The 57399-nt window shown below is 69.0% G+C and carries 49 protein-coding genes, 1 pseudogene and 1 riboswitch (2 of these 51 only partly in view); of the genes and pseudogenes, 26 read left to right on the top strand and 24 right to left on the bottom strand.

Annotated elements, in window-relative coordinates; genetic code table 11:
* Positions 1–1672, top strand: the 3' portion of a protein-coding gene (gene recG / locus EIZ44_RS05065; protein WP_043835411.1) for an ATP-dependent DNA helicase RecG. Its footprint begins 482 nt before the window's first position; only the last 1672 of its 2154 coding nucleotides appear in the window; its start codon lies beyond the left edge, outside the window; its stop codon occupies positions 1670–1672.
* A 60-nt stretch (positions 1673–1732) separates the two neighbouring features.
* On the opposite strand, the gene EIZ44_RS05070 is transcribed toward recG, so the two are convergent.
* Positions 1733–6700, bottom strand: coding sequence for an RHS repeat-associated core domain-containing protein (locus EIZ44_RS05070; RefSeq protein WP_167753966.1), 4968 nt, complete (start codon positions 6698–6700; stop codon positions 1733–1735).
* A 289-nt stretch (positions 6701–6989) separates the two neighbouring features.
* Here EIZ44_RS05070 and EIZ44_RS05075 point away from each other — a divergent pair, with 289 nt between their 5' ends.
* Positions 6990–7517: a GNAT family N-acetyltransferase gene (locus EIZ44_RS05075; RefSeq protein WP_134727846.1), complete on the top strand. Its 528-nt coding sequence runs from the start codon at positions 6990–6992 to the stop codon at positions 7515–7517.
* Positions 7518–8381: 864 nt separating this feature from the next.
* Here the strand turns inward: EIZ44_RS05075 and EIZ44_RS05080 are convergent.
* Positions 8382–9014 (bottom strand): TetR/AcrR family transcriptional regulator, encoded by a 633-nt coding sequence (locus tag EIZ44_RS05080; RefSeq protein ID WP_037811695.1) that lies wholly within the window; start codon positions 9012–9014, stop codon positions 8382–8384.
* A 31-nt stretch (positions 9015–9045) separates the two neighbouring features.
* On the opposite strand from EIZ44_RS05080, the gene EIZ44_RS05085 reads away from it, so the two are divergent.
* The 4 genes from EIZ44_RS05085 (at position 9046) to EIZ44_RS05100 (ending at position 15879) form a co-directional block, all read left to right on the top strand.
* A complete protein-coding gene (locus EIZ44_RS05085; protein ID WP_134665525.1) occupies positions 9046–10263 on the top strand; it encodes an erythromycin esterase family protein in 1218 nt (405 codons plus the stop codon).
* A gap of 246 nt (positions 10264–10509) precedes the next feature.
* Positions 10510–11442, top strand: a complete 933-nt coding sequence (locus EIZ44_RS05090) for a S8 family peptidase (protein WP_107051010.1) — start codon at positions 10510–10512, stop codon at positions 11440–11442.
* Positions 11443–11584: 142 nt separating this feature from the next.
* The gene (locus EIZ44_RS05095) at positions 11585–14962 is read left to right on the top strand and encodes a pyruvate carboxylase (protein WP_134727847.1); all 3378 of its coding nucleotides are present in this window, start codon (positions 11585–11587) and stop codon (positions 14960–14962) included.
* A gap of 119 nt (positions 14963–15081) precedes the next feature.
* Positions 15082–15879, top strand: coding sequence for an arginase family protein (locus tag EIZ44_RS05100; RefSeq protein ID WP_134727848.1), 798 nt, complete (start codon positions 15082–15084; stop codon positions 15877–15879).
* A gap of 146 nt (positions 15880–16025) precedes the next feature.
* On the opposite strand, the gene EIZ44_RS05105 is transcribed toward EIZ44_RS05100, so the two are convergent.
* Together EIZ44_RS05105 and EIZ44_RS05110 are read right to left on the bottom strand one after the other, a co-directional pair.
* Positions 16026–16412, bottom strand: coding sequence for a GntR family transcriptional regulator (locus EIZ44_RS05105; protein WP_134727849.1), 387 nt, complete (start codon positions 16410–16412; stop codon positions 16026–16028).
* Positions 16413–17138, bottom strand: coding sequence for a hypothetical protein (locus EIZ44_RS05110; protein ID WP_037811688.1), 726 nt, complete (start codon positions 17136–17138; stop codon positions 16413–16415).
* A 350-nt stretch (positions 17139–17488) separates the two neighbouring features.
* Between EIZ44_RS05110 and EIZ44_RS05115 the strand changes: the two genes are divergently transcribed.
* Positions 17489–18796, top strand: coding sequence for a PucR family transcriptional regulator (locus EIZ44_RS05115; protein ID WP_134727850.1), 1308 nt, complete (start codon positions 17489–17491; stop codon positions 18794–18796).
* Positions 18797–19036: 240 nt separating this feature from the next.
* On the opposite strand, the gene EIZ44_RS05120 is transcribed toward EIZ44_RS05115, so the two are convergent.
* Both EIZ44_RS05120 and EIZ44_RS05125 read right to left on the bottom strand, forming a co-directional pair.
* Entirely contained in the window at positions 19037–19666 is a 630-nt protein-coding gene (locus EIZ44_RS05120; protein ID WP_134727851.1) for a DUF6801 domain-containing protein, read from the bottom strand.
* A 339-nt stretch (positions 19667–20005) separates the two neighbouring features.
* Positions 20006–21454, bottom strand: a complete 1449-nt coding sequence (locus tag EIZ44_RS05125) for a DUF6801 domain-containing protein (protein WP_205673050.1) — start codon at positions 21452–21454, stop codon at positions 20006–20008.
* A gap of 243 nt (positions 21455–21697) precedes the next feature.
* On the opposite strand from EIZ44_RS05125, the gene EIZ44_RS05130 reads away from it, so the two are divergent.
* Complete coding sequence (locus EIZ44_RS05130; RefSeq protein ID WP_134727853.1) at positions 21698–22732, top strand: RCC1 domain-containing protein; 1035 nt, start codon at positions 21698–21700, stop codon at positions 22730–22732.
* Positions 22733–23067: 335 nt separating this feature from the next.
* Here the strand turns inward: EIZ44_RS05130 and EIZ44_RS05135 are convergent, their stop codons facing one another.
* The 15 genes from EIZ44_RS05135 to EIZ44_RS05205 all read right to left on the bottom strand — a co-directional run bounded on the left by EIZ44_RS05135 (position 23068) and on the right by EIZ44_RS05205 (position 38655).
* Positions 23068–23679 carry a DUF6801 domain-containing protein gene (locus EIZ44_RS05135; protein ID WP_037811680.1) on the bottom strand — a complete coding sequence of 204 codons (612 nt, stop codon included), beginning with the start codon at positions 23677–23679 and terminating at the stop codon, positions 23068–23070.
* A 332-nt stretch (positions 23680–24011) separates the two neighbouring features.
* Positions 24012–24647, bottom strand: coding sequence for a hypothetical protein (locus tag EIZ44_RS05140; RefSeq protein WP_037811678.1), 636 nt, complete (start codon positions 24645–24647; stop codon positions 24012–24014).
* Between the two features lie 34 nt (positions 24648–24681).
* Complete coding sequence (locus EIZ44_RS05145; RefSeq protein ID WP_240691223.1) at positions 24682–25152, bottom strand: hypothetical protein; 471 nt, start codon at positions 25150–25152, stop codon at positions 24682–24684.
* Positions 25153–25664: 512 nt separating this feature from the next.
* Positions 25665–26345, bottom strand: coding sequence for a hypothetical protein (locus tag EIZ44_RS05150; protein ID WP_240691224.1), 681 nt, complete (start codon positions 26343–26345; stop codon positions 25665–25667).
* Positions 26324–27529 carry an MCE family protein gene (locus EIZ44_RS05155; RefSeq protein WP_037811676.1) on the bottom strand — a complete coding sequence of 402 codons (1206 nt, stop codon included), beginning with the start codon at positions 27527–27529 and terminating at the stop codon, positions 26324–26326. Before EIZ44_RS05155 ends, EIZ44_RS05150 begins: the two co-directional genes overlap by 22 nt.
* A complete protein-coding gene (locus EIZ44_RS05160; protein ID WP_037811674.1) occupies positions 27529–28581 on the bottom strand; it encodes an MCE family protein in 1053 nt (350 codons plus the stop codon). Before EIZ44_RS05160 ends, EIZ44_RS05155 begins: the two co-directional genes overlap by 1 nt.
* Positions 28578–29576 carry an MCE family protein gene (locus EIZ44_RS05165; protein ID WP_134727854.1) on the bottom strand — a complete coding sequence of 333 codons (999 nt, stop codon included), beginning with the start codon at positions 29574–29576 and terminating at the stop codon, positions 28578–28580. The genes EIZ44_RS05160 and EIZ44_RS05165 overlap by 4 nt, the downstream gene beginning before the upstream one ends.
* The gene (locus EIZ44_RS05170) at positions 29573–30556 is read right to left on the bottom strand and encodes an MCE family protein (protein ID WP_134727855.1); all 984 of its coding nucleotides are present in this window, start codon (positions 30554–30556) and stop codon (positions 29573–29575) included. Before EIZ44_RS05170 ends, EIZ44_RS05165 begins: the two co-directional genes overlap by 4 nt.
* Positions 30553–31554, bottom strand: a complete 1002-nt coding sequence (locus EIZ44_RS05175) for an MCE family protein (protein WP_037811670.1) — start codon at positions 31552–31554, stop codon at positions 30553–30555. The genes EIZ44_RS05170 and EIZ44_RS05175 overlap by 4 nt, the downstream gene beginning before the upstream one ends.
* On the bottom strand, positions 31551–32792 hold the full coding sequence (locus EIZ44_RS05180) for an MCE family protein (RefSeq protein WP_134727856.1): 1242 nt from the start codon (positions 32790–32792) through the stop codon (positions 31551–31553). The genes EIZ44_RS05175 and EIZ44_RS05180 overlap by 4 nt, the downstream gene beginning before the upstream one ends.
* Positions 32789–33631, bottom strand: a complete 843-nt coding sequence (locus EIZ44_RS05185; RefSeq protein WP_037712855.1) for an MlaE family ABC transporter permease — start codon at positions 33629–33631, stop codon at positions 32789–32791. The genes EIZ44_RS05180 and EIZ44_RS05185 overlap by 4 nt, the downstream gene beginning before the upstream one ends.
* Positions 33631–34404 (bottom strand): MlaE family ABC transporter permease, encoded by a 774-nt coding sequence (locus EIZ44_RS05190; RefSeq protein WP_037811666.1) that lies wholly within the window; start codon positions 34402–34404, stop codon positions 33631–33633. Before EIZ44_RS05190 ends, EIZ44_RS05185 begins: the two co-directional genes overlap by 1 nt.
* A gap of 289 nt (positions 34405–34693) precedes the next feature.
* A complete protein-coding gene (locus tag EIZ44_RS05195) occupies positions 34694–35497 on the bottom strand; it encodes an alpha/beta fold hydrolase (protein ID WP_134727857.1) in 804 nt (267 codons plus the stop codon).
* Positions 35497–36492 carry an LLM class flavin-dependent oxidoreductase gene (locus EIZ44_RS05200; RefSeq protein WP_205673051.1) on the bottom strand — a complete coding sequence of 332 codons (996 nt, stop codon included), beginning with the start codon at positions 36490–36492 and terminating at the stop codon, positions 35497–35499. Before EIZ44_RS05200 ends, EIZ44_RS05195 begins: the two co-directional genes overlap by 1 nt.
* A gap of 39 nt (positions 36493–36531) precedes the next feature.
* Positions 36532–38655, bottom strand: a complete 2124-nt coding sequence (locus tag EIZ44_RS05205; protein WP_037811662.1) for a HelD family protein — start codon at positions 38653–38655, stop codon at positions 36532–36534.
* 125 nt (positions 38656–38780) lie between these two features.
* Here EIZ44_RS05205 and rsmD point away from each other — a divergent pair, with 125 nt between their 5' ends.
* From rsmD to mutM, 10 genes and pseudogenes are all read left to right on the top strand, one after another.
* Entirely contained in the window at positions 38781–39347 is a 567-nt protein-coding gene (rsmD, locus tag EIZ44_RS05210; protein ID WP_199817561.1) for a 16S rRNA (guanine(966)-N(2))-methyltransferase RsmD, read from the top strand.
* Positions 39348–39399: 52 nt separating this feature from the next.
* Positions 39400–39882 carry a pantetheine-phosphate adenylyltransferase gene (gene coaD / locus EIZ44_RS05215; RefSeq protein WP_037811658.1) on the top strand — a complete coding sequence of 161 codons (483 nt, stop codon included), beginning with the start codon at positions 39400–39402 and terminating at the stop codon, positions 39880–39882.
* A gap of 141 nt (positions 39883–40023) precedes the next feature.
* A complete protein-coding gene (locus EIZ44_RS05220; protein WP_037811656.1) occupies positions 40024–40743 on the top strand; it encodes a ribonuclease domain-containing protein in 720 nt (239 codons plus the stop codon).
* A gap of 154 nt (positions 40744–40897) precedes the next feature.
* Positions 40898–41623 (top strand): DivIVA domain-containing protein, encoded by a 726-nt coding sequence (locus EIZ44_RS05225; protein WP_037812104.1) that lies wholly within the window; start codon positions 40898–40900, stop codon positions 41621–41623.
* Positions 41624–41642: 19 nt separating this feature from the next.
* Positions 41643–41807 (top strand): annotated as a pseudogene (locus tag EIZ44_RS05230) (DivIVA domain-containing protein); the annotation flags it as partial.
* A 13-nt stretch (positions 41808–41820) separates the two neighbouring features.
* Positions 41821–41991 (top strand): hypothetical protein, encoded by a 171-nt coding sequence (locus EIZ44_RS05235; protein WP_439098582.1) that lies wholly within the window; start codon positions 41821–41823, stop codon positions 41989–41991.
* Between the two features lie 147 nt (positions 41992–42138).
* Complete coding sequence (locus EIZ44_RS05240; RefSeq protein ID WP_037811654.1) at positions 42139–42756, top strand: YceD family protein; 618 nt, start codon at positions 42139–42141, stop codon at positions 42754–42756.
* Positions 42757–42830: 74 nt separating this feature from the next.
* A complete protein-coding gene (gene rpmF / locus EIZ44_RS05245; protein WP_009074209.1) occupies positions 42831–43013 on the top strand; it encodes a 50S ribosomal protein L32 in 183 nt (60 codons plus the stop codon).
* A gap of 14 nt (positions 43014–43027) precedes the next feature.
* The gene (gene rnc, locus EIZ44_RS05250) at positions 43028–43768 is read left to right on the top strand and encodes a ribonuclease III (protein WP_182892148.1); all 741 of its coding nucleotides are present in this window, start codon (positions 43028–43030) and stop codon (positions 43766–43768) included.
* Between the two features lie 81 nt (positions 43769–43849).
* Complete coding sequence (mutM, locus tag EIZ44_RS05255; protein WP_037811650.1) at positions 43850–44710, top strand: bifunctional DNA-formamidopyrimidine glycosylase/DNA-(apurinic or apyrimidinic site) lyase; 861 nt, start codon at positions 43850–43852, stop codon at positions 44708–44710.
* Between the two features lie 165 nt (positions 44711–44875).
* Here mutM and EIZ44_RS05260 read toward each other — a convergent pair whose 3' ends face one another.
* A complete protein-coding gene (locus tag EIZ44_RS05260) occupies positions 44876–46357 on the bottom strand; it encodes a nitrilase-related carbon-nitrogen hydrolase (RefSeq protein WP_134727858.1) in 1482 nt (493 codons plus the stop codon).
* A 214-nt stretch (positions 46358–46571) separates the two neighbouring features.
* Complete coding sequence (locus tag EIZ44_RS05265; protein WP_134727859.1) at positions 46572–47153, bottom strand: TetR/AcrR family transcriptional regulator; 582 nt, start codon at positions 47151–47153, stop codon at positions 46572–46574.
* 160 nt (positions 47154–47313) lie between these two features.
* Between EIZ44_RS05265 and EIZ44_RS05270 the strand changes: the two genes are divergently transcribed.
* Both EIZ44_RS05270 and EIZ44_RS05275 read left to right on the top strand, forming a co-directional pair.
* Complete coding sequence (locus EIZ44_RS05270) at positions 47314–47637, top strand: PadR family transcriptional regulator (protein ID WP_134727860.1); 324 nt, start codon at positions 47314–47316, stop codon at positions 47635–47637.
* Between the two features lie 45 nt (positions 47638–47682).
* Positions 47683–48903 carry an HAAS signaling domain-containing protein gene (locus EIZ44_RS05275; protein ID WP_037811645.1) on the top strand — a complete coding sequence of 407 codons (1221 nt, stop codon included), beginning with the start codon at positions 47683–47685 and terminating at the stop codon, positions 48901–48903.
* Positions 48904–49044: 141 nt separating this feature from the next.
* Here EIZ44_RS05275 and EIZ44_RS05280 read toward each other — a convergent pair whose 3' ends face one another.
* Entirely contained in the window at positions 49045–49566 is a 522-nt protein-coding gene (locus EIZ44_RS05280; protein WP_009074217.1) for a YflT domain-containing protein, read from the bottom strand.
* Positions 49567–49804: 238 nt separating this feature from the next.
* Here EIZ44_RS05280 and EIZ44_RS05285 point away from each other — a divergent pair, with 238 nt between their 5' ends.
* The 6 genes from EIZ44_RS05285 to gcvT form a co-directional block, all read left to right on the top strand.
* Positions 49805–51169, top strand: coding sequence for a glutamine synthetase family protein (locus EIZ44_RS05285; protein WP_205673052.1), 1365 nt, complete (start codon positions 49805–49807; stop codon positions 51167–51169).
* Positions 51150–51863: a gamma-glutamyl-gamma-aminobutyrate hydrolase family protein gene (locus EIZ44_RS05290; protein ID WP_134727861.1), complete on the top strand. Its 714-nt coding sequence runs from the start codon at positions 51150–51152 to the stop codon at positions 51861–51863. The genes EIZ44_RS05285 and EIZ44_RS05290 overlap by 20 nt, the downstream gene beginning before the upstream one ends.
* The gene (locus EIZ44_RS05295) at positions 51860–53233 is read left to right on the top strand and encodes an aldehyde dehydrogenase family protein (RefSeq protein WP_134727862.1); all 1374 of its coding nucleotides are present in this window, start codon (positions 51860–51862) and stop codon (positions 53231–53233) included. Before EIZ44_RS05290 ends, EIZ44_RS05295 begins: the two co-directional genes overlap by 4 nt.
* Positions 53234–53239: 6 nt before the next feature.
* Positions 53240–54007 carry a 3-oxoacyl-ACP reductase gene (locus tag EIZ44_RS05300; RefSeq protein ID WP_037811639.1) on the top strand — a complete coding sequence of 256 codons (768 nt, stop codon included), beginning with the start codon at positions 53240–53242 and terminating at the stop codon, positions 54005–54007.
* Positions 54008–54239: 232 nt separating this feature from the next.
* A riboswitch (glycine riboswitch) is annotated at positions 54240–54339 on the top strand.
* Between the two features lie 43 nt (positions 54340–54382).
* Complete coding sequence (gcvP, locus tag EIZ44_RS05305; RefSeq protein ID WP_134727915.1) at positions 54383–57214, top strand: aminomethyl-transferring glycine dehydrogenase; 2832 nt, start codon at positions 54383–54385, stop codon at positions 57212–57214.
* Between the two features lie 35 nt (positions 57215–57249).
* Positions 57250–57399 carry the 5' portion of a glycine cleavage system aminomethyltransferase GcvT gene (gcvT, locus tag EIZ44_RS05310; protein WP_037811638.1) on the top strand. Its footprint extends 939 nt past the window's final position, so only the first 150 of its 1089 coding nucleotides appear in the window; its start codon is at positions 57250–57252; its stop codon lies off the right edge, out of view.

Here is a 57399-nt window from a genome sequence, read left to right on the forward strand (position 1 = left end):
GACCTGGTCGATCGCCAAATGCGTGCGGCAGGTGCTGGACGTGCTGGAGGTCGGCGAGGACCCGATGCCCGAGGAACTGCGCAAACGGCACGGGCTGCCCGGCCTCGAGCGCGCGCTGCGCGGCATCCACCGCCCGGAGGACTGGGCGCACCTGGAGTCGTCGCGGCACCGGCTCAAGTGGGACGAAGCGATGGCCGTGCAGCTGATTTTCGCGCAGCGCAGGCATTCCGCGGTGTCGCGTCCGGCGAAAGCGAGCCCGCACGTCGACGGCGGCCTGCTCGACGCGTTCGACAAACGGCTGCCGTTCGACCTCACCGCGGGCCAGCGCGCGATCGGCGACGAGATCGCGGCCGACCTGTCGACCGAGCATCCGATGAACCGGCTGCTGCAGGGCGAGGTCGGTTCCGGCAAGACGGTGGTCGCGCTGCGGGCGATGCTGCAGGTCGTCGATTCCGGACGGCAGGCGGCGATGCTCGCGCCCACCGAGGTACTGGCCGCGCAGCACGCGCGCTCGCTGCGCGAAATGCTCGGCGACATCGGGATGGCGGGCGAGCTCGGCGCGGCCGAGAATTCCACCCGGATCACGCTGCTCACCGGGTCGATGGGCGCGAAGGAACGCAAGAAAGCGTTGCTGGAGACGGTAAGCGGCGAGGCGGGCATCGTCGTCGGCACGCACGCGCTGATCCAGGACACCGTGCAGTTCGCCGATCTCGGGCTCGTGGTCGTGGACGAACAGCACCGGTTCGGCGTCGAGCAACGGGACGCGCTGCGCTCGCGCGGGGCCGATTCGACGAGTCCGCACGTGCTGGTCATGACGGCGACGCCGATCCCGCGCACGGTCGCCATGACGGTCTACGGCGACCTGGAAATCTCGGCCCTGCGCGAAATGCCGGTCGGCCGCTCGCCGATCAAGACGACGGTCGTGCCGGTCGCGGAGAAGCCCGCGTGGTTCGACCGGGTGTGGCAGCGGGTCAGCGAGGAAGTCGGCAAGGGACACCAGGCGTACGTCGTGTGCCCGCGGATCGGCGACGAACCGCCGTCGGACAAGAGCGACAAGCGTCCGCCGCTCGCGGTGCTGGACGTCGCGCCGGATCTCGCCAACGGCGCGTTGAAGGGCTTGAAGATCGCCGCCCTGCACGGCCGGATGCCGACGGACGAGAAGGACGCCGTCATGCAGGCGTTCGGCGCGGGGAAGGTCGAGGTGCTGGTCGCGACGACCGTGGTCGAGGTCGGCGTGAACGTCCCCAACGCGACGGCGATGGTCATCCTCGACGCCGACCGCTTCGGCGTGAGCCAGCTGCACCAGCTGCGCGGCCGGGTCGGGCGGGGGAGCGTGCCCGGATTGTGTTTGCTGGTCACGGAAACCCTGGACGGCACTTCCACGCGCGAGCGGCTGGCGGCGGTCGAGTCCACCACGGACGGGTTCGAACTGTCCCGATTGGACCTGGAACTGCGCCGGGAGGGCGACATCCTCGGTGCGGCGCAGTCGGGCAAGCGGTCCGGGCTGAAACTGCTGTCGTTGCTGCGGGACGAGGACGTGATCACCGAGGCGCGGGCGCAGGCTCAGGAGATCGTGACGGGCGATCCGGAGCTGGCTTCGCTGCCGGGGCTGGCGCAGATGGTGGCGGACGTCGTCGACCTGGAGCGGGCGGAGTACCTGGAGAAGAGCTGAGCGGGGCGTGACCCGGGGGTTTCCCGGGCCACGCCTTCTTGCTCGAGGTTTCTCGTGGGGTCAGGCGTCGTAGAGGTCGTCGTCGGAGTCGTAGCCGTGGTTCCGGCGGCTGCTGCTGCCTCCGTAGCTGCTGCCGCCGCCGTACCCGCCGCTGCCGCCGTAGCCACCGCTGTATCCGCCGTGGCTGCTGGATCCGCCGCCGTAACTGCTGGAACCGCCGCCGTAACTCCCGCTGTACCCGCCGCTGTAACTCCCGCCGCCTGACCCGCGGTGGCCGGAGGACCGGCTCGGCTGCGGACTCACCAGATCCCAGTCGTGGTCCGGATTGCCGACATAGCCCCGGTGGTTCTTGTCCCAGTAGACCCGGTTGGAGTCCCGCGGGTCCGGGGCGCCGAACCGGGGTTCCTGGGATCCGCTCGCGGCGGAGTTGCTCTTCGGTTCGAGGTGCTTGAAGATCCGCACGTCGGAGTTGTGCGCGAAGTTCTGTTCGGGCGTGTTCCGATGGCCGGTCTGGTTGAAATGGGTTCCGGCCGAAGGGTTGTGGCCCATCACGACATTGCTGTGGCCGCGGACGATGCCGGTGGGATTGCCGAGGTAGTCGTGCGTCTGGTAGCGCCGGTTCGGGTCCATGTACCACTTGGTGTCGTCGCCGCGCCTGCGGAACTTCGGCGGCGGCGAAACGGCGTTCCGCTCGAACAGCGGCCGCATCGTGGAATGCTTGTGCGACAGGTTCTTGTAGCCGTAGTGCTCGCGCCTGCGCGCGCCGGCCGCGAGGGTGGGCGGTCCCTCCTGGTAAACCCGGCCGCCGGGGGAGCGCACGCGGCGCTCCCCGTTCGGGCCGGGGCTGGGCGAGCGGGTGCGGCCCCGGCCGCGCTGGGAACCGCCGCCGGAGCCGCCGGACCCGCGCGGGGTGTTGCAGGATCCCCCGACGAGACCGAGCGGGTCGACCGAGACGTGCGGGTTGCTGACGTAGGCGTGCGGGTCGAGTCCGCCGCCGAGCCCGAGCGGGTCGGGGCTGAGGTACCGCGCGAGCACCGGGTCGTAGTACCGGTGGAAGTTGTAGTGCAGCCCGGTTTCCTCGTCGAAATACTGGCCCTGGAACCGGAGCGGGATGCCGGTGCCGCCGGACTCGGCGACGACGACGCCGAACAGGCTGCTGCGGGACTGCCACGCGATCTCGCCGCGGTCGTCGAGCAGTTCGGTCGGCGTGCCCGACGGTTCGGCCACGATGGCGAAGAACTGCTCGTCGACGCGTTTCTGGTCCGCGGAACCGGTGCGCCGGCGCTGCAGCAGCGGCACGAAGCTGCCCGGTTCGTAGTCCCACACCGTGGTTTCGGCGGCGCCGGGGCCGGAACTGGTCGCCTCGGCCAGCGTTTCGCCGTCCCACGCGAAATCGACGCGTTCGAGCAGCGTCGTCCCGTCGGCGGCGAAGTGTTCCTTGCGGATGCGGCGGCCCAGCGGATCGTAGGTGTAGCGCCAGGTCGTGGCGTCCGGGACCTCGACCGCGACGAGCCGGTTCAGCGGGCCCCAGGTGTAGGTCCAGGTCCGGCCGTCCTCGTGGCGGCGGGTGCGCATCCGGCCGGACTGGTCGTAGGTGTAGCGGACGCCGCCCGCCTCGGTGATCACCGAAGCCGGTCCCGCCCGCCTGCCGCGGCGGTCCTCGTCCTCGGGCGCGGGCCAGTCGGCGTCGACGAGCCGTCCGGTCGGGTCGTAGGCGTACTGCTCGTTCCAGCCCTGGGCGCGCACCGAGATCACCCGGCCGCGGACGTCCATCGCGAGCCAGCGCGACCCGGCCGTCCCGTCGTCGATCCGGTCGGGAAGGCCGTCGGGCCGGTAGTGGTACTGCCGGTCCTGGCCGAATTCGCCGGTCGCGGACCGGACCGCCTGCCGGGCGAGCCGTCCGGCCGGGGTCCAGGAGCGGACGATCGCCGCGTCCTGCCCGAACGCGCGGAGGGTTTCGCGGCCCGCCCGGTCGTACTCGAACCGGGTGGTCCGGCCGGCGGCGCGCACCGCGGCCGGGAGCCCGGCTTCGCGGTATTCCCAGACGCTTTCCGCCCCGGACGGCGTCTGCCGCCGGACCTGATTGCCCGCGGGGTCGAGTTCGGAGCGGACGGCGCGCCCGTTGACCGTTTCCCCGACGATCCGGCTCGCCGCGTCCCGGGTGTACTCGATGCGGGTCGTCCCGTCGTCGAGGGCGACGAGCTCGCCGAGGACGTCGTACTCGAAGCGGGTGTGCAGCGTCCCGGACGGTCCTTCGACGGTTTCCTCGACGATGTTGCCGCGCACGTCGCGGCGCAGGGTGACGACCTCGCCTTCCTGGTTGCGGATCTCGGTCAGCTCGCCGGCGGCGTTGTAGCCGTAGGACGAACTGGCCCCGCCGAAGTCGGTCTCGCGGGAGAGGTTGCCCGCCAGGTCGTATTCGTAGCGCCAGACCTGGCCCTGTTCGTTGGTCACCGCGGTGAGCCGCAGTTCGGTGTCGTAGGAGTATTCGAGCCGGGTGCCGTCCGGCCGGATCTCGGCCGAGACCAGGTCGAAATGGGTCACCTCCTGCTGGGCGATCGCCGAGGAGGCGTCGGAGTGCAGGCGGTTGTTGCCTTCTCCGTCGTAGAACCATTCCTCCGTCGAGCCGTCCGGCAGGCGGTGCCAGGCGAGCGCGCCGCTGACGGTGTAACCGAATTCCTCGGCTGCGCCGTTCGGATCGACGATCGCGGAGAGCCTGCCGAAGCAGTCGTAGGCGTAAGCGGTCGTCGCGCCGCGGGCGTCGGTGACGGTGATCGGGTTGCCCGCGTCGTCGGACACCACGGTCAGCGTCGAGCCGTTCGGATCGGTGACCGACGCGACGTGGCCCCACTCGTCGTAGGTATAGCTGGTGGTCGCGCCGCCCGGTTCGACGACGCGGGTCACGTTGCCGCGTTCGTCGTACTCCCAGCGGGTTTCGACGCCGGGCGCCTCGGCCATGCGGACGGCTTGGCCGAAGTCGTTGCGTTCGATGGTCAATTCCGTGCCGTCCGGCCGCTGGAGGGCGACCAGGTTGTTCATTTCGTCGTAGCGGTAGGTCCGCTGCCTGCCCATTTCGTCGGTTTCGCCGACCAGGCGGTCCAGCGCGTCCCATTCGTAGGCGCGCGCCGCGCCCGTCGGGTCCACCTCGCGCACGACCCGGCCGGTTTCGTTGAGGTGGTAGGCACTGCGGCGGCCGAGCGAGTCGACGACGTGGGTGATCCGGGCGGCCAGGTCGTAGTGCATGGTGACGGTGAGGCAGTCGCCGGAGCCTTCGGTGCGCACGACGCGGCCGTCGCGGTCGTAGTGGAAGCGGTACCACTCGCCGTTGCGGTCCGTCCACTCGACGATCCGCCCGAGGTTGTCGTAGGCATAGCGGAACGGGAGACCGGATTCGTTCGTGATCTCGGTGAGGTTGCCCGCGGTGTAGCCGTAGCGGACCAACGGCACCTCGTCCCCGTCCTTGGTGACGGTGGACAGCCCGGTCACGAGCCCGCCTTCGGTGGCGATCTGGATCAGGTGGCCACCGCTGTGCCGCATCGCGACCGGCGTGCCGTGCTGGTCGCGCTGGAAGTAGATGTGCTCCTTGCCGCGGCCGCTGATCGAGCGGATCGGCCGGACCGGGCCGTTGCCTCGTTCGAAGGTCAGGACCCGCTCGCTTTCGCGGTCCTCGAGGACGAATCCGCCGCCGGGCTCCTCGGCGAGATACCGCGCGGGCCCGTGCTCGGCGGCGACCCACTGGTCTCCGCGCGGCCGGGGGAACACCTGGACGATCCCGTCCGCACCGGCGAACCACACCTGGTCCTCGTGCACCTCGATCCGCTCGTCCAAAGTGGACACCCAGGCGGGGCCGAGCCAGCCGCCCGCGCGGAACGCCGAGAAGTGCGTGCGCTCGAAGACCATCGGCAGCGCGCTGAGGAAGGTCGCGTCGGTCTCGGCCATCACCATCTGGCCGCTCGCGACGTCGATCGGGTCGCCGGTGGTGCAGATGTTGTCGAGGCTGCGCGAGTTCTCGCCCTGTTTGTCGAGCGACCGCGAGGCGTCGCTGTTCCCCCTGGCCCCGCCTGAGGAGGAACTGCTGGACGCCGACGTGTGCCCGCCCGCCCCTCCGCCGCCGCCGTGCTCGCCGCCGCTTTCGTGGCTGCCGCTCGAGTGGCTGCCGCCGTGGTGCCCGCTGTCCCCTCCGGCGCTGGAAGTATGCGTGCCCTCGTCTCCGCCGGGGTGAGACCTGTTCCCGGTTTTGATGTCCTTGGGAGTGTGCGTCGGCGCTGCCTTGCCGCTCTTGAGGCCCTTCAACGCTTTGCCGGCGTCCTCGAACAGCACGCCGGCTTTTTTCAGCAGCGGCACCAACGCCTTGAGCGCCTTGACCAGCTTCGAAGTGACCTTCGCGATGCTCGACGCGGTCTTGGCGACGGCGGTGACGACCTGCGGAACCACCCAGGCCATCCCGATTCCCGCGGTGAACAGCACCTGCAAAGCCCACGAAATCAGGTGCCCGACGAGGTCGGCGATCGTGTCCCGCACCAGCGACCGGACGGCGGCGACGATCTCGCCCGCAGTCTTGACCCCGCTCGCCGCGCCCTCGCTGCCCTTCTGCGCGCTGGCGATCAGCGCCGAGGTGTCTTCCGCCTTCTTGCGGTAGGTGTCGGCCGCTTCGCCGTTCCAGTCCTGCAGGTCCTTCTTGACCAGTTCGGTCAGCTCCGCCGAGACGCTTTCGAGCTCCTTGGCGACATTCGTCCAGGTCTCCGCCTGGGACTTGATCTCGTCCGCTTTGCCGGTGAGCGCGTCGAGCGCCTCCTTGAGCGGCCCGACGTGCTCCATGAGCCACCCGACCCCCGCGGCGAAGATCGCGCCGAACGGATCCATCACCGCGGTGAGCACGTCGATCGCGGTGCCCACCGCCCCGATCGCGACGGCCGCCCAGTTCTTGCTCTCGATCGCGGTCTTGAGGCCGGTCGCGTCCTCCAGCAAAGGAATCCCGGACATCGCGGTCGTGGAGTCCTTCACCGGCGCGATCAACGGGTTGGTCATCGATAGTCCCATTTCCTGGTGCGCACGGGCATGACGAACGAGCGGAGCCTGACCCGCCAATCCGACGAGGCTATCGGCCGGAGTCCCGACGAGCCTCCCAGGCGGGGCGGCGATGCCTGAAGTCCCGGAACCCTTGCCCGAACACACTCACGCCCCGCTGGCCCAGCCGCCCTTGTCCGGTTCCCTGACTGTCCTTTGTGGTCACTCCGGTAAACCGCATGCGGGCCGACCTGCTTGTGTGCTGAACTGCTCCCAGCCCGATCGCCCTTCGTGCCGATCCTCTGGAGGAATGGTGCCCGACCTGGTCATCCGCCCCGCGACCCCGGAAGACGCGGCAGACATCGCAGCCGTCCACGTCGGCTCCTGGCAAGCGGCTTACGCGGGTTTGCTGCCGGACGAGTTCCTGTCCGGCCTGTCGGTCGAGACACGGGAACAGTTCTGGGCTTCGAGCCTCGCGGACGCTTCCCGCCCGCACACCGTCCTGACCGCAAGCACCGGCGAGAAGATCACCGGTTTCGCGGTCTTCGGCCCCAGCCGAGACGACGACGCCACCCCTGAGACGGGCGAACTGTCGTCGATCTACCTCCTCCCGTCCGAGTGGGGCCAGGGGATGGGCCGAGCCCTGCACGAGGAGTGCGTACGCGGCCTGTCGTCCCAGTTCGAGTCGGCGACACTGTGGGTGCTCTCGACTAATACCCAGGCCCGGAAGTTCTACGAACGGGCCGGGTGGGTTGCGGACGGAAAGACCAAGGTGGAATCGGTGTCCGACGGAGCGGTGACCTTGGAGGAGGTCCGGTACCGGCTGCCGTTGGGGTAGTCGTGCTTCTTTGAGCGAGCTCCGGTTGTTGCCGTTTAGTGGCGACTGCTTGCCTCTGCTCCCTGCCGTTCGCGCTTGTCGCCGTTTGGCGGCAACGCGCGTCGGGTTGCTCGGCAGCTAGCTCGGCCTGTTGCTGTTCGGGCTGTTGCCGTTGAGTGGCGATTGCCTGCTCAGCCTGGCTGCGATCTCTCATCGTGCGTTGCCGCTTTGACGGCGACTTCCTGCACATCTCGCCCGTCAGGGTCGCTCCGCATGCCGCTCGTTGGCGACCATCGCCCGGTGCCCGGTGCCCGGTGCCCGGTGCCCGGTGCCCGGTGCCCGGTGCCCGGTGCCCGGTGCCCGGTGCCCGGTGCCCGGTGCCCGGCGCCCGGTGCCCGGCGCCCGGTGCCCGGTGCCCGGTGCCCGGTGCCCGGTGCCCGGTGCCCGGTGCCCGGTGCCCGGTGCCCGGTGCCCGGTGCCCGGTTTCGCCTGGTTCGTCCCCGCTTTGCTGCGAACGTTGAGCCAGCCCGTCCCTGAGCCGCACTCTGCTTTCGCCCTTTTGCGGCGAAACCAGAGCCGACCCGCCAACCGCTCTTCTCCGCCCGTCGTCTGGTGCCCGACGCCTGGCTTGCCCCGCTTCGCCGGGACCGTCGAACGGCCGTACCCTGCTTTCGCCGTTCAGCGGCGAAAGCAGAACCGAATCACCGACCGTGCCTCTCTTCCCGCCGCCCGGCTTCGCCTGCGTCGTCCCAGCTTCGCCGAGAGCATCGAGCCAGCCCATAGCTCAGCCGCACTATGCTTTCGCCGTTCCGCGGCCAAACCACCCAATCCAGCGGCGCCCTCCACCCGTCGCCGTTTTCCGGCAACAAAGCCCACACCTCGGAATCAACCCCGGTCGCCATCGCCCGGCAACCGCCTGCACAACACCCCCGCTCGGGCAGCCGCGGCCCCAGCCTCCGCCGCGATCTCAGCCGTCTCCTCCGACACCGGTTCCCGCGACACGAACAACCGGTAGAACACCGGCCCGCACACCGTCCGCGTCACCTCGTCTGGGTCCGTGTCGGCTGGCACCTCCCCACGCGCCACCGCCCGCTCCACGATCACCGCGGCCCGGGCATGCCGATCCTGATAGAAGTCCCGCAACGCCTCGGCCGCCCGTTCCGAGTGGAAGGCCGCCAGCACCGCGGCGGTCGGCAGCTCGCGTTGCCCGGGGGTGGTCAATATGTGCACCACGTCCAACGCCATTCGCCGCAAATCGGCGACAAGCGAACCGGTGTCCGCCGGGCTCCACGGTTCGCCGGTGCCGAACCGCAGTGCGGCCGCGACCAGTCCTTCGCGCGACTCCCATCGCCGGTAAACCGTGGTCTTGTGCACGCCCGACCGTTCGGCGACAGCCTCGACCGTCAGATCCGGGAAACCGACCTCCGCCAGCAGATCGAGCGTTGCCCGCAAAACGGCGACGCGCGTGCGTTCCGTGCGCCCGCCCGGCCTGCTGGTCCCGGGTACCTCAGTGGCCAATCGCTACCCCTGTTGCATTAGTGTCCTCAGTATGACACCGCTGAGCACCCGTTCGCCGCTGGACGGCGACGTCGCCTCGATCACCAGCTTGATCGGCGACGCGCGCATCGTCGCGATCGGCGAGAACAACCACCACATCCGCGAGTTCGGCGAACTCCGCGACCGGTTGCTCCGCCGCCTCGTCGAGGACCACGGGTTCACGGTGCTCGGCTTCGAATCAGGCTTCGCCGAGGGCGACCTGGTGCAGCAGTGGCTCGACGGCGGCCCCGGCACGGTCGCTGAGGTCGGGCGAGAAGGATTCACCTTTTCCCTCGGCGAGTCGGCCGAGGTGCACGAGATGCTGACGTGGATGCGCAGCCACGGCGGCGTCCGTTTCTCCGGACTCGACCTGCCCAGTTCGAGCGGTTCGCCGCAGCCGGCGTTGAAGATTGTCCGCGGCTTCGTGGAGGAGGTCGATCCGGAGGTTCTTCCGCTGGTCGACGCCGCGATCGCCGCGTCCGAGCCGTACTCGGCGGTCAGCAGCGCGGTCGCGCCTGGCCGTTATGCGGCAATGACCGCTGCGGACCGGGACGCAGCCACGGCCGCGTTGACGACTCTCGTCGCGCACCTTTGTTCTCTTTCGCCAGTTTATCGGCAACGGAGCGAGCCAGGCCGGTATGCGATCGCCGAGCACCACGCGGTCGGCGCGCTTCGCGTAGACGCGTACCTGCGCGAGTTGAGCGCCATGATGTCGGGAACGGCACCGTCGCTCCAGGGGTCGTCTCGCGACACGTACATGGCCGCAACCGTGAAGCTGCTTCGCAAGCTGTACGGCGAAGGCGAGAAGATCGTGCTGATGGTCCACAACGGACACCTGCAGCGAGTGCCGTTCGCCGCTTTGCCGACCATGACGTTCCCTTCCGCGGGCACCCACCTCGCCGAGGAGTTCGGCGACGATTACTTCGCCCTCGGCCTCACCGCGGGCACCGGTACGACCACCGGCCTCGAACCGGACGAGAGCGAGCGGCTCGGCTTCCGGGTCTACGCGCAGGAGTTGGAGCCACCCGCCGAGGGCAGTGTCGAAGCGGCATTGGCCGGTGCGGATCCGTGCGTGGTCGATTTGCGGCAAGACCGGGCGCAGGGCCTGACCGGACCGTCGAGCGTGCGGCACGCGCACATGTTCACGAAGGTCGACGTCGTGCAAGCCTTCGACGCGCTGGTCTACTTGCCGACGATGTCGGTGAGCGCGCACGTCCCGGCGGAGAAGTAATTGTCGGTCTGCCAACGGTTGGCCGGCTAGCGGCTAAAGCTCTCAGCCGGTCAACCGTTGGCCACGGAGCGGCGAAACGCGTCGGTCGGACAGCAGTTTGCCTCTTAACGGCGAGATAGGTGCCGTGCATCGTCCCCCTTGCCTTTTACCTATCAGTGCGTCGGGGCGGGCGGCTGCTGGACGGGGACCAGCCCATCGTGTGACGTCGAGTTGCCGCCGAATGTCCACCGGGATACGACCGCAGGCATGCGGAACCGAGCGGCGCGTGGCCTTTTTTCGGCAACTCTGACATTCCTGCTGGTCGCCGGGGTGCAACCGGCCGCGCTGGCGGCGAGCGGGACGCAGGACAACCCGCCGAGCTGGGCGCTCGACCGGATCGACCAGCGAACCGGACTCGATCAGAAGTACCACTACGACTCGGACGGCTCCGGCGTCACCGTCTACGTGATCGACAGCGGCGTCGACGCCAAACACCCGGATCTGCAGGGCCGGGTCCTGCCCGGCAAGGATTTCCTCACCACTGGCACGGACACGTCGGACACCAACGGCCATGGCACCCGCGTCGCGGGAATCGTTGCGGGACACAGCTACGGCGTCGCGAAGGGCGCGCAGATCTTCCCGGTCCGAGTGCTCGACAAAGCAGGCGGCGGCGCGACCGACACGATCATCGCCGGGCTGAACTGGGTCGCCCAGAACGCACACCAACCAGCGGTCGCGGTGCTGGGCATCGGCGGCGTGCCGAACGAGCAGCTCGACAACGCGGTCAAGGGAGTCGCCGCGGTGATGCCGATCGTGCTTCCGGCGGGGGAGGGCAGCACCGACGCCAGTCAGACCTCGCCCGCGCGAGTGCCGGAAGCGCTCACCGTCGGCGCGACCGACGTCCAGGACCAGGTCGCGCCGTTCTCGAACTTCGGCACGTCGCTCGACCTGTACGCACCGGGCGTCGACATTCCCGCGCCGATCGCCGGAACGGCCGACGTCGGGACCTTGTCCGGCACAGCGATGGCCGCCGCGGTGGCCGCTGGCGCGGTGACCCTCTACCGGTCCGCACATCCCGACGCCGCGCCCAATGCGGTCGGCGAAGCAATTGTGCAGGACGCAACGCAGAACGTGGTCAAGAATGCGCCCTCCGGAACCGCGAATCGGCTGCTGTGCACACTGCCTGCGGGAACGCCCTGACGGTTGCGGCGCCGCGGCCCGACCAGCATCATGCATGCAGGTCGGCGTGCATGATGTCCATCACTTGGACTACGGCTCCCGCACCGCGGGACGAACCGGGTAACGTGCCTTCGATACCGATCCGAAAAGGGAAGGACCGGGCATGTTCCGCAAAGTGCTGGTGGCCAATCGCGGCGAAATCGCGATCCGGGCGTTCCGCGCAGGTTACGAACTGGGCGCGGGCACAGTCGCCGTGTTTCCGCACGAAGACCGCAACTCGCTGCACCGGCTGAAGGCCGACGAGGCCTACGAGATCGGCGAACCGGGCCATCCGGTCCGCGCCTATCTGTCGGTCGAGGAGATCGTCAAGGCCGCCAAGAAGGCGGGCGCGGACGCGGTCTATCCGGGCTATGGCTTCCTGTCGGAGAACCCCGACCTGGCCATGGCCTGCGAAGAAGCGGGGATCACCTTCGTCGGCCCGAGCGCCGAAATCCTCGAACTGACCGGCAACAAGGCGCGTGCGGTCAAGGCGGCGCGCGAGGCCGGGGTCCCGGTGCTCGGCTCGTCGGAGCCGTCCAGCAACGTCGACGAACTGGTCGCGGCGGCCGACGAACTCGGCTTCCCGGTGTTCGTCAAGGCGGTCGCCGGCGGCGGCGGCCGGGGCATGCGCCGCGTCGAGGACCCGGCTCAGCTGCGCGAGTCGATCGAGGCCGCCGCGCGCGAGGCCGAATCCGCGTTCGGCGACCCGACCGTGTTCCTGGAGAAGGCCGTGGTCGAGCCGCGGCACATCGAGGTCCAGATCCTCGCCGACGGCGAGGGCAACGTGATCCACCTCTTCGAGCGCGACTGTTCGGTGCAGCGCCGCCACCAGAAGGTCGTCGAGCTGGCCCCCGCGCCGAACCTCGACCCGGAACTGCGCGACCGCATCTGCGCCGACGCCGTGAAATTCGCCCGGCAGATCGGCTACCGCAACGCGGGCACCGTCGAATTCCTGCTGGACCGCGAAGGCAAGCACGTGTTCATCGAGATGAACCCGCGCATCCAGGTCGAGCACACGGTCACCGAAGAGGTCACTGACGTCGACCTCGTGCAGTCCCAGCTGCGGATCGCCTCCGGGGAGACCCTCGCCGACCTCGGCCTGTCGCAGGACAAGATCTACCTGCGCGGCGCCGCGCTCCAGTGCCGCATCACGACCGAGGACCCGGCCAACGGTTTCCGGCCGGACATCGGCATGATCAGCGCCTACCGCTCGCCGGGCGGCTCGGGCATCCGGCTCGACGGCGGAACCGCGTTCTCCGGCACCGAGATCAGCGCCCACTTCGACTCGCTGCTGGTGAAACTCACCTGCCGCGGCCGCGATTTCCGCACCGCGGTCGGCCGCGCCCGCCGCGCGGTCGCCGAGTTCCGGATCCGCGGCGTGGCGACGAACATCCCGTTCCTCCAGGCGGTGCTGGACGACCCGGACTTCCGCGAGGGCAACGTCACCACGTCGTTCATCGAGGAACGGCCGCACCTGCTGACCGCACGGCACTCCGCCGACCGCGGCACGCGCCTGCTGACCTACCTCGCCGACCAGACGGTGAACCGTCCGCACGGCGAGCGTCCGCGCACTCCCGAGGCCGCGACGAAGCTGCCGAAGCTGCCCGCGGATCTCGTCCCGCCGGACGGCTCCAAGCAGAAGCTGACCCAACTCGGCCCGGAGGGATTCGCGCGCTGGCTGCGGGAAACTCCGCAGCTCGGCGTCACCGACACCACCTTCCGCGACGCGCACCAGTCGCTGCTCGCGACGCGCGTCCGGACGAAGGATCTGCTCGCCGTCGCCCCGGTCGTCGCCGCGACGGTGCCGCAGCTGCTGTCCCTGGAGTGCTGGGGCGGCGCGACCTACGACGTCGCGCTGCGATTCCTCGCCGAGGACCCGTGGGAACGCCTGGAGCAGCTGCGCAAAGCCGTGCCGAACATCTGCCTGCAGATGCTTCTGCGCGGTCGCAACACCGTCGGCTACACGCCTTACCCGACCGAGGTCACCACGGCCTTCGTCGAGGAGGCCACCGCGACCGGCATCGACATCTTCCGCATCTTCGACGCCCTCAACGACGTCGAGCAGATGCGGCCGGCCATCGAAGCCGTCCGCGCCACCGGCACCGCGGTCGCCGAGGTCGCGCTCTGCTACACCTCCGATCTGTCGGATCCGAACGAAAAGCTCTACACGCTCGACTACTACCTCAAGCTCGCCGAGCAGATCGTCGGAGCCGGGGCGCACGTGCTGGCCATCAAGGACATGGCCGGCCTGCTCCGCGCGCCCGCCGCGGCTCGGCTGGTGACCGCGCTGCGCAAGGAATTCGACCTTCCGGTGCACATCCACACGCACGACACCGCCGGCGGTCAGCTTGCCACCTACCTGGCCGCCATCCAGGCGGGTGCCGACGCGGTGGACGGCGCCGTGTCGTCGATGGCGGGCACCACGTCGCAGCCGTCGCTCGGCTCGATCGTCGCGGCCACCGACCACTCCGATCGCAGCACCGGCCTCGACCTGCACGCGATCGGCGACCTGGAGCCGTACTGGGAGAGCGTCCGCAAGATCTACGCCCCGTTCGAGGCTGGTCTCGCGTCGCCCACCGGGCGCGTCTACGACCACGAGATCCCCGGCGGCCAGCTCTCCAACCTGCGCACGCAGGCGATCGCGCTGGGCCTCGGCGACCGGTTCGAGGACATCGAGGCCATGTACGCCGCGGCGGACAAGATCCTCGGCCACCTCGTGAAGGTCACGCCTTCGTCCAAGGTGGTCGGCGACCTCGCGCTGCACCTCGTCGGCGCCGGCGTTTCCCCGGCGGACTTCGAGGCGGAGCCGAACAAGTTCGACATCCCGGACTCGGTGATCGGCTTCCTGCGCGGCGAACTGGGCGACCCGCCCGGCGGCTGGCCGGAACCGTTCCGCACCAAGGCGCTCGAAGGCCGTTCGGCGGCCAAACCGGTCGCCGAACTGTCCGAAGAGGACCACAAGGAACTCGCCGACAACCGCCGCGGCGCGCTGAACCGGCTGCTGTTCCCCGGGCCCACCAAGGAATTCCTCGCGCACCGCGACGCCTACGGCGACACCAGCGTGCTCCCGAGCAAGGACTTCTTCTACGGTCTGCGCCCGGGTGAGGAGTACTCGGTGGACCTCGAGCCCGGCGTCCGGCTGCTCATTGAGCTGGAAGCCATCGGCGAGGCCGACGAACGCGGCATGCGGACCGTCATGTCCACGCTCAACGGCCAGCTCCGGCCGATCCAGATCCGGGACCGGTCGATCGCCTCGGACATCCCGGCCACCGAAAAGGCCGAGAAGGGCAACCCGAAGCAGATCGCCGCGCCGTTCGCGGGCGTGGTGACGCTGCAGGTGGCCGAAGGCGACCAGGTGGCGGCAGGGGCGACCGTGGCGACGATCGAGGCCATGAAGATGGAAGCGTCGATCACCGCTTCGGCGGCGGGCAAAGTCGGTCGGCTGGCAATCACCTCCGTTCAGCAGGTCGAGGGCGGAGACCTTCTCATCGTGCTCGAATAACCAGCTCCCGCGCCACTTTTTCCTGTGCGAGGGGTCTCTTCGCTCCAAAACGGAGCGAAGGGACCCCTCGCACCATTTACGGCTCGCTTTTTCCGGGGTGTTCGCGCTAGCGTCGATGCATGCTGATCAACGCGGTGCCGCAATGGCAGGGCGCGATCAGCCCCGGGGCGAAGGGGCTGATCGAGGGCTGCCGCGCACTTTCCGAACTGGCCGGGCACGTGCTCGGCAAGCCGGTGCACCACGTACGCCAGGACGCAGCGGCGTCCGACGTCGTCGCCGGGATAGCCAACCGGTCCGTGCTCACGGGCACGAACCGGCAGTTGCAGCTCGCTGCGCTCGAAGCGCCGGAAGGCCCGGTGCTCACGATCGGCGGCGACTGCGGCGTTGAGCTGGTCCCGGTCGGCGTCGCGCGTTTCCGTTACGGCGCAACGCTTGGCGTCGCGTGGTTCGATGCGCACGCGGACTTGAACACGGCGGATTCCTCGCCGTCGGGCGCGTATCACGGCATGGTGCTGCGGTCGTTGCTCGGCGAGGGCGACAAGGAGTTCGCCGCGAGTCCGGCGATCGAACGCGGCCGAGCGGTGCTGTTCGGCGCCCGCTCGCTCGACCCCGCGGAAGAGGAAGCCATTGCCGGCGGCCTCGCCGTGCGCTCCGACGATGTCGCCGGAGCGCTGAACACCGCCGGAGCCGACCGCGTTTATCTGCATGTGGATTTGGACATTCTTGATCCCGGCGAGTTCCCCGGAGTGAATTATCCGGAGCCCGGCGGGCTCACGATCGCAGAATTGGTTGAAGCAATCGACGGGCTTTCCGGAATGGAGGTCGTCGGTGCGGGCATCACGGAATGCGTCGGCACGGAAGTCGCCGCGCTGGAACCCGTGCTGGCCGCGGTGGGGAGGGTGCTGATGGAGGGCTGAACCTCCGCGCCGAGGCGGCGGGATCTGCGCCTCGTCCGGTGAGTGGACCACGGGAACGCACGGGCAAGAAGGAGGTGTGCCCGAGACCGTGCGGAAGACGGTTCACAGAACGGCGAAAACCGCGCCGGCCGGACGATCGCCCGGATTCACTGCGACGGTGCGTCCAGGCTCGCCAATGCCACGCGCACGGCGTCGACGGCTTCGTCCGGCGCGACCCCGAGTTCCCGGCTGTGCCGGGCGTATTCGACGGCCGCGTTGAGAAGCAGCGTGCCCGGATCCGGTCGTTCGGCTGGGCCGGTCACGACGGTTCCGCGTGCTCGTGCGGTGGTGACCCAGCCGGCGGCTTCGAGCTCGCGATACACGCGGGCGACGGTCCCGGAGGCGAGTCCGAGGTCCCTTGAAAGCTGACGGATCGGCGGCAGACGGGCGTCCCGGACGAGGGAGCCGGTCGTGATCGCGCGGATGATCTGGTCGTGCACCTGACGCCAGGGCGGAACCCCGCTTTCGGCGTCGACTGCTACTCGCAGCGGCATCTACCGCGCTGCCGTGGTTGTCGCGCGCTGCTTGGGCGGCGGGCCGACGATCGCGAGGAACGCGGCGACGGTGGCCACGAACGCGAGGAACGAGGCGAGGTCGCCGACTGTCCAGCCGAGCGTGGCAGCCGTTCCGGTGCCGAGCCCGAGAGCGACGCGGGCGCTGCGCACGCGCAGTGCCTGGTCGACTTCCGGGTCGCCGGCGGCCGGACGCCGAACCGCGAGGAGCACGATGATCCACGACACCGCCGCCGCGCCGACAGTCACCGCCAGCGGGCCCCATTGCCGCAAAACGGCGAGATGCACGACGGCGGCGACAGTGGCCAGCCCGGAGACGATGACCGTCCACAACGGAGCGAAATCGAGTACGGCGCGTGGAGCCAGCACGGCTTCCCTGCGGGGTTCCCGCGAGGGACGCTGAGCGAGGATTTCGGCGGCGAGCCCGCCGAGCAGCACCACGAACACGAGCGAGTTCGCCGTCCGTTCTCCGACGAGATTCGTCGCGCCCGGGATGAGGGGGAGACCGAGGAACAGCCACGGATACCAGAATCGACGACGGCGCAGATAGCGCACGGCTACCGGCACCTGGTCGGCAGTCGGGTTCCGCACGCCCCATTTCGCGAGCAGCCGAGCGCCTTGTTTCTCGCCTGGCCACAACACGACGAGGATGATCAGCCCGAACAGGCCGGTAATGCCCGCGACGGCGAGCGCCGAGTCGAGTTGCATCGTGGACCCCTCCCTCTTGTATCAAGTACATGCTACAAGAGGGCCATGGGCTTTGCCGTGTGACGCTCTGTGGTCGTTGTGGCGACCCGGCGGGCCGCCGCTGAAGGCAGGTGTCCAGGTTCGCCCGTTTGCAGGCATGGCGTAGCGCACCTGGTGGTGTGTTGTCGCGATGTGCCCCTCCGACCTCGTGAACTTGTCACGAACGTGACAAGAAATCGGTTTCTTCGGGGAGCGGTGACACGTTTGGCGTTGGTTTTTCGATGTGTCGGGTGTCACCCCTCAATGGATGCGGGGGCTTCCGGCGGCGCCGCGGCGCGGTCGGGGAACCGGGGCGGAGCGAAGGAGCTGCGATGTCGGTGGAGCGGGGACTCGATCACGCTGTGCCGTCGGCTGCGCTGCCGCGCAAACTCGCCGAGATCCTGCGGCCCGAGCTGGCGAGCCTGTCCGCCGAGATCGTCGACGAAATCCGCGCGACGATTCCCGCCTACGCGCGGCCGCTCGACGGTCCGTACGGGAGATCGATCCGCGCGGGCGTCGAGTATGCGATCACGTTGTTCGTCGCGCAGATCGCCGACCCGCGGGCGTCGAAGGAACAGTCGCACGAGGTGCACCATCGGCTCGGGCAGAACGAGATGCGGGAAGGGCGGAGCCTCGACACTCTGCAGTCGGCCTACCGGGTCGGCGCGCGCGTGTCGTGGCGCCGGATCATGCGCGTCGGACGGCGGGCTGGCCTTTCGTCGGCGGTGATGTCGCAGCTGGCTGACGCGATGTTGGCGTTCATGGACGAACTGGCGTCGGTCGCACTGGATGGCTATTTAGAGGCGAAAGCTCGCACCGCCGGCGCATTGGACACTTGGCGGCGACGGTTGCTCGGCGTCCTGCTGGAGGTCCCGGCCGCTCCGCCGAAGGCGATCGCGGAGCTGGCCCAGCTGACCGGGTGGGCCGTGCCGGAGCAGGCGTCGCCGATTGCCGTCCAATCGCCGCTGAACGGCAGGGCCCGCCGGCACGCGACGTTGGACTCGGACGTCCTGGCGGAACTGGACTCCGCCGAGCCGTGCATCGTCGTGCCCGGCGCGGTCAATGGCGCGCGGCTGGCGACACTTCAGGCTGCGCTGCCGAATTGCCGACTGTCCGTCGGGCCGTGTGTGCCGTTGGCGAGCCTCGCTGATTCCCTGCGCTGGGCACGCCGGACGCTGGTTCTCGCCGATCGGGGGCGAATCCCTGGTGAGCGGGTGCTCCGCGCGGAGGAACATCTCGCTTCCTTGCTGGTGCACTCGGACGGCGCGCTCACCGACCTCCTCCGCACCCGGCTTTTCGCCCCCCTCGCGGACATGACCGACAAGCAACAGGAGCGTCTGCTCGAAACGCTGCGCGCTTGGCTCGACAGTCAGGGGAACGTGGTCGAGATCGCCGAACGCCTGCAAGTCCACCCGCAGACGGTGCGGTACCGCATGCGCCAATTGCAGGCGACCTTCGGCGAGCTGCTGCGCGATCCAGCCGCGCGGTTCGAAATGGAACTGGTCTTGCGCGCGGCCGCGGACGACCGGCCACGTTCGGGGCTGTCTTGGCCGCAGCCTCTTGCCGGGGCGAATATGGTGCCCGCCAGCCGTCGGCCGACTTCGTTCGAAAATTCATCCGATCCAAGGTCGGGCAGGTGATTCAGGTTCGCCAGTATTTCCGGGGTCGCTTTGTCTCGAGCAGAGGCCCGGCGGGGAGGGAACGCAACCCGGCGAACACCAGGACGGACAGCGTCGGAATCGCTGGTAGCAGCCAACGTAGCCGCTCAATGGCGAATTTTGTGTGGTTTGCGGGTGAGACTGGAGCAGTGTGCGATGAGCGCGGGCTGACGTTGGCGGCCTAGGGGCGTTCGGCTTGGCTTGCGACGACCCTTCGCGGCTTCACAAGATCGTCATGCTGGGAGAGAAGTCGGGTATTTCGACTGTCGGGTGGCACTGCACCAGAAGGTCTTGCCAGCCAGAACTTTTGTAGTGGGTTTGCAGGTGAAAGGTGAAGTCGTCGATGCCGGGGACGTTTCCGGTAGTCGAGAAGGAGACGCTTCCTGGACTCCCGGGAGCGCTGTAGGAGACGGCCGACGAGGCAGCTGGCACGATCGGCAGCGCGATGGGGTCGTTTCCCTTGCCTGCCGAGGTAGCGGTTTCAGGGATCGTGAACCCGGTGACAGAAGGCGGCGACAGCGAGCCCGCGGAGGCCGACAGCGACAAGTCGAAGGAGTGTCCGTCCGCGGCACCTCGTAGTCCGTCGATTCCTGCGGCTTGGAGGATTGCTCTGACGAACCCGGTAAGGGTGAGGGTTCCGCCGAACTCCGTCAACGTGACGGTGTCTCCCCGTCCGGCAGACGCTGGTCCCGTGAAGTGTGCCGTGATCTCGGCGGGCTCGGGCCCGAGCGGGCCAAGCAGGCACGACAGTTGCACCGGCTGATCCGCTCCGAGTGTGTATGCCGTTCCGTCGGCGGCTGAGGCCGGTGGGGATCCAGCCAATACGGTGGCGGCTAACGTGGTTGTTGCCACGCATAATTTCCTCATTGATGACGGCACAGGTTTCCGCCCTTCATTGACGTTGCCTTCGTGGCGGTGCGCGCTTGGCTGGATTGTCATGGTCTGAGCGTGCCGCGCATTCCCGTGCTGGCGGCTCCCTCGCGGGCGAGCGGATGACCGATCGGCCGCGTGCCGCGATGCTGCTGGACGAGCGGCGACCGGTGCAGGTGCCGGGGCCGGGCCGCCGGGCTCATGGTCGTGGTCGGCGGCCACCGGGTGAAGCAGCGGAGCGAAACCGGTGCTGCCCGGTCGTCAGCGGGCTGGCGGAACCTGGACCGAACACCGTTCCGGCAGCCGGTGCGGTGTTCGGTCTCAGCCAGGAGGCGGTGTGCTGGGGATGGGCTTGCACTTGGTGTGATCCGGATAGTCCTTGGCCGGGCAAGAGCCGAAGTTGACGTTGACGACCTTGGCCTGGTTGACGTTCGTCGTGGTGGAGGCCATGCCGGTGAGCAGCGGGCTGAGCGGTTCGGCGGTGCCGCAGTGGACGAACGGCGGCAGGGCGAAACCCCGGTAGTCGGGGTCGGGCGAATTCGGGTCCGTGCTGAGGATGCCGCCCTTCAAGGCGCTGTACGCACCGGACAGGCTGAGCGAGATCGGCTTGGCGGTGACGCAGTCCGGGCCGAGGTCAAGCGGCACGCCGTTGATTCTGGCGTTGCTCATCCGGGCCATGACCTGGATGTGCGTGGTCAGGAAATCGCCGGAGAGGACGAGCTTGCCGGTGAACTCGATCAGCTTGGAGTTGCGGTAGTCGACGGGCAGGAACTCGACGGTGGCGGTCACCGGAACGAAGCCGAAGCCGAGGAAAGTCGCGTCGACCGGGCGGAAGCCGACGTTTCCGCTGATCGTGCTCGGGTCGTGCTGGAGATAGTCGGGCGGGATGAGCAGGACCGTCCAGGTTCCGTTGAGCACCCCGGTCCGAGCGCTGGCGACGGTCGCGCCCAGCCGGTAGACGGACGAAGTCGCCGCGACCTGGACGTAGTCGAGCGGGGTGATGAGCGGGAAAGGAGGGTCGTCCTGCGGAGTAGCCGCGTCGCGGCGGGCTGAAGGCGGCGGCGACGGCGCGGTGCTCGGCTCGGTTGGCTTCTTCGGGACAGTCGTGGGCGCTCCGGTGGCGAGGATCGACGCGAGGGTGGTGGTCTGGTCGGGAAGAAGGGTGCAGGCGACCGGTGCGGTCTCGGCGGCGCCGTCGGCAGCCGGTTTCACCGCGATGGTCGGGGCTCCGACGTCGAAGCTGACCTTGCCGGGGACGGTAACCGCCTGTTCCGGCAGGTCCGCGGTCGCGGTGAGTTTCACGTCGCCTGCTGGCGGCAACGGGGTCGCGGCGATCGTGAACGGAGCGGGAATCGCGGTGCTCTTGTCGCCTTGGCGCGCGGTGAGGTCGAGGGTCAGGCCGCCGCGGATGCCGTCTGGGGCATCTGGTGCCAGCTGGACGGCGACGGCGCGCGGAAGCGTGAAAGACGCGGTCAGGGAACGGAATTTCAGCGCGGACCCGACCGGCACCGTCGCGGGCACGGTCGCGGAGACGGTGAGGGTGATCTGCTGCGAGCCGGCGGGGGCGGCGAACGGGCAGTCGAGGACGATGTCCTTGCTGACACTCTGTTCGCTGGCTGACAACGGGGGCGGTGCGGCGGGGGTGGGTGTCTCGGTCGAGGCGGAGCTGACGCCGGTGAGGGCACCGGTGCCGATCGACAGTGCGCCGAGTACTGCAAGGGCGAGGGAAGCTGGGCGGCGGCGGGCGGAGCGCCCGCGTGGGTTCGGCATCGTGTACCTCCTCGCCCTGCGGTCCGGAAAATGGGTTCCGAGCGAAGTTACCGGTGAGTTTCGCCGGTGCGCAAGCATGGGTGGCGGACGGTCGTTTTCCGTTGCGGGAAAAGGGTTTTCTTATGGCCGGGAGCTAGTCTGGAGCCGGTTTTTCATCGGAAACTGACAAAGAATTCGCGCGTTCCCCGCGCAGGCCGCGGGACTGGGAACATCTCTGCGGGAAGCACGGAGGAAGGAGCTGCGATGGCGGCCGGACGCCGGAGATGGCGCAAGGCAGCGACGGCGGTCTTCGCGGTCGTCGTAGTGGGCGCAGGGACCTCGTCGAGCGGTCCGGCAGCCGCGACGTGGGCGCCGCAGCCGACGCGACCGAATGCGGCGGGAGCGCAGCGGGAGGCAGGCAGTGCGGCCGGCGCGGCGAACGTGCCGCAATTGACCGCCGCGGGCGGGCTTTACCAGTGGGGGACGCAAAAAGCGCCCTCGCCCATGCCACCGGCCCTGACCTCGGGTCTCTCCGCGGTTTCGGCCGGAGGAGAGTTCGCGATGGCGCTCAAGAACGGTGCCGTGCTCGCCTGGGGCGACAACAATTTCGGCGAAAGCGAAGTGCCGGCGGAACTGTCGTCGGGCACCAGCCAGATCGCTGCGGGCTGGACGCACGGCCTTGGACTCAAGAACGGCAAGGTGTATGCGTGGGGGAACGACTGGTACGGCCAGACGGAGCTTCCCGCGTCGGTCTCCAGCGGGGTCACGGCGATTTCCACCAGTGCGGTGCACAGTCTCGCGTTGCTGGCGGACGGCCGGGTGGTCAGCTGGGGGAACCGGTCGGACGTTCCGGACTTCGCGCAGTCCGGCGTCAGCGCGATCTCGGCGGGCGGGGATTACAGCCTCGTACTGAAGAACGGCTCCGTATTCGCCTGGGGCAGCAACACTTTCGGCCAGGCGACAGTTCCCGAGGCGGCGCGGTCCGGGGTGACTGCGATTTCGGCCGGGTATGAGCACGGCCTCGCGCTGAAAGACGGCGGAGTGATCGCCTGGGGGCACGACAACGACGGCCAGACCGAGGTCCCCGCGGCGGCCAAGAGCGGGGTTGTCGCCATTGATGCGGGGTGGAACCACAACCTGGTGGTCAAGGCGGACGGGTCGATGGTCCTCTGGGGCAACAACACTTACAGCCAGGCGACGGTGCCGAAACCGCCGGTGTGCGGGCCGGTCACCGGTGCGTCGGCGGGCTACGAGTACAACCTGGTGATCACGGATCTGTCGATCCGCTGCCGTCGGTGAAGCGCCAGGCGGCGAGGGTGCAGGGCCGCGTTTCCGGTGCGCTGGAACGGGGTCACGACTGTTCGTCTCGGGTCGAGCCGGTTGCCGGACGTTGAACGGAGCCGGTTTCCGGTGCGCTGGGAAGCTCGGGCGTTGAACCGGTTTCTCGTTCGCCGCACCAGCGGATCGTTGCCCGCATGCTGAGGAAGGCGCTTCTCCGTGTCACGACGGGAAGCGGTTCTCAGGTGCCAGACCGGGGCACACGGCCGGGCGGGAGCTGGTCTTCTGGTTGGCTGCGCCGGTCCTGGATACGACGGCGGAGGGGCGGCACTCGGCCGCCCCTCCTCCGGAATGGGTCAGGAAATGGTGCCCGAGGGGCTGAAGCTGGTGCCCGACGGGGCGCTGCACTGCATGGTCCACGGGGTCCAGCTGCCGTCTGACGCCTTGTGGAACTCGAGTTGCGCGGAGAGTCCCGTGTCGAGGCCGAACGTCACCGTGCCGGGGGTGCTCGGCGCGGTGTAGGTCGGGATCGACGACGTCGAGGTCTGGGCGATGTTCACCGTGATCGCGCCGCCCGCCGGGTAGATCTGCTCCGGGATCTGCAGGCCGGAGGCGTCCGACGGGGAGAGCGAGCCGTTGTCGACGGTGATCGGGACGTCGGCGGTGCCGCGGATTCCGTCGTATCCCGCGGCGGTGAGCAGCGCGTGGACCAGCGCGGTGATGGTCGCGGTGCCGGAAACGTTGGACGGCGTCGTGGTGCCGTTGACGGGGATCGTGTCCGGGCCGTCGAACTGCGCGGTGATCGCCACGTTCTGTGCCGGGATGGCCGGGAACGTGCAGCTGTAGTTCGCGGGGCCGGCCTGGTAGGTCGCGGTGGCGGCCGAGGCCGTGCCTGCGGTGAGGACCGCGATCGCGCCTACCGCGACGCCGGTCGCCACTCCCGTGGACAGTTTGCTGAGCCGGGGCATACCATTCTCCTTAGATCGGACTGCAGTTTTCGCGGCGATCCTGCGCAGTGGGGACGGAGGTTTCCGCGGATTCCGTTCCGGACCAGGTTTTCGGGAACGGGGATCGGCTCGGTGAGCGATACCGGCCGCGAGCCCAAGGTTACCCGTGAGTTCAGTCGGCAACAACCCTGGTCAGCGCCTTGTCCGCGAGTCGGCGACTGGACCGATTCTTTTGTCATCGGCCGCGTAAACAGTATCGGCGTTTCGTGTGAGCATGACAATTGCGTTCGGGTCGGATATACGAAAACGGAGTGCCGGAAACAGTTTCCGGCACTCCGTTTTCGGGTGGTTGATCAGTTCTTGGAGGTCAAGGTCAGCGAGATGGTGTTGTCCGGTCCGGACACCAGTGCGCCGAGCGCGAGGTCGGCGATGAAGCAGTTCTTGAAGTCCGGGATGGTGTAATTCCCGGTGAGTGTGATCGGCTTGGTGATGTCGACGTTCGCCGCGGTCAGGGTCAGGTCGATCGGCTTGACGGTCGTGCAGCTGCCGGGCACGGTCGGGACCGGGAAGACCGGCACGATCGGACCCGCCCAGATGTCGCTGATCTCCATGTTCGCGGTTTCGTGCGTGGTGAGGGTGCCGTTCGCGAGGGTGCCGGTCGCGGGTGCGGTCGGGGTGACGGTGACCTTCGCCTTGATCTTGAAGCCGCCCGCGAGCAGCGAAATGTGCGCGGTCGCTGGCGGCAATTGCAGATTGGCGTTGAGACCGACGGCTCCGGTTTGATCGTCGACCAGGAGATTTCCGGCGAGACTTCCGGGGCCGAGGTCGAGGGTGCTTCCGGTCTTCTTCACGACCGTGCTGCCCGTAACCGAGTAGGAGATCGGAATGGGTATTTCGGTCGCTGATGCTGGAACGGCGGAGGCGAGGCTGACCGCGGTCGCGGCGGCCGCTGCGAGCACGCCGATTCTGGCGATCCGGGAAATGGGCATGACGGTACTCCTTCGGCGGTGAGGAAACAGAATTTCATCGGGGAGCTAGATCGGTGACGAACCAGTTTCCGTCAATGCGTTCAGCGGTGACGGCCAGTTGCGCGGCGGCTGCCTCGGGAGTGGCGGAATTCCCCCTCGTGGCGGACTGGTCGAGGAAAACGAGCAACTGTGCGTGATCGTTCGTGAGGTGCTGGACGGAGGCAGCGGAGACGCGGGAGGTGAGAGTCAGGCGTTGGCTCGGGGCCATTGTGCGGACTTGGGCGAAGAGTTTTTCGTAGGAATCGCGGGCGTGGCCGCGGAGCAGGGTGGCGGCGGCGTTCTCGGTGACGTCGGTTTTGTCGTAGGTGTAGGAGAAGATCTTGTTGAGGGTGAGGCTGATGGCGGAAGTAGCCGCGGCGGTCGCGGGCTGATCGGTCAGCGCGCGGTTCGAGGCGGCGGCGGACGCGCTGGTGGAACGGGCTTCGACGGTGCACCAGACGCCGACGGCGGTGAACAGGACGGTCAAGGACAGGAGGAGAGCGAGGAGGCGGGTGTTGCGGGGATGCTCGGCGTTGGGGCCGGGAGCGGGAGGTTTGGCGGGTTCGGTGTCGGCGGGTGGTTGGTGGGGATCGGAGGTTGTTGTGGTGTGGGGAGTTGAGTCGGTGCGGGAGGAGGTGGCGGTCGCGGGAGAGGGTGGCTGAGCGGTGGTGTGTGCTGGCTGAATGGCTGCCGCGGTGGTTCGCTGGTCGGTGGCTGAGGCTTGGGCGGGGTTCGCGGGTGGCTGGGCGGATTCGGCTGGGGCAGTGGCGTGCTCGGGAGCGGTGTGCGCTGCTGCGGTGGTCTCGGGTTCGGAAGATGCCTTGGCAGTTCCGGCACCGGAAGTGCGTGGCTGGACGGCTGCGGCTGGTGGCTGGTTGGTGCTTGCTGCATGTGGCTGGGCGGCGTCGGCAGCGACAGTGCTGGGGCGCGCGGAGTCGGTTGCGGCCGCAGCGAAGTCAGCGGGTTCGGTGCGTGGCTTCCGCCGGTGCAGGGAGAGCTTCATGACCCCGCCACCCCCAGTTGCTCCAGTGAGCTGAGTTTCCAGCCGGAAGCTGTGCGGGTCATCGTCGCGGCCAGGCGGGTGCGGCGGATGGGCTGTGCGGTGCCGTCTTTGGTGACGGTGATTTCCACGGAGGCCAGGAGTTTCGCGGTACCGGCGTCGGCGTCTAGGTCGGAGAGTCCGGCGTCGAGGACGTGGCCTGTGGTGGCGGAGCCGTCGGGCGGGACGTTGCTTGGCAGGGTCGACTGGAGAGAGCCGGTCGTCGCGGATTGCCAGTGGGTCAGGGTTTGGTCGCGGTGTTGGGGGTCGAAGGTGGTGACCGTGGTGATCAGGGTGCGGCCGGCGGTGACGGCTTCGTCGCGGGTCGCGCCTCCGGCTGAGGCGGGGGCAGTTGCGGCGGCGTGCCACGACCAGGCTGACCAGGCGGCGAAAGCGGCGGCTGCGGTCAGGGCGATTCCGGCGGCCCACGTCCACCTGCGAGGGGATTTTGCGGTCGTGGGGGAGGCGGTTGTGTCGGTCGCGGAGTCGACGACGCGTGAGGACTCCGCGTCAGGCAGCAAATCGGAGGAGGTTGTGTCGGTCGCGGAGTCGGCGACAAGCGAAGACTCCGTGTCAGGCGGCAAATCGTCGACGGAGGAAGTCTCGTCCGGTGGGAGCGTCAGTTTCCCCGGCGTAGCCACAGCATCTCCTCCAGATCAGTCGACGTCGGAAGTCCGGCAGCCGCCGCGGGGAGGCCGCCTGGGTGGGCGGGCTCTGGGACTCCGGGGTGTGGTGCGTGCTGGGAGCCGCGCACCGACGACGGGTCTCCGGCGGGCAGGGTGCAGGCCGCCGAGGTGTTGAACGGGAGCACCGGCAGCTCGGCGCTGCTGCGGATCTTCGTGCTCTCGTACCCTTTCCGGCACGGTGGCGGGTCGAAGAACGTCAGGGCCAGCGACAGCCGTCCGCTGTCGGGGGTGATGGCTGACGACGTTGCGGCTACGGTTTTCGGCAGCGTCACCAGCAGTTGCTCCAAGCCGTCCGTTCGGGCGCTGAAGACGTCGGCTGTCGTCAAGAGGTTGGCCATCAGGATGGGGAGACCGGGGCTGTTGTCGCGCAGCAAGCCCGTCACCTGGGTAGCAGCCGGCGGGGCGGTCGCGATCAGCTGGCGCAGGTCACCGTCCGACGACGCCAGTTGCGAGGCGAACAGGTGGGCGTTCCGGCTGAAGTCGCGCCACGCGGTCGAGGACGCGGCTTGCGTTTTCAGGACTGTCGAGCCGTCGTCGAGGAGTTTTGTGGTTTGGGGCAGGTGGGCGGAGGCGGAATCGGTGAAGGACCTCGCGGTGTCCATCAGCAACTGCAGGTCTGGGCCGCTGCCTTGCAGGGCGTTGTCCAGTTCGTTGACCACGGTGCGCAGGTCCTCGGTCGGGACCGACGACGTTAGCGAGTCCACGTCGGACAAGAAGGTCTGCACGGGAAGGGGCAGGGTGGTGGAGCTCCGGGGGATGACGCTGCCGTCCTCCAGATAGGGACCCCGGTCGGTGGTCGGTTGCAGGTCGACGTATTGCTCGCCGACGGCGGAGCGGTTCGCGACGATTGCGCGGGCGTTCGAGGGGATCTGCGGGGCGGAGGTGTCCAGCAACAGGTCCGCTTCCATGCCGTGTTCGGTCAGGTGTAGTTGGCCGATCCGACCGACTGCCACGCCTCGGTAGGTGACCTCGCCGTTGGTGAAGATGCCGCCGCCTTCGGAAAGTTCCAGGTGCACGGTGTAGGTCCCGGCTCCGAAAAGACGCGCGATCCCGGCGTATTTCGCGCCGACGAACGAAGTCGCGGCCAGCGCGACTATCACGAAGGCGATGACCTGGATCCGGATCCGTCTGGTGAGCATCACTGGCCCCCGGAAGGGGGAGGCAGCGTCGGAAGGCCGGGCGGGACGCCTTGACCCGGCGGCGGCAGCGGGACACCGGCACCGGGCGTGACCGTGGCGTAGACGTTCAGGTAGTCGCCCTTGATCGCGTCCAGGACGGGGTCGGTGAACGGGAACGAGGGCAGGATTTCCAGCGCCTTCGGCAGGTTTTGCCCCGCATCGGCCAGGCGTCGCAGGATGGGAGCGAGTGCGCGCAGGTCGGCGGCCAGGTCGTCGCGGCTCTTGTTCGTGACATCAGTGGCCACTGTGGACAGTTGGTCCAGCGATTGCAGCATGGTCACCAGCTGCGGCCGCTGGTCGGTGAGGGTCTTCAGACCGGGAGTCAGGTCGGTGAGGGCGTCGGCGATCTGCTGGTTCCGGTCGGCCAGCGACGCCGACAGGTGGTTGAGGCCGTCCAGCGCGGCGGTGATGTCGCGGCGGTGCGCGTCGAGGTTCGTCATCAGCTGGTTGACCCCGGACAGGAAACTGCGGATCTCCTCCTCGTTGCCGTCCATGGCCTTCGTCAGTTCGCGGTTGATCGTCTGCAGCTGCCCGATCCCGCCGCCGTTGAGCAGCAGCGACAGTGCACCGAAGATCTCCTCGAACTCCGGGTTCCGGTTGGTTCGCGACACCGGGATGACCGCCTTGTCGCCCAACTGCCCGGAGGGGGACGCGACCGGCGCGGCCAGTTCCACGAACTTCTCGCCCAGCAGCGACGATTGCCGCAGCCGGGCGACGGCGTTCGCGGGCAGGTGGACGTCGCCGTTCACCGCCAGGACGGTTTCGGCGGTCCAGCCGTCCGCGCCCAGGCGGATCGATTGGACCCGCCCGACCGGGACGTCGTCCACCTTCACCGCGGCTTGCGGGACCAGGTCCAGGACGTCGGCGAATTGGACGGTGACCTCGTACGGATGCGCGCCGAGGTCCGCGCCGCCGGGCAGCGGGAGGTCGTAGACGCCCCGGAAGCCGCCGGGTGCGGCGCAGCCGGCCAGCGTGCTCACCGCCAGCGCCAGGAAGAGCCTTCGCGCCTTCATCGGCCACCTCCCGTCACGGCCGCGTCCGTCGTCGGGAACGGCAGGTAATCCAGCAGGTCAGCGCGGCCTTGCAGACGTCCGGTTTCCGGGTCGACCGCGTTCAGCACGTTCTGCGCGGCCAGCGGCGCGACGTCCAGCGCTTCGGCCAGCGACGCGCGTTGGTCGACCAGCGTCTGCGTCGTCTTGGCCAGTTTGTCTACATTGGACTTGATCGCGGCCCGGTTGTCCCGGATGAAGCCCTGGACCGAAGTCAGCGCGCCGCCGAGCGAGCGCAACGCGTCGGACAGCTCGCCGCGATTCTCCGCCAAGGTGGCCGACACCTTGGCCAGCTGCTGGTTCACGTCGGCGACCTGATGGTCGTTCGTGGCGAGCATGGTGGTGAACTTCTGCAGTTCGTCGACGGTTCCGAACAGGTCCTGCGAATTGCCCGCCAGGGTGCGGGCGAGGCGGGCGAAGTCGCGGACGGAGCTGTTGAACGCCTTGCCGTTGCCGTCCAGGTTCGCCGCGCCGGTGCGGAGGAGGTCGGACAGCGCGCCGTGGGAGTTCGCGCCGTTCGGGCCGAGCGCCTTGCTCAGCGTGTCCAGGCTCGAATACAGCTGGTCTAGCTCTACCGGCGTGCCCGTGCGGTCGGTGCTGATCACCGCGCCGTCGGCCAGGCGCGGGCCGCCCCGGGCGAGTTTGCCCAGTTGGACGTAGCGGTCGGCGACCACGCTCGGCGCGATGACCAGCGCGGTGGTGTCGGCGGCGACGGGGATGTGCGGATCTACCGATAAGTCGACACGAACCTGACTGCCCTGCGGAAGGACCGCGGTGACCTCGCCGACCTTCACCCCGAGCACCCGGACGTCGGATCCACTGTAGACACCGACGGCCCGCGAAAAGTACGCCGTGACGCGGTACCGGCCGGACCCGGAGAACACCCACCACAGGACGCCGCAGACCACCAAGGCCATGACCAGCAGGAAGACGACAAAACGGTACGCGCGCGTGGTCATTTCGCGCCTTCCTTCGGCGGGGTGCACGGATCGCGGTTCTCCGGCAGGAGGCCGCACAGGTAGCTGTCGATCCAGCGGCCGTTGCCGGCGGTGTTGGTCAGCACGCGGAAGTACGGCCCGGCGAGCTTGAGGCTTTGCGCGAGGTTCTCGTCCTGCCGTTGCAGCAGATCGGTCACGCGGTCGAGCTGCTGCAACGCCGGAGCGAGCTGCGCGGTGTTGTCCGCGACGAGCCCGGACAGCTGCTTCGCGAGCTGCTGGGTGCCGACCAGCAACTGGTGGATCGCGTCGCGGCGGTGGTCCAGTTCGGTGAGCAGGAGGTCGCCGTCCTTGACGAGTTTCTCGAAGTCGTCGTTGGAGTTGGCGATCGTGGTGGTCAGTTTGCGCGCGTTGGCCAGCAGCTCGGAGATCTCGTTGTCGCGCGAGGAGATCGTTTTCGACAGCGCGCTCAGCCCGTCCAGCGCGGTGCGGACATGCTGCGGCGAGTTGCGGAAGGTGTCGCTGATCGTCGAGAAGCTGGTCGCGAGCTGCTTCGTGTCGATCGCGCCCGCGGTGTCGGCGAGGCCGTTGAACGCGTCGGTGACGTCGTACGGGGTCACCGTGCGGTCGCGCGGGATCGGCTGGTCCGGGTCCTGCTCCGCCCGTCCGGCCGGGTCGAGGGCCAGGAACTTGCGGCCCAGCAACGTCTTGATCTTGATCTGCGCCGACGTCCGGTTGCCGATCCAGGCGTTCTTGACCCGGAAACTGACCAGCACGTGGTCGTCGTCCAGGTCCACCTGGGACACTTCGCCGACCTTGATCCCGGCGATCCGCACCTCGTCGTCCGCCTGCAGCCCGGCGGCCTCGCTGAATTCGGCCTGGTAGGTGGTGCCGCCGAGGAACGGCAGGCGGTTGTAGTTCAGCGTGCCGGTGAGCACCGCGGCCAGCGCGAGGCTGCCGACGACCCCCAGCACGAGCGGATTGCGCTCCCGGAACGACTTCACGCGCCACACCTCGCCGCGGTCTCCGCCACGCCGCGCGGCGGCGACGTCTCCAGGACGGCTTTGCACAGATAGAAGTTCATCCACGAGCCGTACGACCCGAGCGTGCCGATGCGGTCCATCTTCTTGGGCAGCGTGGTCAATGCCTTGTCCACGTCGGCCTCCCCCTTGTTCAGGTTCCGGGTCAGCGCGTCGAGACCGGAGATGCTGTCCTTGAGCCCGGGCCGGATCTCGGTGAGCAGCCCGCTGGTGGACTGCGTCAGCTCGGCCAGCCCGGACACCGCGTCGCCGATCGCCGTGCGGTCCTCGGCGAGCCCGGACACGAGCTGGCGCAGCGTCGACACCAGCGTCGCGAGCGAATCTCCCTTGCCGTTCACGGTTTTCAGCACCGAGTTCAGGTTGCCGATCACCTCGCCGATGACCTGGTCGCGGCTGGCGAGCGTGCTGGTGAGCGATCCGGTGTGCTGCAGCAGTTCGGTCACCGTGCCGCCTTCTCCTTGCAGCACTTGGACGATCTCGCCGGACAGGTCGTTGACGTCCTTTGGTGAGAGGGCCTGGAAGAGCGGTTTGAAACCGTTGAACAGGTCGGTCAGGTCGAGCGCCGGAGTCGTGCGGTCCAGCGGGATTTCGCCGCCGGACGGCAACACCCCGGCCGGGTCGCGGGGGCGCTCCAAAGCGAGATAGCGCTGGCCGACCATGTTGCGGTACTTGATCACCGCGGTCACGTTGGCGGGCACCGTGCGGCCGTCTTCCAGTGAGAAGCTGACGTGCGCGCGGTTCTGGTCGACGACGTCGAGGCCTTCGATCTGCCCGACCTTCACCCCGGAAATCCGCACGTCGTCGCCGACATTCAGCGCGGTGGCGTCGACAAAAGTGGCCCCGTACCGCTGGCTCCCGCCGACCGAGCCGCCGGTGATCGACAACGCGAGAACGACCGTCGCGAGCACGGTGACCAGGATGAAGATCAGGCTTTTGACCAGGGGAGCGGCAAGGTTTCTCACTTCGCCGTCACCTCCGTTCCGCGATAGAGCGGGCCGACCAGGACGCTGCTCCACATCGGCACGTCAGCGGTCGGAACACCCAGCTGGGGCGCGAGCAACGGGCCCAGGAACTGCTGCTCCTGCGGGGAATTCGCGATACCGAGGTCGCCGGTCGACGGCACGGTCGCCGGAGTGCCCGCGGTCGGCGTCACCCCGCTCGGGTAGCAGCGCGGGCCGGTCTTCTCGGTGTACGCCGGATCGTCCTTGCCCGGCACGTATTTCCCGCGCGACTTGGACACGGTGACCTCGACGTGCAGCCCGGGTTCCTTCGTTCCGGCGCCGAGGACCTTGTCCATCGACGGTTTTAAGTCGGTGAGCGCCTGTAGAGTGCAAGGGAAGCTGGGGGAGTACTTAGCACCGATTTCGAGCGGACGGCGGCTGTCCGCGGACAACGCGATGATGTTGTTCCGGTTCTGCTGCAGGAACGTCGTGAGGTCCTGCGACGACGTGGTCACCTGCTGATACAGCGAGCCGAGGTCTGTGCGCTTGGCGTTGATCGTGCCGAGGGTGACCGATGAGTCGGTGAGCGCGTCGAGCAGATCGGGTGCGATGTCGCCGTACATCTGGGTGACGGTGGCGAGGTCGCGCACGTTTCGGTCGAGCTGCGGCAGGTTCGGGTTGAACCGCCGCAGGTAGTCCGACGCGGTCGCCAACGTCTTGCCCAGCTGTTCGCCGCGGCCTTGCAGTGCGGTGGAAACCGCGGTCAACGTGGTGGCCAGTTTCTGCGGCTGCACGGCCTTCAGCACCGGGAGCAGATTGTCGAAGACGCGCTCCAGCTCGATCGCGTTCGCCGACCGGTCCTGCGAGATCACGTCTCCGGCCCGCAACGGGCGCTGCCGGCCGGTGTCCGGAATGGACAGTTGGACGTACCGTTCGCCGAAGAGGGTCTTGGGCACCAGCAACGCGGACACGTTGACCGGCAGCCATTTCACCTGCTCCGGGTCCAGCGCGAGCGAGATCTCCGCACCGCCGCGGATCGCGCGCACGCCCCGGATCTCGCCGACCACGACGCCGCGCGCCTTCACCTGCCCGCCCGCGCGCAGCTGGTTGCCGACGCGGTCGGCTTGCAGCGTCACCGGGACCGTCGTGGTGAAGTCCTTGTTGTAGATCTTCACCGTGAGCAGCACGAACGCCGAAAGCGCCGCCAGGAACAGCACCCCGGCGGTGCGGACTCCGGTCTTGTGCCAGCGCCGGTTCATCCGGCCACCTGCACGGTCGTCGTCGCGCCCCAGATCGCGAGGCTGAGGAAGAAGTCCAGCACGCTGATCGCGACGATCGCCGTCCGCACCGCCCGGCCCACCGCGACGCCGACGCCGGCCGGGCCGCCGCTCGCGCGGAAGCCGTAATAACAATGCGCGAGCACCACGACGACGCTGAAGATCAGCACTTTCCCGAACGACCACAGCACATCGCCGGGCGGCAGGAACAGCAGGAAGTAATGGTCGTACGTGCCCGCCGACTGCCCGAAGCCCCACACCGTGACCTGCCTCGACGCGAGATACGACGACAACAGGCCCACCGCGTACAGCGGAATCACCGCGATGAACCCGGCGATCACCCGCGTCGTCACCAGATACGGCACGCTCGGGATGCCCATCACTTCAAGCGCGTCGATCTCCTCCGAGATCCGCATCGCGCCCAGCTGCGCGGTGAACCCGCAGCCGACCGTCGCCGACAACGCCAGCCCGGCCACCAAAGGCGCGATCTCGCGGGTGTTGAAGTACGCCGAAATGAATCCGGCGAACGCCGACGTGCCCACCTGGTTCAGTGCCGAATACCCTTGCAGCCCCACGACAGTCCCGGTCGCGACGGTCATCCCGACCATCACGCCGATGGTCCCGCCGATCACCGCCAGCGCGCCGCTGCCGAAGCTCACCTCGGCCAGCAGCCGGACGATCTCGCGCAGGTACCGGCGCACCGCGCGCGGCACCCAGCCGAGCGCGCGCAGGAAGAACAGGATCTGGTCGCCGAGGGTGTCGAGGAAGCCCAGCCTGCGGTCGATGGCCTCGAGCACGCGCGTCGGAGTCGGGGTGGCCATCAGCTTCCCTTCGGCGGCACGAGCTGGAGGTAGACCGTGGTGAGGACCAGGTTCAGCACGAACAGCAGCAGGAACGTGATCACGACGGACTGGTTCACCGCGTCGCCGACGCCCTTCGGCCCGCCGCGCGGGTTCAGTCCGCGATACGACGCGACGACCGCGGCGACGAACCCGAACAGCAGCGCCTTGATCTCGCTGATCCACAGGTCCGGCAGCTGCGCCAGCGCGGAGAAACTCGCCAGGTACGCGCCCGGGGTGCCGCCCTGCATGATCACGTTGAAGAAGTAGCCGCCGAGCACGCCGACCACGCTGACCATGCCGTTGAGGAACACCGCCACGCCCATCGCGGCCAGCACCCTCGGCACGATCAGCCGCTGGATCGGCGAAACCCCCAGCACCTCCATCGCGTCGATTTCCTCGCGGATGGTGCGGGAACCGAGGTCGGCGCACATCGCGCTGCCGCCCGCGCCCGCGATCAGCAGCGCGGTCACGATCGGGCTGGCCTGCTGGATGATCGCGAGCACGCTCGCCGCGCCGGTGAACGACTGCGCGCCGATCTGCGTGGTCAGCGACCCGATGTGCAGCGCGATCACCGCGCCGAACGGGATCGACACCAGCGCGGTCGGCAGGATCGACACGCTCGCGATGAACCAGAACTGCTGCACGAGTTCGCGGAACTGGAACGGACGGCGGAACGTCAGCCGGACGACGTCGAGACCCAGCGCGTAAAGCCGGCCGGTCTGGTGCAGTGCCGCGGCGCCGGGAAACGCCATCGCCCGACCTCCCAGCAATTTCCGGGCACGGCGGAATGCCCGCCGAACGCCCGTTCCGGTGCTGGTCCGAATGGAGGACCGGTCCGGTGCGGAAACTGCGGCGGGGTTACCGTGCGGTTTCGTTACTGGTCAGTACGCTAACGAGGGCCTTGCCCGCAGACAAGAACTTGCCCCGTCATCCGGGGTCACGGCGCAGTAACCGCCGAATTCTTGTGCGGTTGTGACAACTGCCGGGAATGCGGTTGTCAGTGCCGGAAAATAAAAACCGGTGCGGCGGTTTCCGGGTATTTCAGCGAGCGAGCCAGCGGTGCAGCGAAGCGGTCAGCGCCTCGGGTGCGTCGAGGTGGATGAGATGTCCGGCCGAACGGACCAATTCCAGTCCGGCGCCCGGGATCGCCCCGGCGAGCCGGTGTGCGCGATCGACCGGGATCCAGGTGTCCTCGGTGCCCCACACGACGAGCGTGGGCACGCTGACGTCGCGGTAGCGCGGCTCGATTTCGTCGGTGTACCGCTGATCGGCCTGCGCGATCTGCCGGTAAAAGGCGGCCTGCCCAGCTTCGCCGAGCCACGGTGCGACAAGCATCTCGTGCGCTTCGGCGGACAACGGACGATGCGCGGCGCCGGCGATGTACTCCCGCACCAGCGCCTCGTGCAGATTCGGCGGCAGTTGCGCGAACACGGCCGCGTTCTCCGCCACCAGACGGAAGAATTCCGAACCCCACGGGGCCAGCGCGACGACGTCCACCAGCGCCAGCGAGCGGTAAGCCGCTCCGTGCAACAGAAACGCGCGCAGGCTGACCGCGCCGCCGTAGTCGTGCGCCACCACGTCCGGCTCCTCAAGGCCCCAGTGGTCCAGCAGCGCCGCGAACGTCTCGCCTTGCGCGGCCAGCGAGACGTCCTGTCCCTCGGCCATGGCGGAACTGCCGTAGCCCGGCATGTCCCATAGGTACACGGTGAAGTCCGCCGCGAACGTCGCCGCGATCGGCTCCCACAGCTTCGACGACCACGGCGTGCCGTGACAGAACACGAGCGGCGGCCCCGAGCCCTGCCGGGACCACCGCACCTGCTGGCCGTGCCAGTCGAAGACCTCCATCAGCGCTTGAGGTCCGCGACGATTTCGTACGAACGCACCCGGTCCTCGTGCCCGTGCACCATCGTGGTGATCATCAGCTCGTTCGCGTCGGTGTCGGCCAGCAGCTGGTCCAGTCCCTTGCGGACGCTCTCCGGACCGCCGACGATGCTCGACCCGAACCGCTCGGCGAGGAACGCGCGGTCCATTTCGGTGTACGGGTACTCGGCGGCGTCCTCCGGCGTCGGCAACGCGATGGGGCGACCGCGGCGCAGGCTCAGGAAGGTCAGCCCGCTCGGCCCGGCGAGGTACTCCGCGCGCTCGTCGGTCTCGGCGGCGATCACCTGCACGCCCAGCATCACGTACGGCTCGGAAAGCACCTCGGACGGCTGGAAGTTCTCGCGGTACAGCCGCACCGCCGGCAGCGTGTTCTCGGCGGCGAAATGGTGCGCGAAGGAGAACGGCAGCCCGAGCCGTCCGGCCAGCTGCGCGCTGAAGCCGGACGAGCCGAGCAGCCACACCGGCGGCTTGTTGCCCTCGGCGGTGACCGCGTTGACGCCGCGCGCCGCGTCCGGCTCGAAGTAGCTGATCAGCTCCATCAGGTGCTCGGGGAAGTTCTCCGCGGACAGCCCGCCCGGCCCGCGCAGCGCGAGCGCGGTGCGCTGGTCGGTGCCCGGCGCGCGGCCGATGCCCAGGTCGATCCGGCCCGGGTGGAACGCCTCCAGCGTGCCGAACTGCTCGGCCACCACGAGCGGCGCGTGGTTCGGCAGCATGATCCCGCCGGACCCGACGCGGATGCTCTCGGTGGCGTCCGCGACGTGCCCGATCAGCACCGCCGTGGCCGAGCTGGCGATGCCGGGCATGTTGTGGTGCTCGGCGAGCCAGTACCGGTGATAGCCCAGCCGCTCGGCATTGCGGGCGAGATCGAGGGTGTTGCGCAGCGCCTCGCCGACCCCCTTCCCTTCGGAAACAGGGGAGAGGTCGAGCACGGACAGCGGCACGTCAGGCAGGGAGGTCACGTACAGCCGTAACGCACGCGGCCGCGATTCCCTTCCCGCCTACGCGTGCGGCAGCCAATCCGGGTTCGAGGCGAGCACGATGAGCTGCTGGGTCGCGCGGGTGAGCGCGACGTACAGCACGCGCCGCCCGGTCGAGGACTCGGTGACCAGGTCCATCGGCTCGACCAGTACGACCGCGTCGTATTCGAGGCCCTTCGAATCGAGCGACCCGACCACCTTGAGCCGCTCGTCGGTCTGCCCGGCGAGCCAGCCCTCGACCTCTTCGACGCGGTCCATGGCGGTGATCACCCCGACCGTGCCCTCGACCGCGCCGAGCAGTTCCTTCGCCGCGGTCTGCGTCGCCGTCGCCAGCGCCGCCTGGTCGACCGGCCGGACCTCCGGCTCGATGCCGGTGGTGCGCACGGCCTTGGGCAGTTCGTCGGCCTGCGCGTGGCCCGCCACGACCTTCGCCGCCAGGTCGAAGATCTCCGCCGAGTTCCGGTAGTTCGTGCGGAGCGTGAAGCGCCGTCGCGTGGTCTTCACGCCGAACGCCTGGTCGCGCGCCTGGGCCGCCTCGTCCGGATCCGGCCACGAACTCTGCACCGGGTCGCCCACGACGGTCCAGCTCGCGTACTTGCCGCGACGGCCGATCATCCGCCACTGCATCGGCGAAAGGTCCTGCGATTCGTCGACGACCACGTGCGAGTACTCGTCGTAGTGCTCCGGACGGTGCGGCGCGCCGCCGGAACTGCCGCGCTCCGGGGCCACCTCGACCACGGTCTGGCGACGGCGGCGCTTCGGCTCCGGACCGACCAGCACGCGCAGCTCGTCCAGCAACGCGACGTCGGCGACCGACCAGCCGCGCGAACGGTCCGCGAAATCGGCCGACAGCAGGCTGATCTCGGTGCGGTTCAGGATGCCCTTCGACGCGGCGGCCATCCGCTTCTCGTTGCCCAGCCACTTGAGCACCTGCGCCGGGTACAGCACCGGCCACCACACCACCAGGAACCGGTGGAAGTCGATGCGCTCGCCGAGATCGTTGATCAGCTCCGCGCGGTCGATCTCCTTGCCGTCCGCCTTCGCGTACTCCTCGGCCTTGTCCGCCAACGCGGCCAGCAACAGCTCTGCCACGCGTACGCGCGACCGGTTCGGCGGCGCGCCCTGCGTGTGCGCCTTGCGCCGTACCTTCTCCAACTCGCGCGCGGTGAGCTTCAGTACTTCGCCGCGATAGACGATCTTCAACTCCGTCGGCGCTTCGGGCGGGGTGTCGCGCAACGCGCGCAGAAGCACCTTTCGCATGCGAAGCGAACCCTTGATCGCGGCCAGCGCGGCTGTGTCCTGTCGCGTCGCTTCGAGACCGTCGAGGACTTCGCCGAGCGCGCGCAGCTCTACGTTCGTTTCGCCCATCGACGGCAACACCCGCGAGATGTACGTGGTGAAGACGCCCGAAGGGCCGATCACGAGAACGCCCGCGCCGCCGAGCTGACGGCGGTGCCGGTACAGCAGGTACGCGGCACGGTGCAGCGCGACGGCCGTCTTGCCGGTGCCCGGACCGCCGGTGATCTCGGTGACACCGCGCCACGGCGCCCGGATGACGTCGTCCTGTTCCTTCTGGATCGTGGCCACGATGTCGCGCATCTTCTCGCCGCGCGAGCGGCCGAGCGCGGCCATCAGCGCGCCCTCGCCGACGATCTGCATGTCCTCGGGGACGGCGTCGGCGATCAGCACGTCGTCGTCCACGTCCAGCACCGTCTGCCCGGAGCAGCGGATCACCCGGCGGCGCACGACGTCCATCGGCTCTTCGGCGGTGGCCTGGTAGAACGCGGCGGCGGCGGGCGCGCGCCAGTCGGTGACCAGGTTGTCGAACTCGGTGTCGCGGATCCCGAGGCGGCCCACGTAGATGTGCTCGCGGTCGAGGTGGTCGAGCCTGCCGAAGACCAGTCCCTCGTACTCGGCGTCGAGCGTCTGCAGGGTCTGGTTCGCGTGGTAGACCATCATGTCGCGCTCGAACAGCATCGACGCCTGCTCGAAGATCGCTTCGCGCTGTGCACCCTGGCCCAGCTCGTAGCCCTTGGCCCGCATCGCCTCGGCCTGGGTCCGCAGCTCGGCGAGCCGCGTGTAAACCCGGTCGACGTGTGCCTGCTCGACGGCGATCTCAGCCCGTCTCACCCGGGGTTCCGACACGCAACGCTCCCTTGAACTCCATCAACGCGCCTCTGAAGGGCGAAGGACGACTCTACGCGCCCGCGCGCGCGGGTTCGGCAAGTCCTGCCCAACGCCACATCGCGACCTTGGGCGAAGATGGCCGGGTGACGAGGATCGTGGCGGGGAAGGCGGGCGGACGGCGGCTGAAGGTGCCGCCCAAAGGCACCCGCCCGACGTCGGAGCGGGTGCGGGAAGCACTGTTCAACGCCCTCGAAGTGGCCGGCGAGCTGGACGGAGCCCGCGTGCTCGACCTCTACGCCGGCTCGGGCGCGCTCGGTCTCGAAGCGCTTTCGCGCGGTGCCGCGGACGCGTGGTTCGTGGAAGCCGACCGCCGGGCCGCGGACGTGCTTCGCGGCAACGTCGCCGAGTTGCGGCTGGGCGGCACGGTGCGAGCCGGGCAAGTGGAGACAGTGGTCGCCGCGCCTGCGACGGTGCAGTTCGACGTGGTGCTGGCAGATCCGCCGTACGCGGTCGACGCTGCTTCGCTGGGCACAGTGCTCGCTTCGCTACACAGTGGCGGCTGGCTCACCGAAGGCGCGTTGGCAGTGATCGAACGCGCAGCGCGCGACGGTGCTCCGGACTGGCCGTCGACCTTCAAGCCGCTTCGCGACAAGCGCTACGGCGACACGGCGCTGTACTGGGCTGAGTACGACAGCTCATCTGAGGTGTGACGCAGTCGTCACGAGAGCGCGCGCGACGGCGGGGCTTGATAGCGTCCGCGCCATGCGGCGTGCGGTCTGTCCCGGCTCTTACGATCCGGCCACCAACGGACATCTCGACATCATCGAGCGGGCTTCGGCGCTCTTCGACGAGGTTGTCGTCGCCGTGGGGGTGAACAAGAGCAAGAAGGGCCTCTTCAGCGTCGAGGAACGCATGGAGATCCTGCGCGAGATCACCGCGAAACTGCCGAACGTGCGCGTCGATTCGTGGCAGGGCCTGCTCGTGGACTACTGCCGCGAGAACGACATCGCCGCGGTCGCGAAGGGCCTGCGCTCGGTCAGCGACTTCGACTACGAGCTGCAGATGGCCCAGATGAACCGCGAGCTCACCGGCCTCGAAACGCTGCTGATGGCCAACAACCCGGCGTACGGCTTCGTGTCCAGCTCGCTGGTCAAGGAGATCGCGGCGCTCGGCGGCGACATCGAGAACCTGGTCCCGCCGGTGGTCTACGAACGCCTCGTCGCGGTCTACGCCAAGCGGGACTGAGCACCGCGTCCGGCCGGAAGGCCAGTCCAGCGGCCGATTTAGCCTGAACGGATTACTGCCTTCGTCGGGACTTCGGCCGCGGCCCGAAGCTGTTCACCTCGCGTCATTCTGCAGACCACCCGTCCGGGTTACCGTCCGAAAATGACCAACAACCGCAGCCGCATAGTCGGTGTCCTTTTCGCACTGCTGGTCGGTTTCCTGGGGTTCGGCACGGCCGCGGAGGCCGTCCCGCTGTCCCCGGCGGCTCCGGCGTCCGTGCAGCCGAAGCAGAACTCCTGCGGGGATCTGTCCGGCTTCACGCACGTCAAGCTGTCGGCGCTGCCCGCGCAGGCGACTGACACCTACAAGCTCATCCAGACGAACGGGCCGTTCCCGTACCCGAAGAACGACGGCGTCGTCTTCACCAACCGCGAGGGGATCCTGCCCTCCTGCGCGTCGAGCTACTACCACGAGTACACCGTGCCCACGCCCGGTTCGAGCAACCGCGGCACCCGCCGGATCGTGACCGGCCAGGGCGGCGAGTACTTCTACACCGGCGACCACTACGAGTCCTTCCAGGTCATCGACATCGACGGCGGCAGCACCCCGACGAAGTGCGGCGACCTGTCGAAGCTGAGCCCGGTCGGCTACTCGACGCTGTCCGCCGACGCCAAGAAGGTCGTCGACGGCGTCCGTGAGGGCACCCTCAACGACGGCACGACCTACGAGAACCGCGAGGGCGTCCTGCCCGCGTGCGACGCCGGCTACTACACGCTGTACGACGTCGGCTCGGAAGACCGCGTGATCTCCGGCAAGGGCGGCGAGCTCGTCTACACGCCGGACCACTACGCCACCTTCAAGAAGATCGATCTCAACAGCTGACGCTGGTTCGGGAGGGGCGGTCTCACCGACGAGTGAGGCCGCCCCTTCCCGTGCGCACCAGGACACGCCCGGTCGGGTGCTCGTTCACCGGTTCAGGCTGCGAAGCGGGCAGACTGGAAGCCAGTGATCGGGGAAACTGCTTGAGGGAGTGGCCGTGTACCGGGTTTTCGAGGCACTCGACGAGCTCGTCACGATCGTCGAAGAGGCCCGTGGGGTTCCCATGACGTCCAGCTGCGTGGTGCCCCGCGGCGACGTCCTCGAGCTGCTCGACGACGTCCGCGACGCGCTTCCCGGCGAAGTGGACGACGCGCAGGACGTGCTCGACAAGCGCGACGACCTGCTGCTTGCCGCGCGCAAGGAGGCGGGGGAGACCGTCTCGAGCGCGAACGAGGAAGCCGAGCGGACGGTGTCGGACGCCACGTCCGAGGCCGAGCGCATCCTCGCCGACGCGCGCGCCCGCGCCGAGCAGATGCTGGGCGACGCGCACAACGAGGCCGAGCGCATGGTCGCGGGCGGACAGGCCGAGTACCAGAACCTCACCGAACGGTCCCGCGCCGAATCCGAGCGGATGATCCAGGCCGGCCGCGACGCCTACGACCGCGCGATCGAGGACGCCCGCGCCGAACAGGCCCGGCTCGTCTCGCAGACCGAGGTCGTGCAGGCCGCGCACGCGGAGTCCGCGCGGATCGTCGACGAGGCGCACGCCGAAGCCGACCGTCAGCGTGCCGACTGCGACGCGTACGTGGACGGCAAGCTGGCGGAGTTCTCCGAGCTGCTGGCGACCACGCTGCGCACCGTCGACTCGGGCCGTAACCACCTGCGCTCGCCCTCGACCGGCCATGGCGGCGGTCGCTCGACGCTGTACGACTACCAGGTCTGACTCGCGGCGGCGCTTGGCGCGACCGGCCGCGCACTGCGACGCGTACGTGGACGGCAAACTGGCCGAGTTCTCCGAGTTGCTGGCGACCACGCTGCGCACCGTCGACTCGGGCCGTAACCACCTGCGCTCGCCCTCGACCGGCCATGGCGGCGGTCGCTCGACGCTGTACGACTACCAGGTCTGACTCGCGGCGGCGCTTGGCGCGACCGGCCGCGCACTGCGACGCGTACGTGGACGGCAAACTGGCCGAGTTCTCCGAGTTGCTGGCGACCACGCTGCGCACCGTCGACTCGGGCCGTAACCACCTGCGCTCGCCCTCGACCGGCCATGGCGGCGGTCGCTCGACGCTGTACGACTACCAGGTCTGACCCGCGGCGGCGCTTGGCGCGACCGGCTGAATGCGCGCCCGGCGGGGTGAGCCTCGCAGGTGCGGATGCCGGTCGGAACCGGCTTCGCCGCGCACTAGCCCCGGCCAGCTCTAACGAGGTTGCGGGGGCTGCGTACGCTGGTAGGCGATGTCCGAAAACCCTGCCCAGAACCCCCGCCCCGCGCAGCTCGACGACCGCAGCCCGTGGGTGGTCGACACCCGTGAGCTCGGCCGTCGCGCGGGACTCAGCCGGGAGTTGCGCCGCAGCGCGCCCGTGCCGACCTCGCTCGGCGTCCCCGGCGTGCTCGAAATCCGCGAAGGCGAGCCGGTCGAGCTCGACCTGATGCTCGAATCCGTCGTCGAGGGCGTCCTCGTCACCGGCACCGCCTCGGCGGTCGCCACCGGCGAGTGCTCGCGCTGCCTCGACCCGGTCACCGAGGACGTCGAGGTCGACCTCACCGAGCTGTTCGCCTACCCGGGCTCGGCCACCGAGGAGACCACCGACGAGGACGAGATCCCCCGCCTGGTCGACGACCGGATCGACCTCGAGCCGACCGTCCGCGACGCCGTGGTGCTGGCGCTCCCGCTCGCCCCGCTGTGCCGCGAGGACTGCCCGGGACTGTGCATCGAATGCGGCGTCAAGTGGGCCGATCTCGAGCCCGGACACGGGCATGAGAAGATAGATCCTCGGTGGGCCGCGCTGGTCGAGCGATTCGACGAGAACGCGGGCGAAAAGCCTGCGCACGGCTCCGGAGAGCAAGCCTGACGAGCGTCCAGCTCGATCCGGGAGAAGTAAGTTCGCTCGCATCCGCGAGCAGACCGTTTGAAGGAGATCTACTCGTGGCCGTCCCGAAGCGGAAGATGTCGCGATCCAACACGCGCTCCCGCCGCAGCCAGTGGAAGGCGGCTCCGGTTCAGCTGGTGCCCTGCTCCAACCGCGCCTGCCGCCAGCCGAAAATCCAGCACGTCGCTTGCCCGGCTTGCGGCCAGCACAACGGCCGCCAGGTCGTCGAGCCCGCCTGAGCGGGCAGCCGACCATGGGGGGTAAGCCCGTCGGAGGACCCGCGGCCGATCCCGCATCGTTGCTCGAGGCGCTCGGGGTCGTTCTCGACCCCGAGCTGCTCCGTCTTTCGCTCACGCACCGCTCGTACGCGTACGAGCACGGCGGCCTGCCGCCGAACGAGCGACTGGAGTTCCTCGGAGACGCGGTGCTCGGCCTCGTCGTCACCGACCACCTCTACACCACCCACCCCGACCTGCCCGAGGGTCAGCTCGCGAAGCTGCGCGCCAGCGTCGTCAACATGCACGCGCTGGCCGGCGTCGCGCGCGGGCTCGGCGAGGGCGGGCTCGGGGCGCATCTGCTGCTGGGCAAGGGCGAAGAGCTCACCGGCGGCCGGGACAAGGCGAGCATCCTCGCCGACGGTCTCGAAGCCGTCATCGGCGCCACGTACCTCGCGCACGGCATCGAGGTCGCGCGCAAGCTCGTGCACCACCTCTTCGACGGGTTGCTGGCCGAGGCTCCGCTGCGCGGGGCAGGCCTCGACTGGAAGACCAGCCTGCAGGAGCTGACCGCCTCCGGGGGACTCGGCGTGCCCGAGTACCGCGTCGAGGACAGCGGTCCCGACCACCGCAAGGAATTCACCGCCACCGTGCTGGTGGCGGGCCGTGCGCTGGGCGAAGGCAACGGCACCACGAAGAAGGAAGCCGAGCAGAAGGCCGCGGAGACCGCCTGGCGGGCCCTGTCGGAGGAACTCGGCACGGGCGACGACGCGAGCTGACGCCTCGCACTCTTCCCGGGGCCGGTCGACCTAGGTCGACCGGCCCCGTTTTTTGTCGGTGGCGCCGGGCAGAATGAGCGCATGCCCGAACTACCCGAGGTCGAGACCGTCCGCGCCGGTCTCGAAGCGCACGTCGCCGGCCGTACCGTCCGGGCCGTCGAGGTGCTGCACGACCGCGCCATCCGGCGGCACGCCCAGGGAGCCGCCGACTTCACCGGACGGCTCGCCGGAGTCACGATCGAAGCCGCCCGGCGGCGCGGCAAATACCTGTGGCTGGAACTGTCCGACGGCGAGGCGGTGCTGGCGCATCTCGGCATGAGCGGCCAGATGCTGGTGCAGCCCGAGGACGCGCCGGACGAGAAACACCTGCGCGTCCGGGTCCGGTTCGCCGACGACGGACCGGAACTGCGGTTCGTCGACCAGCGCACGTTCGGCGGACTGGCGCTGGACGAACTGGTCGAGGTCGACGGCGACAGCCTGCCCGGCACGATCGCGCACATCGCCCGGGACCCGATGGACCCGAAATTCGATCCGGAGGCGGCGGTGCGCGCACTGCGCTCGCGGCGGACCGAGGTGAAGCGTGCGCTGCTGGACCAGACGTTGGTGTCCGGGGTGGGCAACATCTATGCGGACGAGGCGTTGTGGCGGGCGAAGCTGCATTGGTCCCGGCCGACCGAGAAACTCACTGCCGCGCAAGGGCGAACGCTGTTGTCGGCGGCCAGCGACGTGATGTCGGCTGCGTTGCTCGTGGGCGGGACGTCGTTTGACGCGCTTTATGTGAATGTGAACGGACAGTCTGGGTACTTCGAGCGCTCGCTCGACGCGTACGGCCAGGAAGGGATGCCGTGCCGTCGGTGCGGGTCGCCGATCCGGAGGGAGCCGTTCATGAACCGGTCGTCGTTCTCGTGCCCGCGGTGCCAGCGGCGGGCTCGGGCCGCTTAGTCGCGCGGAGTCGGGTGAAGCCAAGCCAGCGACGGTCGTCGCGCGTGTGGGCTCTGCGAACCAGTCGCCGAAGCGGGTGTGGAGTGTCTGGCCGGGCTCGGCGGGAACGTCGGTGGCCGACGGTGCGGGTTTCGCCGAGGACGCGGGTGTAGCTGGCGGGCAGCGTCAGGCTGCCGTTCGAGTCGCGGTGTCAGCGGTGGGCGCGGGCCGCTTAGCAGCGCGGAGTCGGGCGAAGGCCAAGCCAGCAACGGTCATCGCCAGCGTGAGCCAAGCGAACCAGTCACCGAAGCGGGTGTAGAAAGTCTGGCCAGGACCCGCCGGGACGTCGGCGACGACTGACGTGAACGGGGCTGGGCCGCCGGTGCGGGCTTCGCCCAGGACGCGGCCGTAGCCGTCGGACAGCATCAGGCTGCCGTTCGCGTCGGAGAGGGCTATCGACTGTCCACTTTCGACACCTCGGAGCAGCGCGTTGCGGGTGTGCTGCCAGCCGCCCTCGTCGTTGGTGCCCGGCGGGACCGCCAGTTCCGCGGGGACGGCGAGGATCCGCGAACCGGCGGCGGCGTAGTCGAGGCTGGGGGAGGGGAACGTCGTGTCGCCGCAGATCACCAAGCCGGTCGGGACCTTCGCGCCGGGGACGAACACCAGGTCCCGGCCGGGTGGGCTCACCAGGTCGTGGTGCTTCAGGTAGCGAGCGGGCGCCGAGCCGTCGGCGGGGAAGGCCAGTGCGTAGTCGTAGTTGTGCCTGCCGGGGCGGTCGTAGTACTCGAAGCCGACCACGATCGCCGCACCACGGGCCTTCGCCGCGCGTCGCATCGGATCTACCAGTGCGGCGGGCCATTCTTCTTTGGCGCTGAAAGCGGCTTCGGGCAAGACAACGAGCTGCACGCCGTCGGGCATGGCGGAGATCTGGTCGAGGTACTCCTGCACCAGAGCGCGGCCGCGAGCGGTGCCGAGTTCAGGACCCCAGTGATAGCCGGCGTTTTGCGTGATCGCGGCCATCCGCACCGTCGGGCCGCCCGTGCCGGAAAGTCGTAGGGCACCGCCGCCGAGGGACAGCGCCACGATGACTGCGGCGACAACACCGGTGCGCAGCCGGGAAGCGCCGGGTGCGCACATCGCGGCGACCGCACAGGCGGGCAGCAGCACCAAAAACTCGACGCCCCACATTCCGGCCCACGACGCGGTTTGCAGTACGAGGGGCGCGTCGCCTTGGTCGTTGGCGAGGGAACCCATCATCCCCATCGGGTTCAAGGTCGCGATCAGGTACAGGAGGGCAGTCCACGCCGCGGGGGCGGCCAGGCTGGCCAGCAGCGTCCGGCGGCGGCGCGCCAAGGCCCAGAAAAGCCAGACCGCGAACGTGAACACCAGCGACATCCCGACATCGATGGAGGCGCCGAACGGCCACAGCGGTTCGTCGCCGGAATGTGCTTGGTAGGCCCACATATTCGCGGTGCCGAGCAGGAAAGCGCCGAACGCGGTGCCCGCGGCGGTCCATCCGCCGACGCGGGTTGCCAGCAGCAGCACCGGAAACGGCGCGAGCCACGTCAACGCGGCGATCGGCGCGAGGCCGGTGCCGAAGTAGAAGAGTGCCGCCGAAGACAGGAGTGCAGCTGCGATTTGCCAGCGGGCGTGAGGTTTCGAGGTCATCGGAGGCCCTTCGGGGGCTCCGATGGCCGAGGTTGCGCGGCCTGGATCTCCCGGCGGGCGTGAGGTTTTGAAGTCATCGGAGACCCTCCGGGAACTCTGTTGGCATAGGTCGCGCGGTCCGGATCTCTCTGCGGGCGTGAGGTTTCGAGGTCATCGGAGACCCTCCGGGAGCTCCGTTGGCCGAGGGCGCGCGGCCCGGATCTCTCGGCGGGCATTACGTTCTGAGGCCATCGAAAATCCTCCGCGATGTACGCCGGCACAGTGCGCGGAACTCGGGTTCCGCCACCCCCATCCGGCCGGCGAGGTAGTGCAGCACCATGCCTTGCGTCTGCGTGCTCACGGTCAGCGCGGCTTCGAGCGGATCGTCCTCGCGCAGGACGCCGTCGCGCATGCCTTCTTCGATCAAGCGCACCAGCGCGGTGAACGGCGGCGATCCGGGCTCGCGGAAACCGTCCGGGTAGAGCCGGGCTTGGGCGCCGTCGTCGGTCATCAGGAAGCGGTACAGGTGCGGTTGGCCGAGTGCGAAATCCAGAAACCGGGCCAGCAGCGCGTCGAAGCGGTCGAACCAGTCGCCGTCCGGGGCCGGGTCTTTCCACGCCGCGCCCAGTTCGCGGCCGGTGGCGTCGGCGACCGCGCGCAGCAGGACCTCTCGGTTCTCGTAGTGCCGGTAGATCGCCATCGCGGTGACTCCGGCGGCTTCGGCGACCCGGCGCATGCTGACCGCCGCCGCGCCCTCGGCGGCGATGATCTCGCGTGCCGCCGACGCGAGCCGTTCGGCTGTCGGGATCTCGACCATGTCTACAGTGTAGACCAGAAGGTCTACGCTGTATACCTGGCCGTTTGTCTCCCGCTGACCTGGCCGGATGGGCAGCGATACCGCCGGATGGCCGCTCGCCGCGCACACTACTGCGCTATGCGTGGTACCTTCTCTCGCGTAGCACCGGGGAAGGAACGCCGTGGAGATCAGTCAGCTGCTCAAGGGAGTGCTGGACCTGGCGGTCCTCGCGGTGCTGCGCGACGACGACGGGTACGGCTACGACGTGCTGCGAAGACTTCGCGTCGCCGGCCTGGACGAGGTCGGGGACGCATCGGTGTACGGCACGCTGCGGCGGCTGTACAAGGCGGGGTTGCTGACGTCCTATGTGGTTCCGAGCGAAGAAGGCCCGCACCGCAAGTACTACAGCTTGAACGACCGGGGCCGGGCGCGGCTCGCCGAATCGGCGCACACGTGGCGCAGCTTCGCGTCCACTATGGACAGTTTGGTGAAAGAGCGGGCCTGACCGCGCGGACAGGCGGAACGCGGCACGAATCGGGGAGAGGCAGCAATGAGCACGGACAAGCCGACGGCCGCGCGGGCGTACCTGTCGAGGGTGCGCACCGCGCTCGCGGATCTGCCCGCGAACGAGATCGAGGAACTGCTCGAGGACGTCCGGCCGCAGCTGGCCGAGATGGAGACGGAACTCGGGGCGGCGGCGAAGGTCGAGGACCTCGTCGCGCGGCTCGGCACCCCGGAGAGCTACGCGGCCGAGTTGCGGGCGTCCGGCGGCTACCCGCCCGCTCCGGCAGCTCCGGAAGCCGCGACCGAGGTGCTCCCGGCGGCGAAGCCGGGCCGGGTCGGACCGCGGCTTGCCCTGTGGGGCTTGCTGTTCAGTGCGGCGGGGACGGCGCTGGTGGCGTTCTCCGCCGCGGTGCGTTTCGACGCCGAGGTGCTGATCGGGATGCTCGTGCTCGCCCCCGTCTTCGCGGTGAGCGTGGCGTTCCTGCTGCTCCGCGGCGTCGACGCGATGCGGGAGCTGCCGGAGGTGGTCCGCGCCAAGGCGATGGTGAAGTCGATGCGGGAGGACCGGTCGGCCGACCGCGCGCTCACGTATCTGAACTCGCTGAAGCCGGCGTGGTGGGTGGTCTGCGGGTTCGCGCTGCTGGCGTTCGGGCTGCTGCTGATGGTCCGGAACCTGCACGCGATCCTGCTGCTGCCGGTGCTGCTGGTCGGCGCGGGCCTGGTGATGTGGGCGGGCCCGCGCACCAAGGCCGACGGACGGATGCTGTGGATCGCGGTTCCGGTGTCGGCGTTCGTGGTGGGCAGCGCGTTCGGCGGCCTCGGCGCGGCGGTCAACCTCGTCCGCGACCGCTCGTACTCGTCGAACTCCACCCCGATCTACACCTCGTCGATGTACCAGGACTCCCACGGCAACGACTCGCTGCGCTACGGCCAGCACGAACTGACCAACCTGTACGTCTTCGACGCGAACGGCAAACCGCTCGAGAACGTCTACCTGTACGACGACCGGGGCCGCCCGCTCACCATCACGCGCTACGGCTGCGAGAAGGACACCGGCACGAGCCAGATGACCGGGCAGGACAACCAGTTCCCGCGCCCGAAGGTCGTCGAGGGAGTGCAGGACGACCACGGGAACGTCAACGGCTACAACGGTTATCGCGGATACTGCCGGGAGGACGCGGGGGTGCCGTTCGCGGCGGTGATCCCGAAGGCCCCGACGCCGGTTCCGCCGACCGCTCCGACGAAGGCCGCTCCGCCGACGCGGTAAGCGCGCCCTCGTGAGCGTTGATTCCGGTGAGAACCGGCTTCGGCACTCACGAGACCCCGCCTCCCGGAAAAGCCCCGGAACGCGAAACCGGGCACCCAGGCCGCGAACGGCCGGGGCGCCCGGGAGGCGAGTCGCCGGAACTCAGTGGTTGAACGCGGAGCGCGCGGCCAGGTCCGCCAGCAGCTGGCGGCCCTTCTCGGCGTTGCGCGGCTGCGACAGCACGTCGTAGCGCTGGGCGACCAGCTGGCTTTGCGAGATGAACCCGCGCTTGTTGCGGTTCGCCGCGTAGCCCAGTGCGCCGAAGGCCACGTTGAACACGACACCCGCGGCGAGGCCGAGCACGATCGACAGCAGTCCGGCGGCCGGGTTGAGCATGCTCAGCACCAGGCCCAGGAACAGGCCGAACACCGCGCCGGACATGGCCGCGCTGCTGAGCATCCGGCTCCAGCTCATCTTGCCCGCGATGCGCTCCACCAGCATCGGCTGGACCCCGACGATCGTGACGTCGGTGACCGGGAAATCAGCGTGCGCGAGGTGGTCGACGGCCTGCTGGGCCTGTTCGTAGGACTCGTACGACCCGATCGGCCACCCGGTGGGCAGCGTCGGGAGCTGCGGCCGCGCCTGCTGCTGGCTGAACGTGGTCTGCGTGAATGCTTCAGTCATCCCTCTCACCTCTCTTGCCCGGTCCAACGCACGAGGCGGCGGATTTGGTCCCGGACGCACCCGATTCACAGTATCTTCTCAGCCGGGCAACCCGGACATAGCAGGCGCCGCGCGGGGGAGGCCGGTCGAGCACGCGTTTAAAGGTATGAGAAAATACCTTTCAGTGGATTGACCGAGGCTCGACGGCCCGGTAGGAAGAAGCCGCAAAGGACCTGATCCGAACCTTTGGGGCGATGCGATGGCGGCCAGGCGAGGAATGCTCACGCTCGAAGAACTCCGCGAACGGGTGACGGCGGGCACGATCGACACGGTGCTCGTCGCGCTCACCGACATGCAGGGGCGGCTCCAGGGCAAGCGCTGTTCGGCGGAGTACTTCCTCGAAGAGGTGGCCGGCCACGCGACCGAGGCGTGCAACTACCTGCTCGCGGTGGACGTCGACATGAACACCGTCGACGGCTACGACATCTCGTCCTGGCAGAGCGGCTACGGCGACTTCGTGCTCCGGCCGGATTTCGCGACGCTGCGGGAGATCCCGTGGCAGGAGGGCACCGCGCTGGTGCTCGCGGACGTCGAGCGCGTGCAGGGCGGCCCGGTTTCCGTTTCCCCGCGCCAGGTGCTGCGCCGTCAGCTCGACCGGCTCGCCGAGCACGGCCTGAAGGCGTACGCGGGCACCGAACTCGAGTTCATCGTGTTCGACGACTCCTACGAGTCCGCCTGGGACAAGCGCTACCACGACCTCAAACCGTCCAATCAGTACAACGTTGACTACTCCATGCTCGGCACCGCGCGCATCGAGCCGCTGCTGCGCCGGATCCGCAACGAGATGGCGGGCGCGGGCCTGTATCCGGAGTCGGCGAAGGGCGAGTGCAACCCGGGTCAGCACGAGATCGCCTTCCGCTACGCCGAAGCGCTCGCGACCTGCGACAACCACGGCATCTACAAGAACGGTGCGAAGGAGATCGCCGCGCAGGAGGGCAAGAGTCTCACATTCATGGCGAAGTACAACGAACGCGAGGGCAACTCCTGTCACATCCACCTGAGCCTTCGCAGCAAGTCCGGCGAAGCGGTGCTTCCCGGCGACGGTGACCGCGGCTTCTCGAAGCTGATGCAGCACTTCCTCGCCGGACAGCTGGAGGCGTTGCGCGAGCTGACGTACTTCTTCGCCCCGAACATCAACTCCTACAAGCGTTACGTCCCTGGCAGCTTCGCGCCGACAGCGATCGCGTGGGGCACGGACAACCGTACGTGCGCGTTGCGCGTTGTCGGGCACGGTGACGGGTTGCGCGTCGAGAACCGCGTACCCGGCGGAGACGTGAACCCGTACCTCGCTGTCGCCGCGATGGTCGCTGCTGGGCTGCACGGCATCGAGAACGAACTGCCGTTGGAGCCTGAGTTCGTCGGCAACGCGTACGCGTCCGACAAGCCGACCGTGCCCGTCACGCTTGCTGAAGCGGCTGAAGCCCTCGAAGGCAGCCGTATCGCGCGAGATGCCTTCGGTGCCGATGTAGTCGACCATTACCTCAACGCCGCGCGGATCGAGCGCGAAGCGTACGAGCGAGCTGTGACCGATTGGGAGCGCATCCGTGGTTTCGAACGACTCTGACCCGCCCGTCATCGGGCTCAGCACGTATTCGGAACAGGCGAAGTTCCTGGCCTGGGACACCGAAGCGACGCTGCTGCACCGGGTGTACGCGGACTGCGTGGTCAAGGCGGGCGGGATTCCGGTGCTGCTGCCGCCGGTAAGCACGGCCTACGACGCGCTCGTCGGACGCATCGACGGTCTTGTCCTCACTGGCGGCGCGGACGTCGAACCCAGCCGGTACGACCAGGAGCCGCACCCCGCGACGTACATCCGCCCGGAGCGCGACGCGTTCGAGTTCGGCCTGTTCGCGGCGGCGCGCGCGGCCGGGAAGCCGGTGCTCGGCGTGTGCCGCGGGCTGCAAGTCATGAGCGTTGCGCTCGGCGGCACGCTCTCGCAGCACCTGCCGGAAACCCTGGGCGACGCGACGCATCAGCCCGCCCCGGCGACGTTCGGCACCAGCACCGTCAACCTGGTCGACGGCACGCGTGCGGCCGCGATTCTCGGCCGGGAAACGAAAGTCCAGTGCTACCACCATCAGGCGATCGACCGGCTCGGCTCCGGCTTGGTCGCGTCCGGCCACGCGGCGGACGGGACGATCGAGGCCGCGGAGATGCCGGGGGAGTTCGTGCTCGGCGTGCAGTGGCATCCGGAGCAGGACGGCGACGACGTTCGGCTGTTCGCTGCGCTGGCGAGCGCCGCGCAGGAGGGGAAATGACGACGTTCGAGGTGCGCAATCCGGCGACCGCGGAAGTGGTGCGCCAGGTCGAGCTGACCACCGAGGCGGAGACCGACGCCGCGATCGCCCGCGCGCACGCCGCGTTCCCGGCCTGGCGGGCGGTCGCCCCGGGCGATCGGGCGCGGCTGCTTCGCCGGTTCGCGGACGCGGTCGACGCCGACGTCGAGAACCTGGCCCGGCTCGAGGTCGAGAACTCCGGGCACACCATCGGCAACGCCCGCTGGGAAGCGGGCAACGTGCGCGACCTGCTCGAATACTCCGCGGGCGCGCCGGAACGGTTGCTGGGCAAGCAGATCCCCGTCGACGGCGGCGTCAACGTGACCTTCCACGAGCCGCTGGGCGTGGTCGGCGTGATCGTGCCGTGGAACTTCCCGATGCCGATCGCGGGTTGGGGCTTCGCGCCGGCGCTCGCGGCGGGCAACACCGTCGTGCTCAAACCGGCCGAGCTGACGCCGCTCACCGCGTTGCGGCTGGCCGAACTCGCCCGCGAGGCGGGTATCCCGGAGGACGTCTTCCAGGTGCTGCCGGGCAAGGGATCCGTTGTCGGGCAACGGTTTGTCACGCATCCGGCGGTGCGCAAGGTCGTGTTCACCGGCTCCACCGAGGTCGGCAAGCAGGTGATGGCCGGCTGCGCGGCGCAGGTGAAACGGGTGACGCTGGAGCTCGGCGGCAAGAACGCCAACATCGTGTTCGCCGACGCGGATCTGGAGAAGGCCGCGGCGACCGCGCCGTACGGAGTGTTCGACAACGCCGGGCAGGACTGCTGCGCGCGGTCGCTGATCCTGGTGCAGGACACCGTTTACGACCGGTTCCTCGAACTGCTGGAACCCGCGGTGCAGGGCGTGGTCGTCGGCGATCCGGGCGACGAGGCGACCGAGATGGGCCCGCTGATTTCCGCGGACCACCACGCGAAAGTCTCCTCCTACGTCACCGAGCAGACGCCGGTTGCCTTCCGCGGCAGCGCCCCGTCCGGGCCGGGGTACTGGTTCGCGCCGACCGTCGTGCTCCCGCCGGGATTGGACGATCCGCTGGCCCGCGACGAGATCTTCGGCCCGGTCGTCGCGGTGGTCCGCTTCCGCGACGAAGCCGAGGCGGTGCGGATGGCGAACGACACCGAATACGGCCTGTCCGGTTCGATCTGGACCCGCGACGTCGGCCGCGCTTTCCGGGTCGCGCGCGGTGTCGAATCCGGGAACCTGTCGGTGAATTCGCATTCCTCGGTCCGGTACTGGACGCCCTTCGGCGGCTTCAAGCAGTCCGGTCTCGGCCGCGAACTGGGCCCGGACGCCGCTGCCGCTTTCACCGAAACCAAGAACGTTTTCCTGAGCATCGAAAACACGGAGGAATGACCCACGATGGTGCAGCGTTTTGACGGCCGCGTCGCGGTGATCACCGGCGGTGCGAGCGGCATCGGCCTCGCCACCGCCAAGCGGTTGGCGAGCGAGGGCGCGAAGGTCGTGATCGGCGACGTCGCGCCGGAGCAGGGCAAGGCGGCCGCCGACGCGGTGGGCGGGGCCTTCGTCCAGGTCGACGTCACCGACGCGGACCAGGTCGAAGCCCTTTTCCAGACGACCGTCGACGAGTTCGGCGCGGTCGACGTCGCGTTCAACAACGCGGGCATCTCGCCGCCGGAGGACGACTCGATCCTCACCACCGGCATCGAAGCCTGGGAGAAGGTGCAGCGGGTCAACCTGACCTCGGTGTACCTGTGCTGCAAGGCGGTTCTGCCGCACATGCAGCGCCAGGGCCGCGGTTCGATCGTGAACACCGCGTCGTTCGTGGCCGTGATGGGAGCCGCGACCTCGCAGATTTCCTACACCGCTTCGAAAGGCGGCGTGCTCGCCATGACGCGCGAGCTGGGCGTGCAGTTCGCGCGCGAGAACATCCGGGTCAACGCGCTGTGCCCGGGGCCGGTCAACACTCCGCTGCTGAAGGAACTGTTCGCGAAGGACCCGGAGCGCGCGGCTCGCCGTCTGGTGCACGTCCCGGTCGGCCGCTTCGCCGAACCGGAGGAGATCGCCGCCGCGGTGGCCTTCCTGGCGAGCGACGACGCCAGCTTCATCACCGCCGCGCAGTTCCTCGTCGACGGCGGCATCTCCGGCGCCTATGTAACCCCGCTGTGACGGTCCGTGAAGGGCTCCTTGACGGAATCTGATTCCCGCAAGGGGTCCTTCACGGACGTTTGTGGCGTAGGCCGGGAGCGGTAGACTGGCGCGTGAAGCGGCAGGTAGAGTGGCCGCACCCACAACTGAACACAGGGCCGTTCGAGCCGGAGCGGGAGAGTCCCATGCGATCAGTGGGACACCGAAGGAGCAAACTCCCCGGAATCTCTCAGGTAACCGCTACCGCTTTTGGCGAGGCCACTCTGGAAAGCAGGCGCACCCGCGCCTCACCCAAGGTGAAAGCCGCGCCGAGCGCGGTGAAACTCTCAGGTGCCCATGACAGAGGGGGAGTTCCCAGTGCACCGCCGCGCCCGGTGCCCGTCCCGAGGAGCTCCCATCACCTCCACCCCCTTCGACACCCGCCATATCGGTCCCGGCGAGGCCGAGCGGGCGAAGATGCTCGCCGAATGCGGTTACGGAAGCCTGGACGCCCTCGTGGAAGCGGCGGTGCCGTCCGCCATCCGCACGGCCGGTGACCTGGCGCTTCCCGCGCCCGCGTCCGAGGAAGAGGCCACCGCCGAGCTGCGTGCGCTCGCCGCGCGCAACCGGCCGATGACGCAGATGATCGGCCTCGGCTACTCCGACACCGTCACCCCGGGCGTGATCCGCCGCAACGTGCTGGAGAACCCGGCCTGGTACACCGCGTACACGCCGTACCAGCCGGAGATCTCGCAGGGCAGGCTCGAAGCGCTGCTGAACTTCCAGACCGCGGTGTCCGACCTGACCGGGCTGGCGATCGCCAACGCCTCGATGCTCGACGAGTCCACCGCGGCCGCCGAGGCGATGACGCTGATGCGCCGCGCGTCGAAGTCGAAGTCCAATGTGGTCGTTCTCGACGCCGAATGCCTTCCGCAGACCATCGAGGTCGTGCGGACGCGTGCCGCCGGCCTCGGCATCGACGTGCAGGTGCGCGACCTGCTCACCGGGCTGCCCGAGGAGTTCTTCGGCGTCATCGTCCAGTACCCGGGTGCGTCCGGCGTGCTGCGCGGGCGCGGTTTCTACCACGCGGTTTCCGAAGCGGCGAAGGCCGCGGGCGCGCTGTACACGGTCGCTGCCGACCTGCTCGCGCTCACCTTGATCGCCGCGCCCGGCGAGTTCGGCGCGGACGTCGCTGTCGGTTCCACGCAGCGCTTCGGCGTGCCGCTGGGCTACGGCGGTCCGCACGCCGGGTACATGGCGGTGCGCGCTGGCCTGGAGCGGTCGCTGCCGGGTCGGCTTGTGGGCGTGTCCGTGGACGCGGACGGCAACACTGCGTACCGCCTCGCGCTGCAGACGCGCGAGCAGCACATCCGTCGCGAGAAGGCGACCTCCAACATCTGTACCGCGCAGGTGCTGCCCGCGGTGCTCGCGGCGATGTACGCGGTCTACCACGGTCCCGAGGGGCTGAAGGCGATCGCGACGCGGGTTCACGAACTCGCGGCCGGTCTCGCGAACGCGCTGCGCGCCGGTGGCGTCGAAGTCGCGCACGAAGCCTTCTTCGACACTGTCGTCGCGAAGGTGCCTGGCCGTGCCGCTGAGGTGCACGCAGCTGCGCGCGAGGCGGGGATCAACCTCGGCCACATCGATGCTGACCACGTGCGCATCGCCTGCGACGAGGTCACGCGTCCCGACACGCTCGCGAAGGTGCTTCGCGCCTTCGGTGTCGACAGTGCGTGGGAAGCCGCGCAGGCGCTCCCGAACGGTCTCGCTCGCGAGAGCGGCTACCTGACGCACGAGGTGTTCAGCACGCACCGGTCCGAGACGTCGATGCTGCGTTACCTGCGCCGCCTCGCCGACCAGGACTTCGCGCTCGACCGCGGGATGATCCCGCTCGGCTCCTGCACGATGAAGCTCAACGCCACCACCGAAATGGAGCCGATCAGCTGGCGCGAGTTCGCGGGCATCCACCCGTTCGCGCCCGCCGAGGACGCCGAGGGCTACCACGAGCTGGTCCGCCAGCTGTCCGGCTGGCTCGCCGAGGTCACCGGCTACGACCAGGTGTCGCTGCAGCCGAATGCGGGCAGCCAGGGCGAGCTCGCCGGGCTGCTGGCCATTCGCGCCTACCACCAGGCGAACGGCCAGCCCGAGCGCGACGTCTGCCTGATCCCGTCGTCCGCGCACGGCACCAACGCCGCCTCCGCGGTGCTCGCCGGGATGCGCGTGGTCGTGGTCAAGTGCACCGACGAGGGCAACGTCGACCTCGAAGACCTGCAGTCCAAAGTGGACCAGCACCGCTCCGACCTCGCCGCGATCATGGTCACCTACCCGTCCACGCACGGCGTCTACGAGCACGGCATCGAGCGGCTCGCCAAGATCGTGCACGACGGCGGCGGCCAGGTGTACGTCGACGGCGCGAACCTCAACGCCCTGCTGGGCCTGGCGAAGCCGGGCGAGTTCGGCGGCGACGTCTCGCACCTGAACCTGCACAAGACGTTCTGCATCCCGCACGGCGGCGGCGGTCCCGGCGTCGGCCCGGTCGCGGCGCGCGAACACCTCGCGCCGTACCTGCCGAACCACCCGCTGCTCGCGCAGGCCGGACCGGACACCGGCGTCGGCCCGATCAGCGGCGCGCCCTACGGTTCGGCGTCGATCCTGCCGATCTCCTGGGCGTACGTGCGGATGATGGGCGCGCCCGGACTCACCGAGGCCACCAAGGTCGCGGTGCTCGCGGCCAACTACATCGCCGCCCGGCTCGCGCCGCACTACCCGGTGCTCTACACGGGGCAGGACGGCCTGGTCGCGCACGAGTGCATCCTCGACCTGCGCGGCATCACCAAGGAAACCGGCGTGACCGTGGACGACGTCGCGAAGCGGCTCATCGACTACGGCTTCCACGCGCCGACCATGTCCTTCCCGGTCGCGGGCACGCTCATGGTCGAGCCGACCGAGAGCGAGGACCTGGCCGAGATCGACCGGTTCTGCGAGGCGATGATCGCCATCCGGCACGAGATCGACGAGGTCGCGGCCGGCCGCTGGACCGCCGAGACGAGCCCGCTGCGAGGTGCGCCGCACACCGCGTCGTCGATCGTCGGCGAGTGGACCGCGGACTACGACCGCGAGCTGGCGGTGTACCCGGTCGGCGTGGCGCGCAAGACCAAGTACTGGCCGCCGGTGCGGCGGATCGACGGCGCGCGCGGCGACCGCAACCTCGTCTGCTCCTGCCCGCCCCTCGACGCGTACGACGCGTGAGCGCGACCTCCGCTCGCGACAACGAAAGGCTTCCTGTGACGGAAACCCCCCTGCACCAGGTCCACCAGGACCTCGGGGCGCTGTTCACCGATTTCGCCGGCTGGTCGATGCCGGTGCGCTACGCCAGCGAGCTGGCCGAGCACAAGGCCGTGCGCGAGGCGGCCGGGCTGTTCGACCTGTCGCAC

It is taken from the genome of Amycolatopsis nivea, from assembly GCF_004522235.1.
GTDB classification, from domain to species: Bacteria; Actinomycetota; Actinomycetes; order Mycobacteriales; family Pseudonocardiaceae; genus Amycolatopsis; species Amycolatopsis nivea.

Coding starts and splice junctions, on each gene's coding strand:
- EIZ44_RS05070 (WP_167753966.1), bottom strand. CDS start 6,700: ATGACCAACCCGTTGATCGCGCCGGTGAAGGACTCCACGACCGCGATG.
- EIZ44_RS05075 (WP_134727846.1), top strand. CDS start 6,990: ATGGTGCCCGACCTGGTCATCCGCCCCGCGACCCCGGAAGACGCGGCA.
- EIZ44_RS05085 (WP_134665525.1), top strand. CDS start 9,046: ATGACACCGCTGAGCACCCGTTCGCCGCTGGACGGCGACGTCGCCTCG.
- EIZ44_RS05090 (WP_107051010.1), top strand. CDS start 10,510: ATGCGGAACCGAGCGGCGCGTGGCCTTTTTTCGGCAACTCTGACATTC.
- EIZ44_RS05095 (WP_134727847.1), top strand. CDS start 11,585: ATGTTCCGCAAAGTGCTGGTGGCCAATCGCGGCGAAATCGCGATCCGG.
- EIZ44_RS05100 (WP_134727848.1), top strand. CDS start 15,082: ATGCTGATCAACGCGGTGCCGCAATGGCAGGGCGCGATCAGCCCCGGG.
- EIZ44_RS05105 (WP_134727849.1), bottom strand. CDS start 16,412: ATGCCGCTGCGAGTAGCAGTCGACGCCGAAAGCGGGGTTCCGCCCTGG.
- EIZ44_RS05110 (WP_037811688.1), bottom strand. CDS start 17,138: ATGCAACTCGACTCGGCGCTCGCCGTCGCGGGCATTACCGGCCTGTTC.
- EIZ44_RS05115 (WP_134727850.1), top strand. CDS start 17,489: ATGTCGGTGGAGCGGGGACTCGATCACGCTGTGCCGTCGGCTGCGCTG.
- EIZ44_RS05125 (WP_205673050.1), bottom strand. CDS start 21,454: ATGCCGAACCCACGCGGGCGCTCCGCCCGCCGCCGCCCAGCTTCCCTC.
- EIZ44_RS05130 (WP_134727853.1), top strand. CDS start 21,698: ATGGCGGCCGGACGCCGGAGATGGCGCAAGGCAGCGACGGCGGTCTTC.
- EIZ44_RS05135 (WP_037811680.1), bottom strand. CDS start 23,679: ATGCCCCGGCTCAGCAAACTGTCCACGGGAGTGGCGACCGGCGTCGCG.
- EIZ44_RS05140 (WP_037811678.1), bottom strand. CDS start 24,647: ATGCCCATTTCCCGGATCGCCAGAATCGGCGTGCTCGCAGCGGCCGCC.
- EIZ44_RS05155 (WP_037811676.1), bottom strand. CDS start 27,529: ATGCTCACCAGACGGATCCGGATCCAGGTCATCGCCTTCGTGATAGTC.
- EIZ44_RS05160 (WP_037811674.1), bottom strand. CDS start 28,581: ATGAAGGCGCGAAGGCTCTTCCTGGCGCTGGCGGTGAGCACGCTGGCC.
- EIZ44_RS05165 (WP_134727854.1), bottom strand. CDS start 29,576: ATGACCACGCGCGCGTACCGTTTTGTCGTCTTCCTGCTGGTCATGGCC.
- EIZ44_RS05180 (WP_134727856.1), bottom strand. CDS start 32,792: ATGAACCGGCGCTGGCACAAGACCGGAGTCCGCACCGCCGGGGTGCTG.
- EIZ44_RS05185 (WP_037712855.1), bottom strand. CDS start 33,631: ATGGCCACCCCGACTCCGACGCGCGTGCTCGAGGCCATCGACCGCAGG.
- EIZ44_RS05190 (WP_037811666.1), bottom strand. CDS start 34,404: ATGGCGTTTCCCGGCGCCGCGGCACTGCACCAGACCGGCCGGCTTTAC.
- EIZ44_RS05195 (WP_134727857.1), bottom strand. CDS start 35,497: ATGGAGGTCTTCGACTGGCACGGCCAGCAGGTGCGGTGGTCCCGGCAG.
- coaD (WP_037811658.1), top strand. CDS start 39,400: ATGCGGCGTGCGGTCTGTCCCGGCTCTTACGATCCGGCCACCAACGGA.
- EIZ44_RS05220 (WP_037811656.1), top strand. CDS start 40,024: ATGACCAACAACCGCAGCCGCATAGTCGGTGTCCTTTTCGCACTGCTG.
- EIZ44_RS05240 (WP_037811654.1), top strand. CDS start 42,139: ATGTCCGAAAACCCTGCCCAGAACCCCCGCCCCGCGCAGCTCGACGAC.
- rnc (WP_182892148.1), top strand. CDS start 43,028: ATGGGGGGTAAGCCCGTCGGAGGACCCGCGGCCGATCCCGCATCGTTG.
- mutM (WP_037811650.1), top strand. CDS start 43,850: ATGCCCGAACTACCCGAGGTCGAGACCGTCCGCGCCGGTCTCGAAGCG.
- EIZ44_RS05260 (WP_134727858.1), bottom strand. CDS start 46,357: ATGACCTCGAAACCTCACGCCCGCTGGCAAATCGCAGCTGCACTCCTG.
- EIZ44_RS05265 (WP_134727859.1), bottom strand. CDS start 47,153: ATGGTCGAGATCCCGACAGCCGAACGGCTCGCGTCGGCGGCACGCGAG.
- EIZ44_RS05275 (WP_037811645.1), top strand. CDS start 47,683: ATGAGCACGGACAAGCCGACGGCCGCGCGGGCGTACCTGTCGAGGGTG.
- EIZ44_RS05280 (WP_009074217.1), bottom strand. CDS start 49,566: ATGACTGAAGCATTCACGCAGACCACGTTCAGCCAGCAGCAGGCGCGG.
- EIZ44_RS05285 (WP_205673052.1), top strand. CDS start 49,805: ATGGCGGCCAGGCGAGGAATGCTCACGCTCGAAGAACTCCGCGAACGG.
- EIZ44_RS05295 (WP_134727862.1), top strand. CDS start 51,860: ATGACGACGTTCGAGGTGCGCAATCCGGCGACCGCGGAAGTGGTGCGC.
- EIZ44_RS05300 (WP_037811639.1), top strand. CDS start 53,240: ATGGTGCAGCGTTTTGACGGCCGCGTCGCGGTGATCACCGGCGGTGCG.